This is a genomic window from Amycolatopsis orientalis DSM 43388 (assembly GCF_000411975.1).
In the GTDB taxonomy this organism is placed as follows: Bacteria; Actinomycetota; Actinomycetes; order Mycobacteriales; family Pseudonocardiaceae; genus Amycolatopsis; species Amycolatopsis orientalis_D.
Window position 1 is genome coordinate 1 of sequence record NZ_ASXG01000172.1, and the last position, 55,999, is coordinate 55,999.

The 55,999-nt window shown below is 69.1% G+C and carries 58 protein-coding genes (1 of these 58 cut by a window edge); 29 read left to right on the top strand and 29 right to left on the bottom strand.

Features of this window, described 5'->3' with window-relative positions; all coding sequences use genetic code 11:
• Positions 1-176 precede the first annotated feature (176 nt).
• The 5 genes from L942_RS35885 to L942_RS35905 all read right to left on the bottom strand — a co-directional run bounded on the left by L942_RS35885 (position 177) and on the right by L942_RS35905 (position 4,652).
• A complete protein-coding gene (locus L942_RS35885) occupies positions 177-1,139 on the bottom strand; it encodes a helix-turn-helix transcriptional regulator (protein WP_037368886.1) in 963 nt (320 codons plus the stop codon).
• A gap of 102 nt (positions 1,140-1,241) precedes the next feature.
• Positions 1,242-1,640, bottom strand: a complete 399-nt coding sequence (locus tag L942_RS35890) for an STAS domain-containing protein (RefSeq protein ID WP_051166488.1) — start codon at positions 1,638-1,640, stop codon at positions 1,242-1,244.
• Between the two features lie 241 nt (positions 1,641-1,881).
• The gene (locus L942_RS35895) at positions 1,882-2,721 is read right to left on the bottom strand and encodes an SDR family oxidoreductase (protein ID WP_037368887.1); all 840 of its coding nucleotides are present in this window, start codon (positions 2,719-2,721) and stop codon (positions 1,882-1,884) included.
• Positions 2,718-3,641, bottom strand: a complete 924-nt coding sequence (locus tag L942_RS35900; protein ID WP_037368888.1) for a patatin-like phospholipase family protein — start codon at positions 3,639-3,641, stop codon at positions 2,718-2,720. The genes L942_RS35895 and L942_RS35900 overlap by 4 nt, the downstream gene beginning before the upstream one ends.
• 117 nt (positions 3,642-3,758) lie before the next feature.
• Positions 3,759-4,652, bottom strand: coding sequence for a LysR family transcriptional regulator (locus L942_RS35905; protein ID WP_037368889.1), 894 nt, complete (start codon positions 4,650-4,652; stop codon positions 3,759-3,761).
• A 126-nt stretch (positions 4,653-4,778) separates the two neighbouring features.
• Here L942_RS35905 and L942_RS35910 point away from each other — a divergent pair, with 126 nt between their 5' ends.
• Entirely contained in the window at positions 4,779-5,768 is a 990-nt protein-coding gene (locus tag L942_RS35910; RefSeq protein WP_037368890.1) for an NADP-dependent oxidoreductase, read from the top strand.
• A 42-nt stretch (positions 5,769-5,810) separates the two neighbouring features.
• Here the strand turns inward: L942_RS35910 and L942_RS35915 are convergent, their stop codons facing one another.
• Genes L942_RS35915 through L942_RS35945 form a run of 7 tightly spaced genes read right to left on the bottom strand, consistent with a single transcriptional unit; the run spans position 5,811 to position 12,698 of the window.
• On the bottom strand, positions 5,811-6,215 hold the full coding sequence (locus L942_RS35915) for a hypothetical protein (protein ID WP_037368891.1): 405 nt from the start codon (positions 6,213-6,215) through the stop codon (positions 5,811-5,813).
• A gap of 9 nt (positions 6,216-6,224) precedes the next feature.
• Positions 6,225-9,368: a hypothetical protein gene (locus L942_RS44640; RefSeq protein WP_037368892.1), complete on the bottom strand. Its 3,144-nt coding sequence runs from the start codon at positions 9,366-9,368 to the stop codon at positions 6,225-6,227.
• Positions 9,368-9,697: a hypothetical protein gene (locus L942_RS35925; protein WP_037368893.1), complete on the bottom strand. Its 330-nt coding sequence runs from the start codon at positions 9,695-9,697 to the stop codon at positions 9,368-9,370. Before L942_RS35925 ends, L942_RS44640 begins: the two co-directional genes overlap by 1 nt.
• 1 nt (position 9,698) lies before the next feature.
• Positions 9,699-9,956, bottom strand: coding sequence for an acyl carrier protein (locus L942_RS35930; RefSeq protein WP_037369076.1), 258 nt, complete (start codon positions 9,954-9,956; stop codon positions 9,699-9,701).
• Positions 9,949-11,583 carry a fatty acyl-AMP ligase gene (locus L942_RS35935; protein ID WP_037368894.1) on the bottom strand — a complete coding sequence of 545 codons (1,635 nt, stop codon included), beginning with the start codon at positions 11,581-11,583 and terminating at the stop codon, positions 9,949-9,951. Before L942_RS35935 ends, L942_RS35930 begins: the two co-directional genes overlap by 8 nt.
• A 16-nt stretch (positions 11,584-11,599) precedes the next feature.
• Complete coding sequence (locus L942_RS35940; protein WP_037368895.1) at positions 11,600-12,226, bottom strand: NAD(P)-dependent oxidoreductase; 627 nt, start codon at positions 12,224-12,226, stop codon at positions 11,600-11,602.
• Positions 12,227-12,254: 28 nt separating this feature from the next.
• On the bottom strand, positions 12,255-12,698 hold the full coding sequence (locus L942_RS35945; RefSeq protein ID WP_037368896.1) for an SgcJ/EcaC family oxidoreductase: 444 nt from the start codon (positions 12,696-12,698) through the stop codon (positions 12,255-12,257).
• A gap of 88 nt (positions 12,699-12,786) precedes the next feature.
• Between L942_RS35945 and L942_RS35950 the strand changes: the two genes are divergently transcribed.
• Positions 12,787-13,230, top strand: a complete 444-nt coding sequence (locus L942_RS35950) for a MarR family winged helix-turn-helix transcriptional regulator (protein WP_037368897.1) — start codon at positions 12,787-12,789, stop codon at positions 13,228-13,230.
• Positions 13,231-13,261: 31 nt separating this feature from the next.
• On the opposite strand, the gene L942_RS35955 is transcribed toward L942_RS35950, so the two are convergent.
• Together L942_RS35955 and L942_RS35960 are read right to left on the bottom strand one after the other, a co-directional pair.
• Entirely contained in the window at positions 13,262-14,467 is a 1,206-nt protein-coding gene (locus L942_RS35955; protein WP_037368898.1) for an RNA polymerase sigma factor, read from the bottom strand.
• Complete coding sequence (locus L942_RS35960; protein ID WP_037368899.1) at positions 14,464-14,835, bottom strand: YciI family protein; 372 nt, start codon at positions 14,833-14,835, stop codon at positions 14,464-14,466. Before L942_RS35960 ends, L942_RS35955 begins: the two co-directional genes overlap by 4 nt.
• Positions 14,836-14,952: 117 nt before the next feature.
• Between L942_RS35960 and L942_RS35965 the strand changes: the two genes are divergently transcribed.
• A complete protein-coding gene (locus tag L942_RS35965; RefSeq protein WP_037369078.1) occupies positions 14,953-15,720 on the top strand; it encodes a methyltransferase in 768 nt (255 codons plus the stop codon).
• 6 nt (positions 15,721-15,726) lie between these two features.
• Here L942_RS35965 and L942_RS35970 read toward each other — a convergent pair whose 3' ends face one another.
• Positions 15,727-16,473, bottom strand: coding sequence for an alpha/beta fold hydrolase (locus tag L942_RS35970; protein WP_037368900.1), 747 nt, complete (start codon positions 16,471-16,473; stop codon positions 15,727-15,729).
• Between the two features lie 210 nt (positions 16,474-16,683).
• Between L942_RS35970 and L942_RS44645 the strand changes: the two genes are divergently transcribed.
• The 4 genes from L942_RS44645 to L942_RS42350 all read left to right on the top strand — a co-directional run bounded on the left by L942_RS44645 (position 16,684) and on the right by L942_RS42350 (position 19,266).
• On the top strand, positions 16,684-16,854 hold the full coding sequence (locus L942_RS44645) for a hypothetical protein (protein WP_158684589.1): 171 nt from the start codon (positions 16,684-16,686) through the stop codon (positions 16,852-16,854).
• A 153-nt stretch (positions 16,855-17,007) separates the two neighbouring features.
• Complete coding sequence (locus tag L942_RS35975; protein ID WP_037368901.1) at positions 17,008-17,418, top strand: hypothetical protein; 411 nt, start codon at positions 17,008-17,010, stop codon at positions 17,416-17,418.
• Entirely contained in the window at positions 17,415-18,011 is a 597-nt protein-coding gene (locus L942_RS35980) for a DUF3558 domain-containing protein (protein WP_037368902.1), read from the top strand. The genes L942_RS35975 and L942_RS35980 overlap by 4 nt, the downstream gene beginning before the upstream one ends.
• A gap of 1 nt (position 18,012) precedes the next feature.
• On the top strand, positions 18,013-19,266 hold the full coding sequence (locus L942_RS42350) for a hypothetical protein (protein WP_051166489.1): 1,254 nt from the start codon (positions 18,013-18,015) through the stop codon (positions 19,264-19,266).
• A 416-nt stretch (positions 19,267-19,682) separates the two neighbouring features.
• Here L942_RS42350 and L942_RS35990 read toward each other — a convergent pair whose 3' ends face one another.
• On the bottom strand, positions 19,683-20,219 hold the full coding sequence (locus L942_RS35990) for a hypothetical protein (RefSeq protein ID WP_200863037.1): 537 nt from the start codon (positions 20,217-20,219) through the stop codon (positions 19,683-19,685).
• A gap of 185 nt (positions 20,220-20,404) precedes the next feature.
• On the opposite strand from L942_RS35990, the gene L942_RS35995 reads away from it, so the two are divergent.
• Entirely contained in the window at positions 20,405-21,451 is a 1,047-nt protein-coding gene (locus tag L942_RS35995; RefSeq protein ID WP_037368904.1) for a LysR family transcriptional regulator, read from the top strand.
• Positions 21,452-22,036: 585 nt separating this feature from the next.
• Here L942_RS35995 and L942_RS36000 read toward each other — a convergent pair.
• The 4 genes from L942_RS36000 to L942_RS36015 all read right to left on the bottom strand — a co-directional run bounded on the left by L942_RS36000 (position 22,037) and on the right by L942_RS36015 (position 24,105).
• Entirely contained in the window at positions 22,037-22,402 is a 366-nt protein-coding gene (locus L942_RS36000) for a DUF427 domain-containing protein (protein ID WP_037368905.1), read from the bottom strand.
• 82 nt (positions 22,403-22,484) lie between these two features.
• Complete coding sequence (locus L942_RS36005; RefSeq protein WP_037368906.1) at positions 22,485-23,198, bottom strand: S1 family peptidase; 714 nt, start codon at positions 23,196-23,198, stop codon at positions 22,485-22,487.
• Positions 23,199-23,354: 156 nt separating this feature from the next.
• Positions 23,355-23,756, bottom strand: a complete 402-nt coding sequence (locus L942_RS36010; protein WP_051166490.1) for a hypothetical protein — start codon at positions 23,754-23,756, stop codon at positions 23,355-23,357.
• A complete protein-coding gene (locus L942_RS36015) occupies positions 23,740-24,105 on the bottom strand; it encodes a hypothetical protein (protein WP_037368907.1) in 366 nt (121 codons plus the stop codon). Before L942_RS36015 ends, L942_RS36010 begins: the two co-directional genes overlap by 17 nt.
• Positions 24,106-24,423: 318 nt before the next feature.
• Between L942_RS36015 and L942_RS36020 the strand changes: the two genes are divergently transcribed.
• The 6 genes from L942_RS36020 to L942_RS36040 all read left to right on the top strand — a co-directional run bounded on the left by L942_RS36020 (position 24,424) and on the right by L942_RS36040 (position 30,954).
• Positions 24,424-26,100, top strand: a complete 1,677-nt coding sequence (locus L942_RS36020) for a hypothetical protein (RefSeq protein ID WP_326929382.1) — start codon at positions 24,424-24,426, stop codon at positions 26,098-26,100.
• Between the two features lie 128 nt (positions 26,101-26,228).
• Entirely contained in the window at positions 26,229-26,807 is a 579-nt protein-coding gene (locus tag L942_RS46075; RefSeq protein ID WP_326929383.1) for a lanthionine synthetase C family protein, read from the top strand.
• A gap of 388 nt (positions 26,808-27,195) precedes the next feature.
• Positions 27,196-29,556, top strand: coding sequence for a sensor histidine kinase (locus L942_RS36025; RefSeq protein WP_037368908.1), 2,361 nt, complete (start codon positions 27,196-27,198; stop codon positions 29,554-29,556).
• A gap of 42 nt (positions 29,557-29,598) precedes the next feature.
• On the top strand, positions 29,599-30,024 hold the full coding sequence (locus L942_RS36030) for a roadblock/LC7 domain-containing protein (protein WP_009071597.1): 426 nt from the start codon (positions 29,599-29,601) through the stop codon (positions 30,022-30,024).
• Positions 30,021-30,386 carry a DUF742 domain-containing protein gene (locus L942_RS36035; protein ID WP_037368909.1) on the top strand — a complete coding sequence of 122 codons (366 nt, stop codon included), beginning with the start codon at positions 30,021-30,023 and terminating at the stop codon, positions 30,384-30,386. Before L942_RS36030 ends, L942_RS36035 begins: the two co-directional genes overlap by 4 nt.
• On the top strand, positions 30,367-30,954 hold the full coding sequence (locus tag L942_RS36040; RefSeq protein WP_051166491.1) for a GTP-binding protein: 588 nt from the start codon (positions 30,367-30,369) through the stop codon (positions 30,952-30,954). Before L942_RS36035 ends, L942_RS36040 begins: the two co-directional genes overlap by 20 nt.
• Before the next feature lie 57 nt (positions 30,955-31,011).
• On the opposite strand, the gene L942_RS36045 is transcribed toward L942_RS36040, so the two are convergent.
• Both L942_RS36045 and L942_RS36050 read right to left on the bottom strand, forming a co-directional pair.
• The gene (locus L942_RS36045) at positions 31,012-32,385 is read right to left on the bottom strand and encodes a tryptophanase (RefSeq protein ID WP_037368911.1); all 1,374 of its coding nucleotides are present in this window, start codon (positions 32,383-32,385) and stop codon (positions 31,012-31,014) included.
• A gap of 37 nt (positions 32,386-32,422) precedes the next feature.
• Entirely contained in the window at positions 32,423-33,508 is a 1,086-nt protein-coding gene (locus L942_RS36050) for a tryptophan dimethylallyltransferase family protein (protein ID WP_037369083.1), read from the bottom strand.
• A 352-nt stretch (positions 33,509-33,860) separates the two neighbouring features.
• Here L942_RS36050 and L942_RS36055 point away from each other — a divergent pair, with 352 nt between their 5' ends.
• Together L942_RS36055 and pcaB are read left to right on the top strand one after the other, a co-directional pair.
• Positions 33,861-34,400, top strand: a complete 540-nt coding sequence (locus L942_RS36055) for a DinB family protein (RefSeq protein WP_037368912.1) — start codon at positions 33,861-33,863, stop codon at positions 34,398-34,400.
• An 875-nt stretch (positions 34,401-35,275) separates the two neighbouring features.
• Positions 35,276-36,622 carry a 3-carboxy-cis,cis-muconate cycloisomerase gene (gene pcaB / locus L942_RS36065; protein WP_037369084.1) on the top strand — a complete coding sequence of 449 codons (1,347 nt, stop codon included), beginning with the start codon at positions 35,276-35,278 and terminating at the stop codon, positions 36,620-36,622.
• Between the two features lie 69 nt (positions 36,623-36,691).
• On the opposite strand, the gene L942_RS36070 is transcribed toward pcaB, so the two are convergent.
• Both L942_RS36070 and L942_RS36075 read right to left on the bottom strand, forming a co-directional pair.
• Entirely contained in the window at positions 36,692-37,222 is a 531-nt protein-coding gene (locus tag L942_RS36070) for a DUF4383 domain-containing protein (RefSeq protein ID WP_037368914.1), read from the bottom strand.
• Positions 37,223-37,386: 164 nt separating this feature from the next.
• Positions 37,387-37,833 (bottom strand): DUF1772 domain-containing protein, encoded by a 447-nt coding sequence (locus L942_RS36075; RefSeq protein ID WP_037368915.1) that lies wholly within the window; start codon positions 37,831-37,833, stop codon positions 37,387-37,389.
• 90 nt (positions 37,834-37,923) lie between these two features.
• Between L942_RS36075 and L942_RS36080 the strand changes: the two genes are divergently transcribed.
• Entirely contained in the window at positions 37,924-38,502 is a 579-nt protein-coding gene (locus L942_RS36080; protein ID WP_037368916.1) for a TetR/AcrR family transcriptional regulator, read from the top strand.
• A 98-nt stretch (positions 38,503-38,600) separates the two neighbouring features.
• Here the strand turns inward: L942_RS36080 and L942_RS36085 are convergent, their stop codons facing one another.
• Positions 38,601-39,818 carry an alpha/beta hydrolase gene (locus L942_RS36085; RefSeq protein WP_037368917.1) on the bottom strand — a complete coding sequence of 406 codons (1,218 nt, stop codon included), beginning with the start codon at positions 39,816-39,818 and terminating at the stop codon, positions 38,601-38,603.
• A 155-nt stretch (positions 39,819-39,973) separates the two neighbouring features.
• Complete coding sequence (locus tag L942_RS36090; RefSeq protein WP_037368918.1) at positions 39,974-40,936, bottom strand: alpha/beta hydrolase; 963 nt, start codon at positions 40,934-40,936, stop codon at positions 39,974-39,976.
• A gap of 160 nt (positions 40,937-41,096) precedes the next feature.
• On the opposite strand from L942_RS36090, the gene L942_RS36095 reads away from it, so the two are divergent.
• Both L942_RS36095 and L942_RS36100 read left to right on the top strand, forming a co-directional pair.
• Complete coding sequence (locus L942_RS36095; protein ID WP_037368919.1) at positions 41,097-41,570, top strand: MarR family winged helix-turn-helix transcriptional regulator; 474 nt, start codon at positions 41,097-41,099, stop codon at positions 41,568-41,570.
• Positions 41,571-41,619: 49 nt separating this feature from the next.
• A complete protein-coding gene (locus tag L942_RS36100) occupies positions 41,620-42,468 on the top strand; it encodes an SAM-dependent methyltransferase (RefSeq protein WP_037368920.1) in 849 nt (282 codons plus the stop codon).
• Between the two features lie 12 nt (positions 42,469-42,480).
• Here L942_RS36100 and L942_RS36105 read toward each other — a convergent pair whose 3' ends face one another.
• Positions 42,481-43,410: a patatin-like phospholipase family protein gene (locus L942_RS36105; RefSeq protein WP_037368921.1), complete on the bottom strand. Its 930-nt coding sequence runs from the start codon at positions 43,408-43,410 to the stop codon at positions 42,481-42,483.
• 172 nt (positions 43,411-43,582) lie between these two features.
• Here L942_RS36105 and L942_RS36110 point away from each other — a divergent pair, with 172 nt between their 5' ends.
• The 8 genes from L942_RS36110 (at position 43,583) to L942_RS36145 (ending at position 50,642) form a co-directional block, all read left to right on the top strand.
• A complete protein-coding gene (locus L942_RS36110; RefSeq protein WP_037368922.1) occupies positions 43,583-44,062 on the top strand; it encodes a PE domain-containing protein in 480 nt (159 codons plus the stop codon).
• Positions 44,055-44,678: a DUF3558 domain-containing protein gene (locus L942_RS36115; RefSeq protein ID WP_081655371.1), complete on the top strand. Its 624-nt coding sequence runs from the start codon at positions 44,055-44,057 to the stop codon at positions 44,676-44,678. The genes L942_RS36110 and L942_RS36115 overlap by 8 nt, the downstream gene beginning before the upstream one ends.
• A complete protein-coding gene (locus tag L942_RS44650) occupies positions 44,615-45,976 on the top strand; it encodes a hypothetical protein (protein ID WP_158684590.1) in 1,362 nt (453 codons plus the stop codon). The genes L942_RS36115 and L942_RS44650 overlap by 64 nt, the downstream gene beginning before the upstream one ends.
• A 2-nt stretch (positions 45,977-45,978) precedes the next feature.
• Positions 45,979-46,701, top strand: a complete 723-nt coding sequence (locus L942_RS44655; RefSeq protein ID WP_037368925.1) for an ESX secretion-associated protein EspG — start codon at positions 45,979-45,981, stop codon at positions 46,699-46,701.
• A gap of 77 nt (positions 46,702-46,778) precedes the next feature.
• Positions 46,779-47,330 carry a PadR family transcriptional regulator gene (locus L942_RS36130; RefSeq protein ID WP_037369086.1) on the top strand — a complete coding sequence of 184 codons (552 nt, stop codon included), beginning with the start codon at positions 46,779-46,781 and terminating at the stop codon, positions 47,328-47,330.
• 2 nt (positions 47,331-47,332) lie between these two features.
• Positions 47,333-49,339, top strand: coding sequence for an NADPH-dependent 2,4-dienoyl-CoA reductase (locus L942_RS36135; protein WP_037368926.1), 2,007 nt, complete (start codon positions 47,333-47,335; stop codon positions 49,337-49,339).
• A 29-nt stretch (positions 49,340-49,368) separates the two neighbouring features.
• Positions 49,369-50,337, top strand: a complete 969-nt coding sequence (locus L942_RS36140; RefSeq protein WP_037368927.1) for a prephenate dehydrogenase — start codon at positions 49,369-49,371, stop codon at positions 50,335-50,337.
• A 65-nt stretch (positions 50,338-50,402) separates the two neighbouring features.
• Positions 50,403-50,642 carry an antitoxin gene (locus L942_RS36145; RefSeq protein WP_037368928.1) on the top strand — a complete coding sequence of 80 codons (240 nt, stop codon included), beginning with the start codon at positions 50,403-50,405 and terminating at the stop codon, positions 50,640-50,642.
• Positions 50,643-50,755: 113 nt separating this feature from the next.
• Here the strand turns inward: L942_RS36145 and L942_RS36150 are convergent, their stop codons facing one another.
• Complete coding sequence (locus L942_RS36150) at positions 50,756-52,714, bottom strand: FUSC family protein (RefSeq protein ID WP_037368929.1); 1,959 nt, start codon at positions 52,712-52,714, stop codon at positions 50,756-50,758.
• A 74-nt stretch (positions 52,715-52,788) separates the two neighbouring features.
• On the opposite strand from L942_RS36150, the gene L942_RS36155 reads away from it, so the two are divergent.
• Positions 52,789-53,235, top strand: a complete 447-nt coding sequence (locus L942_RS36155) for an SRPBCC family protein (protein ID WP_037368930.1) — start codon at positions 52,789-52,791, stop codon at positions 53,233-53,235.
• Positions 53,236-53,319: 84 nt separating this feature from the next.
• Positions 53,320-54,078: a polysaccharide deacetylase family protein gene (locus tag L942_RS36160; protein WP_051166493.1), complete on the top strand. Its 759-nt coding sequence runs from the start codon at positions 53,320-53,322 to the stop codon at positions 54,076-54,078.
• A 46-nt stretch (positions 54,079-54,124) separates the two neighbouring features.
• On the opposite strand, the gene L942_RS36165 is transcribed toward L942_RS36160, so the two are convergent.
• On the bottom strand, positions 54,125-55,999 hold the 3' portion of the coding sequence (locus L942_RS36165) for a CHAT domain-containing protein (protein ID WP_037368931.1). Its footprint extends 714 nt past the window's final position; the window shows 1,875 of its 2,589 coding nt (coding positions 715-2,589); its start codon lies off the right edge, out of view — the gene reads right to left on this strand; it ends in the stop codon at positions 54,125-54,127.

Here is a 55,999-nt window from a genome sequence, read left to right on the forward strand (position 1 = left end):
GCAACCGGCAGCAAGCCCACCAGCCTCCCTCGGCGGCCTGAGGTTGACAGAGGGTGTCTCATGGGGCGCTCCTCGGGCGGGGCAAGAAGATTCCTTTGTGGACGACCGTCGACGCGGCTTCTCGGCACACGCTACTCCAGCCGCCAGCTTCGGCGGCGGCATTCGGCTCACCATGTTCAGGTCGAGGAGCTGTGTTCCTGAAGTGCCTGAGAAGGAAGCTCCCCATACGCAGCCCGATAGTGCGCAGTAAACGCACTAGGCCGCGGATACCCCCACCGCGCCGCAACCTGCGTGACAGTCGTCTCCCCTGGGACAGCAGCCCGCAGCTCAGCCCGCGCATGGTCGAGACGCACACGCCGCAAGTAAGCCATCGGTGTCGTATCGAGGTGCCGTCGAAACGCCAGCTGCACCGCTCGCGCCGAGACGCCAGCTGCCTGGGCTACGTCGAGGGCGGTGATGTCGCGGTCGGGGTTGGCTTCGATGAAGGCGATCGCGCGACGTAAAGCCGGTGGGTGCGCGTCCAGAGAGGCACCGGCGCGCTCTTCCAGCGCGCTCGTGGGGAAAGCTGCGAGCACGGCGGCGGCGAGGTGCTGGGTCGCGGTGCTGACCAGCAGCGGGTGCTCGGCGATGTCCGGGGCAGCCAGGACCTGATCACGCAGGTAGGTGATGGCCCCGCGCAGGTGCTGGGCGGTGGCGGCGGACACCGGGTTGTGGTCGAGCAGCTCGACTGGTTTCTCGACCCCGGCGACGCGGCTGAGCACGTCGGGATCGAGCATGGTGATGCTGTAGCGCGCCCGGCAGATCCGGCCGGAGTACGGGCGGTCGGGCGGGGCGAAGGAGAACAGGTCGCCGGGCCCGAAGTCGGCGGGTTCGGCCCACCCGGCGGCCTGGTGGTCTTCGATGGTTCCGGCTTCGATGTCGCAGAGGCAGATCCGGCCGAGCGGAGTGACGTCGTAGCTCATCTCGAAGTGAAGGTCCAGCTGGTCGGCGCTGACGCTGTCCGAGGCGACCCGGGTGATCCGGGCGCCGGCGGTGCGGCCGCCGCTGCCGATCCGCATCGGGGCATAGGATTTGGAGAGGAATTCTTCGGTGTACTCCAAGTCGTCGCTGTCGAACACCACCCGTCCAGGTGCGGACATCCGCCGGTTCGTCCTCCGTCCCACGCCGCAAAGCGACCCCGGCGGGTCCTCGGGCGTCGTGCGAGGACCTCCGACGTGCGTCGTCGCGGGGCAGGCCTCCGGTTACCCGCGTGGGCCGGGGAGCAAACCGCCCAGCTGGGCGCACGCGTCGTCGATCGTGGCGGCAAGGTGCAGCGTGGCGTCCACCCGGGTGACGCGCAGCGGGCGCAGGACGGCGCGGTTGCCGCCGGTCACCACGATCAGCTTCCGCCGCCGGGCGCTGGCGGCACGGTGGGTTTCGAGCATCAGCGACATCCCGACGACGGCCATGAAGTCCAGGCCAGTGCAGTCGAGCACGATGTCGCGGCCGGTCCGCAGCTGCTGGCCGAGTACCTCGGCGAGGTCGCCGGAGGTGGCCAGATCCAGCACGCCGCTCAGCCGCACCAGCACCAGGGAGCCCACGGGCCCGCATCGGATCGCCAGGTCGCCGGGACGCAGCGACCGTTCGGTGGTCTCGGACATCAGCGGAGTTCTCCCTGTCGTCTGTCTGGCCAACGCCGCGACGGGGATCGTTTCCCGAAGGCACCGCTGAATCTCACTGCTCGGTTCCGGCCTTCCGCTCCGGAATGAACGGGGTTGCCTCCACCGTGCAGGGCTCGCCGGGAACGGTCTAGCGGCACAACCGAACACCCGGACTATCCGGAAAACGAAGCGACCGGGCCGGATCCGTGCGGGGACGCGACAGGCTGGATGCGCCGAGCGATTACCGCCGAGTCTCTTGCTGCGCCTCGAGATTCGCCCGATACGCCGTTCGTTCCGGGCGGTCCGAGTGCAGCGCGCGGTCGTCTCGGACCAGGCACCGGATGCGGTTGAGGACCGGTTCGGGGGTGACGCCCGCGGCGGTGGCGAGCAGTCCGACGTAGCCGGGGACGGCGATTTCCGCGCGGCGGTGGTGCACCGAATCGACGACTGCCCGCGCGACGTCCTCCGGTCGCACCTTCGGGATCGGCCGCATGTCCAAGCCCGAGGCGAGCGCGGTGTCCACGGCCGAGGGCAGCACGGCACTGATGCTCACACCCGCGTCCGCGAACTCCAGCCGGGTCGCGGCCGTCAGCCCCACCACGGCGAACTTGGTCGCGTTGTAGACGGCCAGTCCCTTGACCGGGAACTTGCCCGCCAGCGAAGCGACATTGACGACGTGCCCGAACCCGCGTTCGACCATGCCGGGCAAGGCCAGTTTCATGCCGTTGAGGACCCCGCCGAGGTTGACGTCGATCTGCAGCCGGTCGGTGGCGTCGGCGAGTTCGAGGAATCCGCCGTTCGGCATGAGACCGGCGTTGTTCACCAGCACGTGCAACGGTCCGTGCGCCTTCTCGGCGGCGGCGAGGAACGACGCGAACGAGTCGCGGTCGGCGACGTCGAGGTGGTGCGCGGTGCCGCCGACCAGCTCGGCGGTCTCTTGCGCGGCGGTCCCGTTGAGGTCGCCGATCGCGACGTGCGCGCCCTTGCTCGCGAACAACTTGGCGACCGCGCGGCCGATCCCGGCACCGCCGCCGGTGATCGCGACGGACGCGCCGATAAGGTCGATCTTGGGGTAGCTCACCGGGTCGCTCCTTGCTCGATGGCGGCGCGGATCCGTGCTGGAGGCACCGCGCGGAGCACGTCGGCACGGCGGCGCAGATCCATGAAATTCGGACCCATGACGTCCAGTTCGGCCTGACCGGGCTCGATCCGGAGCACCCGGATACCAGCGGCGCGAAGTTGCTTGACCTCAGCGTCGACGCGCCGGGTCATCGCACGTCGGGCGAGTCGTTCGAGCCGGGCGAAGCCGCGGCCGGGCGCGCCGCCGGAGGTGGACATCGGCGGGATGAGCACGACCTCCTCGACGCCGGTCTCGAGAACAAGGTCCGCGGACGTCGGCGAGACCGTGCCTCCGTCGACGTACTTGCGGCCGTTGACGCCTACCGGCGGGAACCACCCCGGAATGGCCCAGGACGCGGCGATGGCCGCACCGAGCTGGGTCCGATGCGATTTCCCGAACGCGACCCGCTCCCCGGTGCGGAGATCAGCCCCGACCAGCCAGGTCCGCGGATGATCGACCCAGCCGTCCGCGTTGGCCAGCGCCGCCCCGAGAGCACGCAGCCATCCGGCGTCGCCGCGTCCCTTCGGCAACACTCCGGCCAACCCGGCCAGCAGATCGACCCGGCCGCGCAGCGCGGCGGCAGTGAGGCCGAGACCAGGCCAAACGGGCACCGGCAACGGCGGCAGCAGGCCTGGATGCCGAGCGAGATGGCGCGTGACGCGGCTATCGGCCGGTTCTCCGAGCAGCGCGGCCATGATCTCGCCGACCCCGATGCCGGAGCCGAGGAACGCGGCCATCTCCGCGCCCGCTGACGTGCCGACGAGGACGTCCGCGTCGCGCGCGTCCCATCCCAGCTGGTCTTCGACCGCGGCGAGGGCGGCGGTGGTCCAGGCGAAGCCGAGGGTGCCGCCACAACCGAGCACCAGTGCGCGTCTGGTCATCGACCACCTCTACGGAATCGCGTGTCAGTAGCGGAACCGTATGTCATTTTCGTGGCCGAGGCAACCTGCGCAGGCAGGGACGACAGCGTTGGTGCAGGTGGTGTTCTTTCCCGGGGATCAGGCCGCGCCGAGGAACTCGGACTCGGCGACCGCGCGCAATTCCCGTACCAATTCGCGCACCGCAAGGGATTGCGCGCCCGCGAAGGTGGTGACGTACCCGATCCGCCGGGTGGGCGGGTCGGCGATCGGGGTGACCGCGACTCCCGGCGGGATGGCGGCCAGGGTGAGTTTCGGCAGGATCGCCATTCCGATCCCTTGGGCCACCATGGAAAGCACCACCCCGTCGTCCGCGACTTCCATTTTCGCCGGCGGCAGCCAGTCCTGCCGGGCCCACCAGGATCGCGTGTAGGAGGAGCAGTTTTCCGGCCAGTCGAGCAGCGGCAGGCTGCGCGGCTCGATCCGGCTGCCGGGGTTGACCAGGAAGTACGGTTCCCGGAACAGTTCTCCGGTGACCAACCCGGCTGGCGGGGTCTCGTCTTCGCTGAGGGTGGCGATGGCGACGTCTGCGCGGCCGTCGGCTACCTCGCCCGCGGTTCCGCGGCCCACTTCGGGGACGATCAGGACTTGCGGGTGCAGGCCGGAATGCTTGGTGGTCAAGCGTTCCAGCGCCGCAGGCAGGAGATGTGCCGCGGCACTGCGGAAAGCGGCGATGCGCAACGGGCCGGTGAGGGTTCCGGCGGCCGCGCCTCGGGCTTCGGCGCGGAGAACGTCGAGCTGACGCAGGATCAGCCGGGCGTGCACGAGTGCGCGGGCACCGGCCGCGGTGGGGCGGGCACCGGTTCGGCCGCGGTCGAAGAGGACGGCGCCGACCTTGCGTTCGCAGGTCCGGACCGCGTGCGAGACCGCGGACTGAGTCAGGCCCAGCTCGGCGGCCGCGGCGGTGAAACTGCCGGTGCGCTCCACCGCGAGCAGCAGGCGCAGCTCGCCTGGCGTGAGGTCGACAGCATCCATGCGACCAGCCTAGCCGTCGCCATGAACGAGATTCATGGATTGGCCTGGTCCATCGATCCGCGGCTCTGCCACGGCGGTTTCGCGATGCCTAGGTTGCTGGTCAGAACCCTTCGCTGAGGAGATCCCGTGTCCCTGACCGCCGTCCGCCAGGTCCGCCGCCCCGAGGGTGCGCCGAGCGCCGCCGACTTCGAGTTCGTCACCCGGCCGCTGCCGGACCTCGCCGACGGACAGGTGCTGGTCGAAAACCGGTACCTGTCCGTCGATCCGTACATGCGCGAATTCATGGAATGGGGTGGGTGGGAACTCGGCGCGGGACTGGAGGGCCGCTCGATCGGCGAGGTGGTCGAGTCGAAAGAACCGACGCTGCCGGTCGGCACGACGGTCTTCCACCGGCACGGCTGGGCTACCCACGCCGTCCTCACTCCCGCCGACGTCCGGACGATCACGCCGGCCGACGGTGTTCCGCTCAGCGCTTACCTCGGCGTTCTCGGCGGGACCGGGCTCACCGCGTATGTGGGTCTGACGCGGATCGCACAGCTCCGTCCCGGCGAGGACGTGTTCATCTCCGCAGCGGCCGGCGCGGTGGGCAGCGCGGCCGGGCAGCTTGCCCGATTGCTCGGCGCGGGACGGATCGTGGGCAGCGCCGGCTCCGCGGCGAAGGTCGAACACCTCACTCGCGACCTTGGCTTCGACGCCGCCTTCAACTACCACGACGGCCCGGTCACCGACCTCCTCGCGAAAGCGGCACCGGACGGGATCGACGTGTACTTCGACAACGTCGGTGGCGATCACCTGGCCGCCGCGATCGACGCCTTGCGCGACCGGGGGCGCGTCGCCTGGTGCGGTTCGGTCGCGCAGTACAACAGCTTGCGCACGCCGCCGAGCGCGCCGCACAACCTGTACGACGTGGTCGGGAAAAGCCTTCGGATCGAAGGGTTTCTGGTGCGCAATCACCTCGACGCGCGCGAGGAGTTCGAGGAATTCCTGATCCCGCACGTCCGCAGCGGACAGGTGCTCGTCAACGAGACTGTGGCAGAAGGGTTTTCCAGCATCGTCGACGCGTTCATCGGAATGCTGCGCGGAGAAAACGTCGGGAAAATGCTCGTCCGGATCTGACCGCTGGGAGGGGGCGGGCGGGCCCCCTCCCCGGGGAGAACCTCAATCGCGCCAACGGTTGTTGAGAAAAGCGTCGTCGTCCTCGTCGTCTTCCACCGGACGGGGACGACGCGTCGGGCGGCGCGCCGGCTCGCTTCGCACGGCGGGCTGGTTCGGAGTCACCGCGAACGGGGAAGCCGAACCCGGCTCGTTGCCGAACTCGTCGGAATCGAACGCCGAGGGCGGGTCGGTGCTCGGCCGGTCCGTGCTCCACCCGGACTTGGTCTTGCGCTTCCCCATTTCCCGCCGGTGCTGGACGTACCGTTCGGCCGCCTGCACCTGCTTCGTCATGTACTCCTGGGACTGCGCCTTGATCTCCTCGGCCTTCTGCTCGCGCAGCACCCGGCGATCGGCCTGCTCCCGGACCAGCGCGTCCAATTCGGCCTTCATCGCGGCGGTTTCGCTCATGCGCCCCTCCTACCTGGTCCGGATGATCGGCGCGTCGTCGTCATCGTCAAGTGAACCAGTGAGCCGGCCGGCGGGTTCGCCGAGGTTGTCGAAGACCGCGCCCTCCACGCGGTACGCCGAACGCCGCTCAGTCTCGCCGCCACCGCCGCCGCCGTGGCCGCCGCCCATCGCGCCCATGCCGGGCATCCCGGCGCCGCCGGACTGACCCGGCTGGCTGGAGTGGTCGGCCGCCGGTGCCGAGAAGCCGCCGGAATGGGTGCCGGACACCGGTGTGTTGTCGACGCCGACCACGGGACCGCCGGGCAACGAGGCGCTTGGTGTGCCCGTGTGCGAAATCTCCGGACCGGGACCGCCCTGGATCGGATGACCCGGCGCGCCGCTCGGAACGCCGTGGTGCGGCTGGGCCGGTTCTCCCGCGTGGTGTCCGCCGCCGTGCGACGTCTCTGGGCCGGGCCCTTCTCCCGCCGGATGCACCTGGTGCGCCGAGTGTCCGCCGAACGGGTCGCCGGTGTGCGACATTTCCGGACCCGGCCCGCCCGCCGGAGGCACGGGGTGGCTGCCGGGCGAGGCACCGCCGTGCCCGTTGCCGTCGGGTCCCTTGTGGTCACCGCCGTGGTGGCCCGGACCGTCGCCCGCGTGGTGGCGGCCGGTGCTGTCGCCGGACGCCTCCGGACCGTGGTCGACCGGCTTGTCTTCCTCGCCGAGCGTGTACGTCGTCGGGTTGCCCTTGCCGTCGTCGACCGTGACGACGGTCGGCCCGTCCGGCCCGTCCGGACGCTCGGCGGTGATCTTCGTGTCGCCGTCCCGGAGGTGGATCTTTCCGTCCGGGCCGGGGTGGTGGACCTCGTCGCCGGGTCCGTCGGCGCCGTCGTGTGCGGATTTGTCGTCGGACCAGTCGATCTTGAAGTCCTTGACTGGCCCGGCGCCCTCGCCGATCTTGATGTCCATCTTGCCGTCGTGATCCGGCTCGGACATCTCGAACGTCTTGTCGCCCTGTTTGACCTTCAGGACATCCCGGCCGTCCTCGTCGGGCTTGCCGTCGTGGCCCTTCCCGTCGTGGCCCTTGTCGTCCCCGGGCTTGCCGTCATCGGGCTTGCCGTCGTGGTCCTTGTCCTCGCCTGGCTTGCCGTCTTCGCCGCCGGGGCCGCCGTCGGCGGGGTCGGTCTTGATCGGCGGGCCGTCCACCGGACCGCCGCCGCCCTTGTCTCCGGGAACCTTGTCCCCGGAAACCTTGTCGTCGCCAGAACCCTTGTCGTCCGGGCCTTTTCCGTCGGGTCCCTTGCCGTCGCCAGTCGAGCCGGGCTCGCCACCGCCCGGGCCGCCGAGGGGGCCGCCGCCGTGGCTGCCCTGCGCGTCCTTCTTCAGCGACTCCATCGCGGCCTCGGCCTTTTGTTTGGCCTCGGCCTGAGCCTTCTGTTTCGCCGCTTCCTCGGCCTTCTGCCGGGCTTCTTCCTCAGACTGGCCGCTGTCCTGCCCGCCGCTGGAACCGCCCGCGCCGGGCCCTCCGGAACCGGATCCGCCGCCGGAGTCGGTCTGGATCGGCGGGCCGTCCACCGGACCGCCGCCAGTCCCGCCGCCCGAGCCCCCGCCGAGCGGACCGCCGCCCGGCGAATCGGCCGGGACGTCGAGTTCGGGAACCTTCGCGCCGCCCCCGCCGGAGCCGCTGCCGGACCCACCTCCCGAACCGGACCCGCCTCCCACGCCGCCGCCGAAACCGCCAGCGCTCCCGGAGTGATCGCCCTGCGGGAGGTCCGAACCGGACCCGCCCCCAGTTCCCCCACCAGCACCGCCGCCGTAGCCCCCACCGGCGCCTTGGCCGCTGCCTGGGCCGTCACCGTAGCCACCCTGGCCACCGCCGTAACCGCCCTGGCCGCCCGAACCCTGACCGCCGCCCTGGCCACCCCCGCCGGGACCGCCACCGCCAGGCCCCTGGCCCCCGCCACCGGGACCACCGCCAGCAGCGCCGGCACCGCCCGCGCCGCCAGCCCCGCCGTCCGCCGCGCCCTCGAACTTGTTCTTGAGCTTGCCCATCTCCTTGTCGAGGGCGTCATAGGCCTTGTCGACCAGGTCCTTGGCGTCCTTGCAGGCCTTCTCGAACCCCTGGTAGATCACGTCCCACATGTCGGGGTTGAACTGGTTCATGATCCACTGCTTGGCGAGGTCCTTGCCGTGGCTCTGGATCTCGTCGTCGTTGCAGCAGCCCTGGTCGTTGAGGCTGTCGACCAGGTTGGTGCCGAAGTTGTAGTCCATCCAGCCGGCGATCTGGGCCAGGTCGTCGATGCTGCCGTGCTCGCCGTTGGCGACCGCGATGACCTTCTGCGCCATCGTGTAGTCAGCCTTGCCGACCTGGTCGCGGTACAGGGCGATGACCTGGTCGGCCTTCCCCTTGCACAGGTCGAAGAGCGTTTTCGCGGTGTGCAGCGTCACTTCGCTGGCGTGGCTGAGGTCGTCCCCCAGCTTCGCCGCCTTCTTCTGGATGTTCTCGTTGTAGCGGTCCGACGCCGCGTCGGCTCCCGCTCCGGTCCAGGTCTGGAACAGCGTGCCCAGCTCGGTTCCGGTATCGCTCAGCGTCGACTTCACGGTTTCCGAGCCGTGCTTGAAGTGCATGGCGTCGTTGACGAAGCCCTCGAAGCTGATCCCGCGCTGCTCGTCGAACGGGCCGCGGATGTCCTTGTCGAGGTCGAGCTTGCGCGTGTTCCCCTTGCAGTCGTCCGGGATCTTCTCGAGCAGCCCGCCGAAGGTCTCGAACACGCGCAGCGCGGGAGCGGCGGTGTCGAAGATTTCGTCGGACGTCTTCGTGCCGGTCGCTCCGGCGTCGTTGCCCTCGCCGGGAACGGGCGGCTGCTTCTTGCCGAGGTCTTCCTTGCCCTTGTCGACCGCTTTTTGCTTCTCGTCCTGGTTGTAGCTGTTCTGCTGGCCTTTTGTCTTCGCCGCGTCGAAGGCCTCGTCGAGCGACGGGCCGGTGCCGGGAAACGCTCCGGTCTGGACTGCCCCGCCGTACGTCGCCAGGTATTTCTCGAACTCTTTGCCCTCGTCGCCGGTCGTGTCCGGGTGGTCGAACTCCCAGGCGCGGACCAAGTCGGCTTTCTGATCCGCGGGCACGGCCGGGTCGTCGAGCAGCTTCTTGACGTCTGCCCACGTCTTGTCCGACATCAGAGCACCCCGCCGCGGTTGCCGGTGTCGGTGATCGTGCCGGCCTGGTTGTCTTCGTTCGTGCCGTAGGCCGATCCGGCGGTGCTGATGTTCGTGCCGAACGATTCGAGGGCCTTGCTGTAGCCGGAGAGCGCGCCCCACAGCTGCTTGGTTCCCTCGAGGTACTTGTCGGCGTGCGCCTGGTGCGCCCGGCCGAACTTCTCCTTGGTCAGCTCGGAATTCTCCAGGTCCGGATTGTCGTCCAGAAGTTTCTCCGCCAGGTCGCCGATCTTCTTCGCCGCCGTCGACAACGCCTCGGTTGTGGCGGTGTACCCGCCCCCACCGCTCATTTCAGTGCTTCTCCTCAGCTCGGCAAGCTGTCCGGGCCTCCGCGAGCACGGCCGCCACGGATTCCACGTCGGTGAACCGATCGAGCTCGTCCAGATCGATCGACACGTCGTAGTAGATCTCCAGCGCGGCGAGAAGCCGGATCCGGCCCTTCGAGTCGATGCCGAGCTCCTCCAGCGGAGCGTCGGGCACGACGAGGGCCGGGTCGAGCCGGAAGGTGTCGCTGACGACCTTCGTGACCTCGGCGCAGTGATCACCCACGGACGCCACCGTAACGCGCCTTGGCGGCCGACCGGGCGACCTTTCCGCTGGAAGTGCGCGGAAGTCCGCCAGAAGGGACCAGGTGTACCGCACGGAGCGTGAGATCGTGTTCTCGCGACACCGCTCGCAGCACCGCCCGCGTCACGTCCTTGACCTCGGCTTCCGCGTCGCGAGCCCATTCCGCGACCACCATCGCGCCCTCGCCCTGGTCGTCGGCGACGCCGAACGCGGCGACCCGGTCGCGGCGGATCGCCGGATGCGCCTCGCCCGCCGCCGCCTCGAGGTCCTGCGGGTGGAAGTTGCGGCCGTCCACGACGATCAGGTCCTTGAGCCTGCCGGTGACGTACAGGTCGCCGCGGTGGAATACCCCGAGGTCGCCGGTGCGCAACCAGCCGCCGAGTCCGTCGATGACTCCGCTGAACGCGCCCGCGTCGCCGCGGCCCCAGTAGCCGGACGCGACATTCGGGCCGTGCACCCAGATCTCGCCGACCTCGCCCTCGGGCTGCTCGTGTCCGTCGCGGACGATCCGGACGAGCTGCCCGACCGGCCGTCCCACCGACATGACCGGCTGGCCGTCCGGCGTTTCGACGGCGCGGCCTTGAGCCAGGGCTTCCCGGTCGAGCATCGCGCCGCGCGGGCCTTCCGCTCCGGCGCTCGCGACGTACACCGTGGCCTCGGCCAGTCCGTACGACGGCCGATGCGCCTCCCGGCGGAATCCGTACGGGCCGAACACTTCGTGGAACCGCTCGACCGTGCGCGGCCGGACCGGCTCGGCGCCGTTGAGCGCGATCCGGACGTCCGAGAGGTCGAGGTCGTCTTCCGGACCGACGTCGGCGGCGAGGTCGTAGGCGAAATTGGGGGCCGCGGTGAAGACCGCCGGATAGTCCGACAGCTGACGCAACCACCGCCGCGGCCGGTGCACGAACTCCGCCGGGGACATGAACACCGACCGGCCGCCGACGTAAACCGGCAGGCACAGCAACTGAATCAGGCCCATGTCGTGGAAGAACGGGATCCAGCCGGCGCAGGTCGTCCGCTCGTCCGAGGCGTAGGCCTGGCTGGCCTGCCAGCAGGCCGCGACGATCGCCCGGTGCGGGATCACCGCGCCCGCGGGTTCGCGCGTCGACCCCGACGTGTATTGCAGGTACGCCGGGCTTTCCGGATCCACGCGGACCGGATCGATGCCTGGCCCGGTCAGTTCGTCGACCACCACGAGGGCACCGGGATCGCCGAACTCGCGCACCTTCCCCGCGACCGCCGAGGACGTCGCCCACACTCGCGCGCCGGAATCGGCGAGGACTCCGGAGAGCCGGTCCGCCTGCGCGCGATTGCCGGGCAGCATCAGCGGAACGGCGACCATCCCGGCGGCGAGCGCACCGAAAAACGCCAGCGGATAAGCGAGTTCCTGTCCAATGAGGATCGCGACGCGCTCGCCCGGTTCGGCGATCCGACGCAATTCTCCAGCCACGGCACGGACTTTGGCGGCGAATTCCGCCCAGCCCCACGTGTGTTCGACGCCGCGTTGGTGGTCTTGCTGGGTGAACAACGGCCGCTCGTCGTCGGCGCGGGCGAACAGCCGGTCGACGATCGAGACGCGCAGGACCTCGGCAGGCACCGTACGGGACACCCCGCGAAGCTACCCGCTACGACGAGACCGCGACCACCCGGCCGAAAATCCGCCGATCGTCCAAGTGGTCCACCACGTAGGCGGCCAGGTCGGCCCGAGCCGTGCGCGGGCCGAGACGCTCGGCGGAGCCGACGGAAACGCGGGCGCGGCCCGTGCCCGGCCGGTCGGTCAATCCGCTCGGCCGCACCGCGGTCCACGCGAGCCCGGTGCGAGCCAGCAACTCCTCCATCCGCACCATGTCCGCGTACGGATGCCGCAGCACCCAGCGCAGGATCCGGCTGGCCGCCCGCGTGCCCAGCCCGGCGTCCCGCGGCGTCGCCAGACCGGCGGAGGAGATCACCACCAGCCGTGCGCCGGGCGGCAACACCGAGACGATGCTGGCGGTCCCGGCGGAATAGACAGTGGTGGGGCGGCGGCCGGTCGAGCCAAGCGCGGAGACCACTACCTCATGCCCGGCGAGCGCCCCGCGCAGCGACTCCGGATCCAGCGCATCGGCGGAACGGCGGATGAGCCGGGGATGTTCGAGGCCGAGGTTTCCCGGCTCGCGGGCGATGGCGGTCACCTCGTGCCCGGCGGCCAACGCGCGTTCGACGACGAGCCGCCCGGTGCGCCCGGTCGCGGCGACGACAGCGAGCGAAGACATGACAACTCCTGGTGCGGTCCCGGCCGGGTCAGGCGGCCGGCTTGCTCGCCGGCTGGAACTTGAAAGACACCGCCTCCATCAACGGCTTGCGCTTCGTGTTCTGGAAGGCCGCGACCTTCCACCCGGCCTCCGTGCGGACCAGACTGTAGGTCTGGACCTTGTTCAGCTCAGCGGCCTTCGAGACCTTGCCGGTCGCGCCCCTGGTGACGACGACCGCCGCATCGGGTCCCAGATGGCGAATGCTCAGCACCTCGTGGAACAACCGCGTGCCCTTGAGAAAGCTGTCGAAGAGCGCTTGGTGCGCCCGGCCGATTTCGTCCGCGCCCTGGTAGAGCGTGCCGACATAGGTGAGGTAGGTGGCGTCGGCCGTGAACTCCGCGCCGTACGCGGCGCCATCCGCGCTGTCCCACGCGGCGACCAGCCGATCCAGCACGGCGGTGATCGCGGCGACGTCGGTGTCCAGTGCGTTCATGATGTCTCCCCATGGTATCTTCTTCAGAGAAGTAACTGCTCTGAAGACTTCTCTTCGTTGAGGAAGAGATTATGGGAGGGGAGGCGGGATGTCAACAGCCGAGGATCCGTCGGCGGTCTACCGGCGTTACTTGAGCGCGGTGCTGCTGCACGCCCAAGCCAGCGCGCGAGCTGTCGGGCTCGGCGCTACCGACCTGTACGCGCTGAACATCCTGGAACTGCACGGCGCGATGACCCCGAGCGAGCTGGGCCGCATGGCCGGCCTGACCACCGGCCCGACCACCCGCCTGGTCGACCGCCTCGAAGAGGGCGGCTACGTCCGCCGCGCCCCGGACCCCGGCGACCGGCGCAAGGTCGTCGTCCGGCCGCTTCGCCAGCCCGAAGGACTCGACAAGGCGCTCGCCCCCGCGCGCGCCAGCATCGGCGAGCTCTTGCGCGGCTACCGGCCGGAAGAGGTGGCGGTCCTGTTCGACTACTTCGCCCGGGCCGCCGACGCCTACCAGCACGCGACGGAGCAACTCGCCGAATCTTGACTCTCCGCGCGGCACCGGGCCAAGGCAGCCGTTACGGGCGCGGCTTCACCCGGCTGGCCCGGGCCGTCAGGAAACGCTGCTCCGCGATACTGGCCGTCGCCTTGGCGGCCAGCCGGTAATTTTCGTAGGCACCAGGCAGATCACCGGCCTTCTCCAGCAAATGCGCCCGCACCGACAGCAACCGGTGGTGCCGCGCCATCCGTTCCTCACTGTCTAATGTGGACAGCAGGGAGAGTCCGGCCCGCGGCCCCTCGGTTTCGGCGAGCGCGATCGCCCGGTTCAACGTGACCACCGGGTTGGGCGCGATCCGTTCCAGGATCAGGTAAAGCGCGTGCACCTGCCGCCAGTTGGTCTCCTCCGCGGTCGCCGCGTCGGCGTGCGTCGCGGCGATGGCCGCCTGCAGCTGATACGGACCCAGCTCCGGGCCGCCCAGCGAAGCTTTCGCCAGCTCAATGCCCTCGTCGAGCATCGCGCGGTCCCACGTCGAACGGTCCTGATCCGCCAGTGGCACCAGATCGCCGGACGGCGTCGTGCGAGCGGTTCGGCGAGCGTGGGTCAACAGCATCAACGCGAGCAGACCGGTCACCTCGCTGTCGTCCGGCAGTCGCGCGTGCACCATCCTGGCCAGGCGAATCGCCTCGTACGCCAGGTCGGCGCGGTGCAGATCGCTGCCGGACGACGCGGTGTAGCCCTCGTTGAAAATCAGGTACAGCACCTGCAGCACGACATTCAGCCGCTCCGGTCCCACCGAGCCTGGGAACGAACTGCCCGCCGCCTTGATCCGCTGCTTGGCCCGGCTGATCCGGGCCGCCATCGTGGCATCCGGGACCAAAAACGCGCGGGCGATCTCCGCCGTCGTCAGCCCGCCTACCGCGCGCAGAGTCAATGCGGTCTGCGACGCCGGAGTCAGCGCCGGATGGCAGCAGAGGAACAGCAGGAGCAGGGTGTCGTCGGTGTCCGGCACCTCCGGCGCTGCTTCGGTGGCGTTCGCCAACTCCCGCTCGCGGCGCGCCTGGTCGCTGCGCAACTGGTCGACGTAACGCCGGGACGCGACCGTCGCCAGCCAGGCGCGCGGATTGTCCGGCACGCCTTCGACCGGCCACTGCTGAGAAGCCGCGAGGACAGCTTCCTGCACCGCGTCCTCGCAGCCCTCGAACTGGCCGTACCGGCGCACCAGCACGCCAAGAACCTGCGGCACGAGTTCGCGCAGCAGGTCCTCGACGGAGGGAGAAGTCACGCGTCCAACTGTCCTTCCGAGAACATCACCTGGCGCACCTCGACGCCAAGCCCGTCGATCGCGGCGTCCGGCACCTGCGCGGCCAGCTCGATCGCGCGCTCCTTGCTCTCGACGTCGAGCAGGTAGTAGCCGCCGAGAAACTCCTTGGACTCGAGGAACGGCCCGTCGGTCACCACCGGCTGCCCACCCCGCACCGACACGACCACGGCCTGCGACGGATCGGCGAGCGCCTGGGCCGCGATCAGCTCACCGGACTTCTTCGTCAACTCCATGAACGCGGTGACGCCGTCGCCGAGGGCGTCCCGTTCCTCGTCGGTCAGCGCGTCGAGAACGGACTGGTTGATGTGCAGGCTGATCAGGAACTTCATCGTCTTGCTCCTCGTGGTTTCGGGGTCTTTCGGGAAGTGGTCGGAGGCGCGGGCGGGTTCTGGACATGGACCTTTTGTGACGCGCGTCACTCTCGATCCGGGCGCACTATGAACGACATGGAGACCGACGCCTGGGCCGCGCTAGCAAGTCCGTTCGTGGAAGGCGCGTACGCGACCGTCAAGGGCCGAGTCCGTACGTACGTGCTGCATCAGCAGCTCCTCGCACACCTGCCTCCGCCGCCGGCGACGGTGCTCGACGTTGGCGGCGGGGCTGGGCATCAGTCGTTTCCCTTGGCGCGCCTGGGTTACGACGTCGTCCTGCTGGATTCGTCCGACGCGATGCTGTCGAAGGCGGTGCAGCGGCTCGCCGCGGAGTCTGCCGAGGTTCGCGAGCGAGTCCGGTTGGTGCGCAGCCGCGGCGAGGACGCCGTCGTGGCGGTCGCGGGGCAGAAGTTCGACGCGGTGTTGTGCCACGGCGTGCTGATGTATGTGGACGATCCCGTGCCGATGATCGACGCGTTGTGCGCCTGCGCGGCACCGGGCGGGATCGTCTCGGTGATGGCGCTCAACGCTGAGACGTTGGCCGTCCTTCCGGCGTTAGAAGGACGATGGAGCGACGCGCTGACGGCGTTCGACGCGAAGGGCGAGCGGGGCGTCCTCGGCGTGGACACGCGCGCCGACACCGTCGCGGGCCTGTCGCAGCTGCTCGTCGGGCAGGGAGCGGAACCGCTTGCCTGGTATGGGGTTTGGCTGTTCGCCGACTGGATGGACCTGGACGGCGACGAGCACCGGATCGCCGAGATCGCGGAGGTCGAGCTGGAGGCCGCGCGACGAGATCCGTACCGGCGGCTCAGCCGGGTGTTCCATCTCGTCGCGCGGGCCTGAACTGTCCTATTCGGACGCTTCCCAGAACTCGGTGAGGATGCGCGCGCCCTGGGCCGGGTCCTGCGTCATCCACCAGTGCCCGAGGCCCTCCAGCACGACCAGCTTCGCCCCGGCCCGCGCGGCCGAACGGCGGCGCTGCTCGTCCGTCCCGACGAAGTGGTCCTCGGTCGCCAGCACGACGAGCCCCGGACGCTCCGCCGCGCGTTCGAGGTTCCGGCCGGACTCCGCGATCGCCGGCTGCGCGGCGGACCGGTAGAGCGGAAGCACCGCGCGGGCCATGTCGTCGTTCATCCCCTCGGCGACCTTGGCGGCCACCGATTCGTGCATTCCGCCGCGAACCAGGCGCGTGGCCCGAGCTTCCACCGGCGCACCGAACATGGCCGCGACGGCTTCCTCGCCGACGCCGGGCTTCTGCCACATCTGCGCGAGGTCGTGCCAGACGTAATCCGGGTCGAACGCGCCGGCTGTGTCGCTGGCCCAGGTCCGCACCAGCTCCGGACGGGCCATGACGGCGTTGAGCACGTGCGCACCGCCCCAGTCGTGCCCGACTAGGTCCACCGGCTCGGGGAACTTCTCCAGCTCGGCGAGCAGCCAGTCGCGATACTCGACCGCCGTCGCGCCGAACCCCTCCGGGAGCGGGGCGCCGAACCCGGGCGGAGACAGGCACACGGCCGGCCGGTCGCCCAGTTCGGCGAGCAGACGCTCCCACACCGCGGCGGTTTCCGGATTGCCGTGGACGAACACTGCGGTCATCGGGCTTGCCTCCCTCTCGTCGCGTCCAACTCTACGCAGACTTGCTTGTCGAATGGCAAGTATGTTGTAGGGTCCGCTCCCATGCCCGCGTCGCGCCGGACCCAGCAGGAACGCCGCGCCCAGTAGTCGGCGCCACCGCCGCACCACTGGCCCCGCCGGCCGCGGAAAGCTACGAGGACAAGCCTGGAACTGGTCGCCGAAGGCCAAGCCGTGGCGGTGCTGCCGCAGACCGACCGCCGCATCCGCACCCGGCCCGACCTGGCCGCGGTGCCGATCGACGGGATCGCCCCGTGCCAGATCGTGGCCGCCAGCCGAGCCGCCGACCCGAACCCGCTGCTGCCAGATGTCCACCGGGCCGCGGTACGGCATTTGTCGGCCTGAACTGCGCGTTTTTGGGTCGAGATAGAAATTGCGCCTAGAGCATTAATGTCTAGTCGACTTCCGCATTTCGGAGAACGTCACACAGGCAGTGAGTGATCAGCTACTTTGTTAGCTGTCTGCATTTGATGACACCGAACATGGGGAGGGCTTCGCGTGTGGGAGGACGTCGAGTTCTCGGTCTTTCACCCGTGGGAATCCCAGCCCCGCCAGGGCGGGTTCTCGCTGGATGTCGACGCGGCGAAGGAGATCCTCCGGGATCTCCAGCAGTACGAGGACCGGCTTCTTTCCATGAAGCGCAAAGTCACCGCCCTGTGCGCGATGAAACCGCCGTCGAAAGACCCGTCGACCACGGCGATGCACGTGGCGATGGTCGGTGACGGGAACGGAAAGCTCGGGGCGTTCTCCTACGGCGGCGGACACATCGACTTGCAATTGCGTTACGTGAAGGAGCTCGCCGACCGGATCCAGCAAGCACTCGGCGCGATCAACCAGAACGAGCAGGGCCAGACCAAGACCATCCAGAGCGTCGACCCCGGCGCTCACTCCCCAGGAAAAATCGGATGAACCTGCGCACGACAGTCGCGGTGCTCGGCGTCGCTGTTCTCGCCGCCGGCTGCTCCACTCCCACCGACGGCACCCCGACGACTTCCGCACCGTCGACACAGAACCTTCCCTACGGCGGCGCACCGAAGGTCGAGAATCCGCTGCCAGACGACGTGCTCTCCGGTGATCCGTGCCAGGCGCTCACGCCGCAGCAACTGACCGACCAACTCGGCTCCGCGGTGCCGGGGAAGCCGGACAACTCAGCGGTCCGCGCCTGCGACTGGACCAGCCCGGACACCCACGGATTCATCGGCCTGTCGTTCTTCGACAAGAACAACGACGGCCTCAGCAACGTCTACGTGAACGTCCGGCCGCAGATGAAGCGCTTCGAGCCGCTCCCGCCCATCCAAGGCTTCCCCGCGGTCGCCTACAGCACTCAACCCGGCCCGAATTCCCAGACTTGCGACGTCAACGTCGGCGTCACCGACCGGCTGTCCTTCGCGGTCGAGGTCACCCCAGGATCCACCAAATTCGGGAAGATCGACCCGTGCCCGCTCGCGGCCGACGTCGCCGACAACGTCCTCACCACGTTGAAGCAGAAGGCCGGGCGGTGACATGAAGTTCTACGAGCCGATCAAGCAGTACCTGGAGCAGCACCAGGAATTGACGGTGCCGATCGAGGACATCGTCAAGCAAGTGCAGGCCGCGGAGCCCAGTGGGTGGCACGGCGGCGCGACCATGGCTCACGAACTGGCCGCCGAGCAAGAAACCCTGAGCCAGGATCTCTCCGGGACGCTCACGAAGCTCGAGTCTTCCTGGACCGGCCAAGGGGCGGATCTCGTCGCTGAACGGCTGCGCAAGGTCCGCGCTTCGGCGATCGACGCGCATCAGGCTTTCGCGGCCAACGAAAACACCCACGCCACCGGCATCGCCATGCACGAGAATCTGCGGAACCAGCTGACGTCGATCCCGCCCGCGCCCACCGGCAGTCCGACGCCCGCGATGGGGTTGATGAACGCGGACGTCATGTCCAAGCTCATCGAGCACGACACCGCGCAGCAGAAAAACCTGGATACGTACGAGAAATTCACCTCGGAGAGCCAAGGGAACACCCAGCAGCTGAAGGTCGACTACGGCAAGATCGGCACCTACGACGGCGGCGACGTCACCATCCAGCAGCACCCCTCCGCCGAGATGAAGCCCCAGTCTGGTCCAGCACCCGGCGACCAGCATCGTTCCCCGGGCGGGACTAGTTCGACGTTCAGCCCCGGAGCGGTACCGCACAGCTCTCCGGCCTCGAACACCGTGCCGGGCAACGGAAACGACCGCACCAGCACCTCCGGCTACACCCCGCCTGCCGCCGGATCGACCGTGGACTCCCCATGGCGCGGCGGAACGAGGGCTCCGTCGGTACCCGGCCCGGGGAACGAATTCGGCATCACGCCCATCGCCGGACCCGGCGACGGACGGCTCGGCGGCATCTCAGAACGCCTCGGCGGTGGGTCCGGCCGTTTCGGTGCCGGACGGTCCGGCAGCGAAGGCGGTTCTAACCGCTTCGGCGGCGGCTCCGGACGCCCTGGCAGTGAAGGCGGCACCGGCAAACCCGGCCGGCTGGGCGGCGAGGCAGGGCCCCGGTCCGGGGCCGGTGCGAACGAAAGCGCGGCTTCCCGCGTCGCCGGGGAACGTGGTGCTCCCGGCGGGAAAGGCCTGTCCGGCGCTGCGGCGCCCGGTGCGCAACGCGGCAAGAAAGAAGATGACGAAGAGCATGAACGCAAGTACGTTCTTGACGTAGATCTCTTTGCTGATGATCGCACCGCTGTCGACCCGGAAACCGGCATGCGGCCGACGCCTCCGACTCTCGGGGCGTAAGGACCGCGGTAGATCAGCTCGGGCACGGTCCGATGACGGCTGGCGTCCAGAAAGCTGCCCGGTCCCGCCTCGCCGCCGGTACAGCGGCGAGGCGGAACTCCCCCTCGTCCGGGACTCAGCATCGGTTCTCTGAAGCCCGGCGGCTTTCCCCTCGATCGACACCGGTTCAAGCGCGATCACGTGTGCCGCGAACCGGAGCATTGGTCGTCGCGGCCCCCTCAACCGGTCCCCGACTTCACCGACTTCGATCGAGGACGTTGCCCCTCGCTGGTGCCGTCCCCTTCGGACAAACCCGTCCGACGCCCCTCCAGCAACGCAGCCCCGACACAGTCCCCCTCCGGCGCCGCTTGGACCACCCGGGTTTCCAAGCGGCACGACCCCTCAGACGTGCCGCCGCGAAACACCGTGGCTGAACCTCAGACCGCCGCGAACGCCGCGGCCTTCCGTGCGAGCGCCGCGTTCTTCCGCGCCCGAACCGCTCGGTTGGCCCCAGGCAGCCACTGCACCACGAGCACTGCCAGCAGGCTCAGCACCGCGACGGCGTCGAAGGTGTTCAGCAACGCCGGGTTCAGATCGATTAGGTCCCGCACGCCGAGGCCGATGCCGAAGACCGCGAATACTGTCAGCACCACCCGGGCCCAGTTGTGCGCGGCGAGCACCATCGCGGCCGAAATCAGCGTCACCAGGCCGATGACCAGCCAGATCGCCGCGCGGCTGTGAAACGACGACAGGGCGATTCCGGTCAGGTCGTCGGCCGTGAGCAGGCCGCTCGAGGCCAGGTCCCGGCCCTCGCCGTGGAGGTATTCCTGCACGGCGGGACGGATCAAGTCCTCGCCCCGCACCAGCACCATCACACCCCACAGCAGCCCGCTGAGCGCGCCGAGCAATCCGAGCCCTCCGCCGATGGTCAGGGTGCGGGAGCGCCGCGCGCCGGTGGAACTGTACGAACTCACTTCTGTCGAACTCCTCGGCTCCGCAATCGAATCAAGCGTCACGGAGTTTCCCGCCGACTGCTGGTGCCGTCCACCGGTTCGCCGATATAATCTGGAGATTTTTTTAACTGGCCGCGAGATCAGGAAGGCCGGGTTAGGCTCTCCGTCGTCCGAGAAGCGAAAGCAGAAGGCGAGTCCTGCCAGACATGTCCGCACCCAGCCCGTTCCGGTCGCCGTCGTTCAACGTGCTCAGCAGGCTCCTGCGCTCCTCGCCTGCCCTGCTCGACACGACATTCGACCAGTTGCGGACGCTGATCACGGTCGCGGAAACCGGAACCGCCCTCGCCGCGGCCCGCGCGCTCGGCCGCGACCAGTCCAGTGTGCAAAAACAACTCGACACCCTCAACCGCAATTTCTCCGAATTGTGCGGAGAACCATTGTTACACCGACAAGGTCGCGGTCGCGACGTTCTTTTCACCGACACCGGACGCGCCGTCGCGAAGCAAGCTCGCGCCACTCTCACCGAATGGCTGGACACCATTCACGAATGCCGTCGCGAACTCGGCGGAACGCTCACCGTCGGCGCGACTCGCTACACCCTCGGCAGCCTCGCCCACGCCGGCGATCTCGTGGCCGAGCAGTTCCGTGCCCGCGACATCGAGCTGAACGTGGTGCACGTGCGCACCAAGGACCTGATCGACCGCCTGCTGGCCAAGGACGTGGACCTGGTGTGCGGCAGCGTCGTGACGACCAGCGCGCTCGACTCGGTCGACGTGCTCGAATGGCGGCGCAGCGGACTCGGCATCGTGACCAATATGGACACGCCGAAACCCGAAGAGTCCGTGGCCACCAGCCAATTGCCGACACTTCCGCTCGTCGTGCCCAGCGGCGGTGTGATCAACGACTTCATGCGCGGCTGGTTCGGCTCCGATTACCGCAACCGGCTCGACATCGTCGCCGAGATCGACTCCGCGCAATACGGATTCGAACTGCTCCGTTCGGGCCTGGTCCGCGGCTGCATGCTCGTCACCCAAGGACTCGGCGAGGCCGCCGGCGAAAACCGGCTGCACGCCGCCTCCGGATTGCGCACCATCGGCCTCGTCGACGACATCGAGCCGAAACTCGAACTGCTCGTCGGCGTGTTCGCCCGGCGCGGCGAGCGGTCCTCGTACCCGGACAGCCATCCGCTCAACCTGCTGTGGAAGGCCCTGCACCAGGCAGGCGGGGCTTCCTGGCTGGAAGTCGGCCGCTGAACCGCGCCGCCGCGCTGAGCAGCACCGCACCGCGATCGCCTCCGCTCCCGCAACGGCGGCCGCCCCGAAGCACCACTCAGCCCGGATCAGCAGCCAACCAAGGCAGCACCGAACCCGACGCAGCAGCACACCGGGAGCACCACCGGCCCCGAAGGCCGCACCAAACCGCGAGCAGCAGCACACCGGGAACACCACCGGATCCGAGGGCCGCACCAAACCGGGAGCAGCGGCAAACTGGGAACACCGCCGAACCTCGATCAGCAGTGACCGGAAGCAGCAGCGAACCGAAAAACCACCAGGCCCGAGGCAACACCCAACCGCGAGCACCACCAAACCGGGCGCACCACCAAACCCGCATCAGCAGCGGCCCAAAGCAGCACCCAACCAGAGCCGCACCGAACCCGGATCAGTCAACGCCAACCGAAGGACCGATCCCGCTGCCCTCCCGGCGACCAGGGACCGACAGCGCAGAAGCGAACGACAACCGCCCGAAGTCCCGCACCCGGAGCGCGCCCTCTCCCCGGTCCCGATGATCCACAACTCGAGCCCACCGAGGCCGAGCCCAACAGCCACCCGCGAAAACCCTCAGCCGACCTCCTCGATCTCCACCCGGTCCGGATAGAACGCGACGTGTCCCTTGATCGGAGCCACCGCGTCGTACGGGTCCTCGTACACCCATACCGCGTTCTCGCCGTCCGGCACCGCGGCGAGGCTGTAATACGAGGCGTCGCCCTTGTACGGGCAGTACGTGCGGTGCTCGGTGGGCGACAGCATCGCCAGGTCGACATCCTCCAGCGGGATGTACTGCACCGGCGGGTAACTGGCCTCCCGCAGCACCTGCGCGCGGGTGGTGTCGGCGATGGTCTTCTCGCCCGCCTTGACCACCACCCGCGCGGGGTTCGGCTCAACGGTGATCGGGTGGTCCGGCCCCGGGATCAGCTTGTCGGGCATGGTTCTCCTCCTCCGCGCAACGGAAGCGGTGCGCACTCCCAACCCTAGGCCGGACCACCGACAAATTCAGACGTCAGAAGGTTCAGACGCCCGCGACCTGCGAGATCCAGCTCCGGTACCGCGTGATGTTGGTGTAGGCGGTGCTGCTCTGCCGGTCGCTGGTCGACGCGACGCCGACCTGCCGTCCGGACGCGAACATCGGGCCGCCCGAGTCGCCGCCCGCGGTGATGCCGTCGATCCGGGTCGCGCACACCGCGACGCCGCCCTCGTAGTCGCTGCACGACGGAGTCGTGACCCGCACGTTGGCCACCTTCAGGTATCGCGACTGGCAGTTGATCTCCGAACCGCACCGGCTCGTCGCGCCCCAGCCGTACACCTGCGCCGTCTGCCCGGCGCGGACGTCGGTCGACGTGCCGAGCGGCGAGTACGTCGCGTTCACCGAGCTGGACAGCCGGACAATGGCCAGGTCGGCGGCACCGGGGTAACGGGTGATCGCGGCGCCGGTGGCCATCGTGCCGCCGCTGGTCTGGTCGAGGCTGCCGATGCGGAAGGTGTAGGTCCCGCTGGAGGCGACGCAGTGCTTCGCGGTGAGGATGTACTGCGGCGCGATGATCGTGGCCGTGCAGTTCTGCTGCCCGTTCACGAACAGCCGTGCGGCCCACGGAGCGTTGGAGGCGTAACCGCCGCCGATGATCGCCGGGGTCGAGGTCGGCCCGCTGGAAGCGGCGGCCTGACCGGCGAATCCGGCTAGGCCAAGCGCGGTAGCGAGCACGAGCAAACAGGTGCGCAAACGCATGGTCTCTCGTTTCTGCGGCTTCGTCGCCGCGGTTCCGGTGGGGACGGGGCCTCGATCATCGGGGCCGCGCCCCGGAACCAGAACCGGCGAAAGTAGCCGGGGACCACCTGTTCTTCTGCCGCTGCCGCCGCTACGGACAGTTCCGCGTACTGTTCCTCAGCCGCTGACCCGGGTGCGGCGCAGCCAGTACAGGCCGATCACCGGCAGCACCAGCGGGATGAACAGGTATCCCTGCCCGTACACCGACCAGACCGTGGCGTCCGGGAACGCCTGCCGGTCGAAGACGCTCAGGGTGCCGACGGACAGCACGCCCAGCAGTTCGACCGTGCACGCGGCGAGCGCGATCCGCCACCACGTCCGGCCGCCGCGGGCGAGCGCGATCGTGGCCAGGATGTAGACGACCGCGGCGAAGGCCGACAGCACGTACGCCAGCGGCGCCTCGTGGAATTTCGTGCCGATCTGGACGCCCGCCCGCGACGTCGCGGCGAGCGCGAAGATGGCATACACCGCGACCAGGACCCGGCCGGGACCGGTGGCCGTCTTACGCGCTTGCTCCACTCCACACCTCGTTCAGTCGCAGCACCATCACCGGAATGGCCAGGCAGGCGATGCCGAGCACGACCGTGCTCGACCGGCTCTGCTCGGCCAGCGCCCACGCCGCGCCGACCGGCAGCACGACGAGGCAGCCGATCAGGTAGGCGAGGTAGGTCGCGAGGCTGCCCGGGTGGTGCCCGCCGGCGAGCAGCACGATCCCGATCACCAGCTGGACGACCAGCAGCACCTCGATCACGGCGAGCGCGACGAGCAGCGGGGTGTCCGGGAGCTTCTTGCGCGCCGCCTGGACGAAACTCCACAGCGCGACGAGCGCCGCGCAGCCAGCGACCGCTATCGCGAACCCGACGATCACCCGTTCCTCCTTCTGCCCGCCGGCCTCAACGTACCCGCCTCGCCCGCCGACCCGGACGGGCGAGGGGCCGACGGCGTGGCCGGGACCACGTTCACCGGAACGGGTCGCTGGCATTCCGTCAATTCCCGAATGCCCAGGAAATCCCGCTCAACCGGGCGACGGGGAATCACGCTCGGTTCGCCAGAGCCGGATTTATCGTCGCCCCGCCCGGGTCCGCCGAACGCTGAAATGGCGGATTGGCGCGACGGCGAAGCTGTGCGGGAATGGTTTCCGTCGCCGGAGCACCGGAGAAGCGCACACGCGGAAGGATCCACTTTTATGAACGTCCGGCACGAGGCATTCTGCCTCGCCGATCCGTGGTTCTTCGACCGCCGACGGGAAATATCCGCCGACGACCTGTCCGCCCCACCATACAGTCCACAATGGACATCCGAGGACGACGGGTTTTGGCGTTTCCTCCGTCCCGCCGGGGTCGCTTTGCCAGAACAAGGCTGGGCAGTGGAGGTTTCCGCCGCGCCGGGCAACGCCGACCGGGTACTGGACCGCGTCCGCGAGTACTGCCGGACCCGGCGGCTGCCCCATCGGCACCTGCGTTCCCGGTCGATTTTCCTCGACCGCAATGCCGAATATCCGACAACCGGCGGAACCGGTGCGCTGGCCACTATTTATCCGTCCGACAATAACGCGCTCGAGCAGATCCTCGACGATCTTTCCGAACTCCTCACCGGCGAGCCCGGACCGGATATCGACGGCGCGCTCCGCTGCGGAGAATGCCCGATTCACGTGCATTACACCGGATTCACGCCGCTGTGGACCGAGCACCGCGGCGCCCGCGTGCCCGCGCTGCGCCGGCCGAGCAGCGCTCTCGAGCCCGCGCCGCAAGGCCCGGACTTCTCCGTGCCGAGCTGGGTACGCGTTCCCGATTGCGTCGCGGAGTACACCGACGCGCCGGTGCCGCCGCACCCGGTCGCCGAGGTGCTCCGCCAAGCCCACGGCACCGCCGTCTACCTGGCCGAACGCGGCGGCGAGCGGGTGCTCGTCGAGGAAGCGTGGCCCTACACCGGGCTCGACGCGGACGGCGTCGACGCGGTCGCCCGGCTGCGGCGCAAGCACGAGCTGCTCGAACGGCTCGCCGGGATCCCCGGCATCCCGAAAGTCCACGCGTACCTCGCCGGACAGCGCCACTACCTGGTGCGGGAGTACCGGCCGGGCGTGGCACTGGACGCCTGGCTCACCCGGCATTACCCGCTCACCCGCCGCGACTGCCCGGAAACCGACCTGGCCGCCTATCGCAAACAGGCGCTGTCCGTGCTGGCGCAGGTCGACCGCATCGTCGCCGAAGCGGCCGAACGGGGGGTCGTGCTCGAAAACCCGCACAGCATCCTGGTCGACAGCTCCGGCAAGGTCTCGCTGACCGGCTTCGACCGCGACGAAACCGCCCTGCGGCTGCGCCTCTTCCTGCCGCTGGCCCCGCTCTATCACCTGGTGCCCGAACGCCTCCGCTGGGCGGCCGAACTCACCGAACGCCGATTCTCGCTGCCCGCCGGATACGCCGACAGCATCGCGCCGCACAGCGAGCCCGCGCACACCGAACTCGACGAACCCCGCCCCGATTGGACGCTGGTGCGCAAGCAGATCGCCGAAGCCCTGCTCGCCTGCGCGACGCCGGATCGCCAGGATCGTCTGTTCCCCGGCGACATCGAGCAGTTCCGCGTCGGCGGCGCGACCTTCGGCACCGGCGCGGCGGGCGTGCTGCACTCGCTGCACGTCGCGGGCGTCGGCCGCTTCCCCGAGCACGAGCAGTGGCTCCTCGACGCGGTCGACGGGAAACCGCCCAGCCGCGCGGGTTTCTACGACGGCAGCCACGGAATCGCTTACGTGCTGGAGGAATTCGGCTACCGGAAGGCCGCGGCCAATCTCCTCGCCGCCTCGCGCGCACTGGCGGACCAGACCGTCGGCCACGATCTCGCGAGCGGACTGCCGGCATCGGCCTGACCCGGCTGCATTTCGCCGCGGCCCGCGGCGACAACGAGTTCGGCAGGCAGGCGCTGAACATCGGCATCCGGCTCGCCGAGGCGCTGGACACCGCGGAACCGCCGGGTGCTTCCGCGCAGGCCGGGCTGTTGTACGGCTGGTCCGGCCCGGCACTGCTGTTCCTGCGGCTGTACGAGCGCACCGGCGAACCGGCCTGGCTGTCGTTCGCCGACCAGGCGCTCGAACGCGACCTGGAGGAATGCGTCCCGGCGCTGGACGGTTCGCTGCCGGTCCGCGACGGCAACCGGGGTTCGCGGCGCGGGGCGGGCATCGGCAGCGCCGGAATCCTGATCGTCACCGAACAGCTGGCGCGGTACCGCTTCGACGCGAAGGCCGCGCGCAGCCTGCCCGCACTGCGCGTCGCGTGCCGCGGGGAGTTCGTGCTCCATCCGGGTCTGCTGAACGGCCGCTGCGGGCTCGCTGCCGGACTGGCCTTCAGCAGCACGCCGGACCGGCGCACGCAGGACGCGATCGACCGGCACCTGACGCGGCTTTCCTGGTACGCGGTCCCGTTCCGCGGCGGCCTTGCCTTCCCGGGCACCCGGCTGCTACGACTGTCCGCGGACGTCGCCACCGGCGGCGCCGGAGTCCTGCGCACTCTCGCCGCGCTCCAGGACGGCATCGAACTTCTCCCGTTCCTCGGCCCGACGCCCCGGGTGCGCCACTAGTCCACTATGGACAGTAGTTGTCGACAAGTCCATTCGGCGACAGTTCCACGACGCGGAACCTGGGCTGAGTGTCCGGACACTTTTTGAATCACTCATTCAGCCCAGCCCGCTCGTCCGAAATCCGCAGCCAGGCCCGGCACCTCGGAAAACGCCGGGGGAACCCGCCGCTACCGTCGGTAACCGCCGTCAAGACGACGTTCGGCTGCTCGTTCAGCGGAACCACGAGGCCCCCGTTCGTGATAGAAACCGGGGCTGTTCCGTTCGGTGGGCCTACGAAGGGTGTATCCGAGATTTCCGTGACGAGGACCACTCGCACCCACTGGCGTGTCCGCTTCCCCGGCCGTGTCCGCACTCTCGCCGAGGGTGACCCAGGAGTTCGTGAATCATCGTGGAGAACAAGGACGATCCCGGCAAGGCGTATGACAAGTCGATCCGGAAGAGGCTGACCCGGACGGTCCTGATCCCGAGCATCACCCTGCTCGTGCTGTGGGCGGTGCTGGCGACGGCCTTCTTCATCAACGGCTTGTACGTGCGGCTCGTCGCGGGCTCGGTGCGTGACGTTTCGATCCCCGCGCTCACCGCGCTGTCGTCGCTGCAGCAGGAACGCCAGCTTGCCCTGCAGTACCTCGACAGCCCCAGCGCCGGTCCGCAGCAGCTGCAGCAGCAGGAACAAGACAGCGACGGCAAGCTGAAGGGTCTGCAGGAAGCCTTCGCGGCCACCATTTCCAGCGCTCCGGACGAGATCGCCAGCAAGGTCACCGCGCTGAAGGGGCAGCTCGACCAGCTGCCGGTGCTGCGTTCGCAGATCAACTTCCGCAGCATCAACCGCGCACAGGTCAACGCCTACTACAACGGCGTCCTCGACTCCGCGGCGACGCTGTTCGACACCCAGGCCCGCATCGTCCCCGACGCGACCGCGGTGCAGGGCGCGATCTCGGCGACCTCGCTGTTCCGGGCGGGCGACCTGATGTCGCGCGAGACGTCGCTGGTGTCGGCGGCGTTCTCCAGCGGCACCTTCGCGCCGGACGACTTCGTCCAGTTCTCCCAGCTCGTCGGTTACTACCGCACGCAGCTGGCGCAGATCTCGCCGTTCCTCGAACCCGCGGTGCGCCAGCACTACCAGCAGCTTTCGACGAGCGACGCGTGGAAACGGCTCAACGCGGCCGAGGACTCGCTGATCAAGCACGGTCCGTGGACCAGCAGCGACCAGAGCAGCGTGCCGGTTTCGGCGGGCGACTGGCACGCGCTGACCGCGCAGGTCGCCCAAGGTCTGAACCAGCTCACCATCGAACAGGCCGACCAGGTTTCCGCGGCCGCGATCGATTCCGGGAACGCGCAGCTGCGCAACGCCATCATCGGCAGCATCGTGGCCCTGCTCGCCTCGCTGGCCGCGATCATCGTCGCGGTGCGGGTGTCGCGTTCGCTCGTCGACCGGACCCTGATGACGCGCCTGGAGCGGCTGCGCAACGACTCGCTCGACCTGGCGCGCAACCGGCTGCCGAACATCGTCGGCAGGCTCAAGAACGGCGACCCGGTCGACATCGAGGCCGAGCTGCCGAAGCTGGACCACGGACGGGACGAGATCGGCCAGGTGGCCGAAGCGTTCAACACCGCGCAGCTGACCGCGGTCAACGCGGCGGCGAGCGAGGCGAAGGCGCGCAGCGGTGTGCACAACGTGTTCCTCGGCATCGCGCACCGCAACCAGGTGCTGGTGCACCGGCAGCTGCAGATCTTGGACGAAATGGAAAGCCGCGAAGAGAACTCGACTCAGCTGGCGTCGCTGTTCCAGCTCGACCACCTCGCCGCGCGTGCCCGGCGGACCACCGAGAACCTGATCATCCTCGGCGGCAAGCAGCCCGGACGGCGCTGGCGCAAACCGGTTTCGCTGATGGAGGTGCTGCGCGCGGCCGTCTCGGAAACCGAGCAGTACTCGCGGGTGCAGGTCGAGCAGGTGCCGGACGTCGCGATCGTCGGCACCGCGGTCGCGGACACCATTCACCTCGTCGCCGAGCTGGTCGACAACGCGACGTCGTTCTCCCCGCCCGGTTCGCAGGTCGAGGTGACCAGCCGGATGGTCGCGCGCGGCGTCGTGGTCGACGTGTCCGACCAGGGGCTGGGCATGAAGGAGGGCGTGCGCGAGTGGGCCAACGCGATGATGGCCGACGCGCCCGAATTCGACGCGATGGCGCTGCGCGCGGACTCCAGCCTCGGCCTGTTCGTGGTCGCGCGGCTGGCTTCCCGGCTGGGTATCACGGTCACCTTCGACCCGTCGCGCTACGGCGGCACCCGGGCGACCGTGCTGATCCCGTCGAACCACCTGGCCGACACGAACGCTCCGGAACCCGCGGACGAGACCCCGGCGCTCGCCCAGGTCGGCGCGCCCGCGCAGGAAAACGCCGTCCAGCGACCGACGCCGGAAGCCCCGCAGCCGACGCCGCGGCCGTACCCGGCCCGTCCGCTTCCGACGCCGGCCCCGCGCACCGCGGAGCCGTATCCGCCGTCCGCGGGCCAGATCCCGGACGTCCCGGCCGCGCCGCGCCCGGCCGAACCGGATCTCAGCGGGCTGCAGGGCGACGACCGGCCCCGGCTCCCGCGCCGGCAGCCGCAGCAGAACCTGGTCGCGCAGCTGCAGGACGATCCGACCGCCGAGGACCTCGACGTGACCAACGCGGGCGAGACCACCGCGCGGACGCTGATGGCGTTCCACAAGGGCACCCGCCGGGCGCGAGGCGGGCAAAATGACTCATAACGACCGAACACCTCACCACACCGAAAGTCAGGGTCTGTCCGCATGAACGAGTACGGGAATTCCACCCCTGATCTCAACTGGCTGCTCGACGACGTCGTCAATCGCGTCGTCGGCGCGCAGAACGCCATCGTGCTGTCCGCCGACGGCCTGCTGCTCGGCAAGTCGTCCGGGATGAGCAAGGACGACTCGGACCAGCTCTCGGCCATCGCGTCGAGCCTGCAGAGCCTCGCCAAAGGGGTGAGCAGGCAGTTCAACCGCGGGCCGGTGCTGCAGAACATGATCGAGATGGAACGCGGGTACCTCTTCGTCTCGGCCGCCGGGCAGGGCGCGTGCCTCGCCGTGCTCGCCGGCGCGGACATCGACGTCGAAATGATCGCCTACGAGATGAACCGGCTGGTCAAGCGCGTCGGCGACTACCTGGCCTCGGCGCCGCGCGAGGCCGCGAACCTGCTGCGGGAGGCGACGTGAGCGACGACGGCTGGTACGACGAGGCCGCTGGACCCCTGGTCCGGCCGTACACGATCACCAGCGGACGGACCCCGTCCGAACACCAGCTCGACCTCTCCACCCAGGTGATGACCCTGCAACAGGGGTCGGACCCGATCGGGCTCGGCCCGGAGCACCTGGCGATCACGCAGCTGTGCCGCAGACCCTTGTCGGTGGCCGAGATCGCGGTGTACGTGAAGCTGCCGCTCGGCGTCGTGCGCGTGCTGTGCGGGGACCTGATCGACCGCGGCCTCGTCATCACCCGCGCCCCGTCCCGTCAGCCGGCCCAGGTGCCGGACCACGAAACTCTCCAGGCGGTTCTCGATGGCCTCATCAAGCTCTGAAGACGCCGCGGCGTCGGTGCCGACCCCGGTCAAGATCATCGTCGCCGGCGGGTTCGGTGCCGGGAAGACCACGATGGTCGCCTCGGTCAGCGAAATCCCGCCGCTGTCCACCGAGGAGGTGCTCACCGAGGCGAGCACCGGCGTCGACGACCTTTCCGGCGTGGAGCACAAGAAGACCACCACGGTCGCGCTCGACTTCGGCCGGATCACCATCTCGCCGCGGCACGTGCTGTACCTGTTCGGCACCCCGGGCCAGGAACGGTTCTGGTTCATGTGGGACGACCTGGCGCGCGGCGCGATCGGCACCGTCGTGCTGGTCGACACGCGCCGGCTGGAAACCAGCTTCGCCGCGGTCGACTTCTTCGAACGGCGGAAGATCCCGTTCATCGTGGCGGTGAACTGCTTCGACAACGCGCCCCGCTACACCGCCGACGAGATCCGCGAGGCGCTCGTGGTACCCGACGGCGTGCCGATCGTGATGTGCGACGCGCGGCAGCGGGATTCGAGCAAGATCGCGCTGATCCGGCTGGTGAAGCACGCGATGACGGTGGTCCCGCAGCCCGCCTGAGCGGGCTTTCCGACCAGCGAGGGGGTTCCTGGCGCGGGGAACCCCCTCGTTCTGTCCTTAGTGGACCGGGGCCATCCGGAGATTGAAGTGCCGCAGGATCTTCGGCGCTTCCACGATCCGGTACCCGGGCACCTTCTCCGGGTTTTTCGCGATGTCGCCGAGGACTTCGGCCACGTAGTCGTAGTGCCCCTGGCTGTACACGCGCCGCGGCAGCGCCATCCGGACCAGTTCGAACGGGGCCGGGGTGATCAGCTCGTTCTCGTCGTCGAGGGTGCCGAGGTAGAGCGAGCCCAGCTCCACACAACGGATTCCGCCCTCCAGGTACAGCTCGCAGGCCAGCGAATGGCCGGGGAACCGCGAGGCGGACAGGTGCGGCAGCAGGCGGCCCGCGTTGAGGTAGAGCGCGTGGATGCCCGGCGGCTGCACGATGTCGACCCCGGCCTCGTTGGCCCGCTTCGCGAGCCGGGCTGCCTCGCCCGCGCGCGCGGCGAGGTAGTTCGGGTCGACGACTTCCTGCAGGCCCTTGGCGACGCGGTCGAGGTCGTGCGCCGCGAGCCCGCCGTAGGTGCGGAAGCCCTCGGTGGCGATCAGGTTGGTTTCGCAGGTCTGGGCGAGTTCCGGGTCGGTCAGGCCGATGAACGCGCCCATCGGCGAGATGCCGTCCTTCTTCAGGCTCGCGACGCAGCCGTCGACCAGGCCGAACGCCTCGCGGGCGACCTCGCGCGGCGTCTTGTCCGCGTAGCCCGCCTCGCGCTGGATGACCAGCCACGCGTTCTCCGCGAACCGGGCGGCGTCCAGGAAAACCGGCACGCCGTGCGCCCGCGCGAGCTTCGCTGCCGCGGCCAGGTTGGCCATCGAGACCGGTTGTCCGCCGCCGCCGTTGTTGGTGATGGTGAGCAGCACCTGGCCGACGCGAGCGCCGTCCGGGCCGCTCAGCAGGCGTTCGAGGGCGTCGAGGTCGATGTTGCCCTTGAACGGTTCGAGGCTGTCGAGGTCGCCGAACTCCGCGCAGGGCAGGTCGATCGCCTCGGCGCCGAGCAGTTCGACGTTCGCGCGGGTGGTGTCGAAATGCGTGTTGCTGACCGAGATCCGGCCGCTGTGCAGCACGCTCGAGAACAGCACCCGCTCGGCCGCGCGGCCCTGGTGCACCGGCAGGAGGTGCGGGTATCCGGTGAGGTCGCGCAGCGCGTCGCGGAAGCGGTAGAACGAGTCCGACCCGGCGTAGGAGCGGTCCGCGGCGGCCGCGGCGGCCTCCTGTGCGGTGGAGACCGCGCCGGTGCCGGAGTCGGTGAGCAGGTCGATGCTGACCTTGTTCGCGGGCAGGTTGAAGGCGTTGTAGCCCGCCGCGGCGAGCGCCTGCTCCCGTTCCGCGCGAGTGGTGACCGGAATTTCGGCGACGACTTGGGAGCGGTACGGCGGGAAGGTCCGCATCAGGGTATTTCCTCCAGTTGTGGGTGACAGCCGAAAACTACCGGGTCAGGTTCATCCGGCCGAGCACCGGCCGCTTTCTCGGCGGCGCTACCGCGTAAGCTTCGGAGGACAGGTAGACGGTGATTCCGGAACCGAACTCGCCCATTCGCAACGACACGTGCGCGATCAATCCCACGCCGTCGCGCAGCGGCCTTTCCGAAACCGCTGCCAGCGCTTTGTCCAGTTTTGTCGGGTCGAAGTCGTACTGCGCGAGAATGGCGTGCACGCGCGCCCTCGCCACCTCGTCGTCCGGCACGTAACTCCGAATGGGAAGGTAAAGACTGTAGTTTCCCGGAGTGCCGCCCATCCCCTCGACAAAGGAATAACTGGAAACGAGCGGACGACCCTCGAACGGGCCCTTTCCGCCACCCAGGACGGCGAGGAACTCCCGGATCAGCATCGGGTCCGTGCCGGGCACCAACTCGGCCGCGCGCACCGCGTCCTCGGCCTCGGCGGCCTCGTGCGAGACGTACACCTTGACCCGCGACAGCGGATCGTCGTCGAGGTCGAGCGCGAAGAAGGTGAAGTTGTCCTGCTCGCCGCGGCGCAGCGCGTGCTCGACCACCGGGTCGAACGCCTCGCCGAGATTCAGCCGCCGGAACCCCTCGCTGACCAGGGAATCCGCCATGGTCGGGCCGCTGATCTGCGGGTTCAGGTACACCTTGATCTTCGGCGCGGCCCCGTTGCGGAAGATCAGCGAGTACCACAGCGTGAACGGCCCGCGGCGCTCCTCGTGCGGGAGGAAGAGGTCGGACACCGCGTCGAGCCGGTCGGTGACCAGGCCGTACTCGTCGGCCACCTGAGCGAGGAACGTGCGCGGATCCGGGGCCCCGACGGTCTCGCCGAGAACCCGTACCACACATTCGCCATTGGCGTCGAATGCGACCGAGAATTCCACGGGCGTAGTGTCGTCCGCCACATTGCACGGGAACTGCGCCGGAGCGTCGACGGTCAATTCCCCGGACTCGCCGAGCAACAACCGGAGAAGTTCCAGGTGACGGCGTTCTTCTGGATCGAATCCCACTGCCCGGCACAACCGGTCGAGCTGACCACCGGCATGGGTGTACATCGACAAGTCGACCATCGGCACGCTCGCTCCGACCATGGCGCTGTATTCACCGTTTCATTCGTGCGTTCGGCCCCGTGCAGCATCCGCTGTTCGGCGGAGCGGGCGTTCTCGGGCCGCCGAGAAGATTAATCCCCGGAATGCCGATCACGATACCTCTGACGGAGCGACAACACCGTCCGAAAACCGTGTCTGAGTGTGCTGATCAACACCGGAATTCACCTGAATTCCGCATCGACAGGAACGGTTTCTGCAGCTACCCGGGCCCGCCATGTGGTCTAGCCCACTGCTGCGCGCGGACGGTTTACCGTGCACCCGATGCGGCGGCTCGGCGCCGAAAATTGTCGGTGGCGGGTGAGACGCTCGTCTCATGACACAGATCCCGAAGCATCTGGCCAAGGTCGCCGAGAGCGACCGCCCGCCGATCCCCCGCGTCGCCAGCGAGCGCGAGACACTCCTCGCCTACCTGGAGTGGCATCGCGAAACCCTCGCGCTGAAGTGCGCGGGGCTGAGCCAGAAAGCCGTGTCCACCCGCGCGGTGCCACCGTCCACAATGTCGCTCCACGGCCTGGTCCGGCACCTGGCCGGCGTCGAACGATGGTGGTTCCGCATCCAGTTCGCCGGCGAGGACGTCCCGCTCCTGCACTATTCGGACGACGACCCAGACCAGGACTTCGACCGCCTGGACGGGGATTTCGCCGAGGCGCTGGCGGTGTGGCGCTCGGAGTGCGACCGGAGCCGGGAGATCGTGGCGGCAGCTTCGTCGCTGGACGCGCAGGGCATCGGAAAGACGACCGGAGAGCCGTTCTCTCTGCGGTGGATGCTGGTGTCGATGATCGCGGAATACGCCCGGCACAACGGGCACGCGGACTTGCTGAGGGAGGTGACAGACGGAGCCACCGGGCGGTGACGTGGGTGCCAGGTTCGGCCGGGAGGCCATGCAGTGGACGTTCCGGCCTGCGGAGTTCGGCGCACCCCTCGACAGCCGCGCGCTCGGCAACCGCGCACTCCAGCAGCGACGCGCGCCCGGCAGCGCATACCTCGGCAGCCGCGCCCACCGCTGCAGCCATGCGCACTTCGTCCGTCGCCCGTCCAGGCAGCTGCGCCTACTTCGTCCGTCCCCGAGAACCGCACGCACTTCGTCCGTCGCCCATGCCAGCAGCCACGCCCGGACTAGACATCCACGCCCACTCGCGCAGCCGCGCACGTCACCGTCGCCCCCGGGCAGCCGCACACTTCATCCGCCACCCACCCCCGCAGCCACGCGCACTCAGCAGCCGCGCCAACCCAGCAGCCACGTGCACCCGGCAGGCGCACACCTACCCACCCTCGCCCACCCGCGCAGCCGCGCACGTCACCGTCGCCCCGCGCAGCCGCGCACTTCATCCACCCCCGCAGCCACGCGCACTCAGCAGCCGCGCCCACCCAGCAGCCACGTGCACCCGGCAGGCGCACACCTTGACACCCGCGGCTGCCCGGGCTGCCGCGCGCACTTCGTCCGCCATCCACCCGATAACCGCACGCACTTGTCCGTCGCCCACCCCAGCAGCTACGTGCATCGCGCAGGCGCACACCAGGCAGCCGCCCTCCCCGGCAGCTGTGCGCAGTCGGTCCGGCAACCGCGCACGCTTCGTCGGCCGCACCCCCCGGCACCCATGCGAAGCGCCTCCGGCCCCATCGTGGCTGGTCAGCGAAGCTCGCGCCCGACCAGGCCCAGGCCGGGCACACCACAACTGGGCAGCGACCGTCCCTCGCCGGTGCGGCCGCCGTGCGATGCTGGACGGCATGATCGCCGATCCTGACTCCGGGCTGCTGTCCCCGGTGCGCGCCGGCACCCCGGCCGAAGCGGTGACTGGGGACGGTGCGTTCGCGGCCGCCATGTTGGAGGCGGAGGCTGCTCTCGCGCGGGCGCAGGCGCGGCTGGGCACGGTCCCGGCCGAGGCGGCCGAACACATCACCGCTGCTGCTCGGGCGCTGGGCGAGGGGGAGCTCGACGTCGTCCAGCTGGCTCGCGACGCGCGGGCGACCGGGAACCCGGTGGTCAGCCTGGTCCGCACGCTGTCCGCCAAGGTGCCGGACGTCGCCGATTACGTGCACCGTGGCTCGACCAGTCAGGACATCGTCGACACGGCGATGATGCTCGTCGCGCGCGAGGCATTGCGGTTGATCAGCGCGGACCTGACCACGGTCGCGCAGGCCCTCGCCGCGTTGGCGCGTGCCCACCGCGACACGGTCATGCCCGGACGAACCCTCACCGCGCACGCGGTTCCGACCACTTTCGGGTTGAAAGCCGCGGTCTGGCGCCACGGCGTCCAGGAATCCGCTCGCCGGATCGCTGAGTTGCGGCTGCCCGTGTCCCTCGGCGGAGCGGCTGGAACGTTGGCCGCGTACGTCCAGTACGGCGACGGCACCGAAGACTACGCGGAACGGTTAGTCGCCGCCTTCGCCGAGGAAACCGGTTTGCCCGCACCGATTCTGCCGTGGCACGCGGATCGCACCTCGGTGGCCGAACTGGTTTCCGCGCTGGCCGGGGTGACGACCGCGTTGGGCAAAATCGCGGTCGACGTTCAAGTCCTGGCCCGCACCGAGATTGCCGAGGCGACCGAGGCGACCGGCGGCGGGTCTTCGGCCATGCCGCACAAGCAGAACCCGGTGCAGTCGGCGTTGATCCGGTCTGCGGCGCTGCAAGTGCCGGTGCTGGCGGCGGGAGTCACGCAGTCCGGCTTGGCCGAGGACGAGCGGTCGGCAGGAGTCTGGCAGGCCGAATGGCAGTTGCTGCGCGAATGTCTGCGGCTGACCGGCGGAGCCACGCATACCGCCGTGGATTTGGTGCGGGGACTGGGCATTCACGCGGACCGCATGCGGGAAAACCTCACGCTGACCAACGGGTTGATCGTCTCGGAACGACTGTCGGCCGCGCTAGCCCCCAGGTTGGGCAAGGCTCGCGCGAAAGAACTGCTGGGCACCGCGTCCCGGCGCGCGATCGAGGAAAACCGGCCGCTCGCAGAGATTCTGGCCGACACGCCGGAGATCACCGCCGCGGTCGACTCCGCGACGCTGGCCGATCTCCTCGACCCGGCGGAATACGTCGGGGCAGCGGGTCGGCTGGTGGACCGAGCACTGGAAGAATAAGCACGAACGGGACCGCTGCCGGAGCCCCGGCAAGCGATCCCGCCGCACGATTATTCCACTGTGGACTGACTAATGGGCCAAGCCGTGCCCGCCGGTTTCCGGCCGGCGCGGCGGAGCGGCCGGGTCGACCTCGACGGGTTCCTGGTCCTCCGGAAGCAGAACCCCGTGGCGCGCCGGGAGAACGGCGGTCAGCAGACCAAGGACGGCGATGCCGAGGTGCAGCCAGTTGTCCGCGTCGGCGAGGTTGAGCGGGTTGCCCAGGCCGGACACCGGATTGACGGAGATCGTCCCGGTCAGCATCAGGCCCCAGACGAACAGCGCGCCGTAACCGATAAACAGCAGCCAGCCGAACGTCCGCGCACGGCCGGAACCCAGAGCCAGCAGCAGGCCGAGCACACCGGTCACCACGTGGACGACGTTGTTCAGCGGATTGGCGGAAAACCGCCACAAAGTGACGCCGTGTCCGGTGAAATCCCCGAACCCGGACTTCACGAGCCCGATGATGCCGTAGGCGAGAAACAAGACCCCGAGCAGCACGGCCAGCACCTGCGCGGGCTGCACTCCTTCCACCCGCACGCGGGCTCGATGCGCACGAACCATGACTCCAGTCCTTCCCGTACCGAGATGACGGTGGGTCAACCCTGCCCGGATACCCCCGCGCGAACCCGGCCGAAACCCGAATCCGGCCGCCCGGAACCCGCCCGCCGGGCAAGACCGGGACTGCTGGGGCTGCTGTGCCCAGGGAGGGCCGAGTGAGGCACGGCTCAGGCAAGCGCGGCGACCAGGAGCGCGAAGGCGGCGATGATCACCGCGACGCGCACGTAGTGGTAGCGGTCCCAGCGATTCATCTGCTCCTTCCAGTCCGCGGGCCGGTTCTCCGGTGTCCACGTCTTGCCGCGGTTGTTGATCGGGACGAGCAGCAGGATCGACATGACCACGCTCACCACCAGCAGTCCGGCCCCGATGACCACGAGGCCGGTACCGGGGCGGTCCCACGCGAGGATCGCCCAGATCGCGCTCAGGACAAGCGAACCGATGTACCAGAACGGCATGAGCGCGCCGAGCATCCGGCCGCCGTGTGCCCGGCCTTGCTGATTGCTGTCGTCCGGGAGCCCGTTGAGGATCGGGTTGATGACGAAGGCGACGGAAAATTCGACCCCCACCATCACGCCGACGACCACGATGGTGCAGACCGCGAGTGCGCTGAGCATGATGACCTTCCCAAGTTCTAGCGTTGCTAGTTGATGAAGCGATGCTAGTACTAATGTCGCTCTCTTGTCTAGCAGTGCTAGGCTCGGCTCATGTCGGTACACACCCGCAAGCAGCGCGAACAGGCCGAACGCGAGCGCCTCATCGTGGCGACGGCCCGCGAACTCGCCGAGCACCAGGGCTGGGACGCGGTCACCACGCGCCGGCTGGCCGAGCGCATCGAGTACAGCCAGCCCGTTCTCTACAGCCATTTCCGCGGCAAACGCGAAATCATCGGCGCGGTCGCCCTCGAGGGCGCTGCCGAACTGGCCGCGGCGGTGCGAGCCGCGACCCACGCCGTCGAGGGAGCGCGTGCCCGGGCCACCGCACTCGCCCGCGCGTACCTCGATTTCGCCGAACATCACCCAGCGGTCTACGACGCCATTTTCCAGCTCGACGGCGGACTAGCGTTCGCGCAAGAAGACACTCCGGAACCGCTCAAGGACGCCTTCGCCGCGTTGCTCGAAACGCTCGGCGAAGTCGCCGGAGAAGGAGTCCACCCGGGACTGTTCACCGAACTGTTCTGGGCGTCCCTGCACGGAATCGCGACGCTGACCCGGGCTGGACGGCTGCCGCGCGAACTCGCTGAGCAGCGGGTCGACCTGCTGGTGCAACGGCTCGTCGTGGTCTGATCCCTCGGCTGCTCGCCCGAGGGTTCCCGCGGCCGGGCCCGTACCGACAAACCCAGGCCACCGAGGTGGTCAAGCACCTGCCCGGGATCCGCTGAGCGTCACTGCTCCGCCGCGGTCAGCCCGCCCCGCGCGCCCGTGCTCGGCAGCGGCCACGGCTTCACCCCGCCGGTCACGTCGGCCCGCGGCCCGGGCGCCGACGGGCCGGGGATCCGCTGCCCGATCCACGTCAGGACGTCCGGCAGCTGCGCCTTGAACGTGTTCATGTTGTGGCCCGCGTCCGGGATCCGCCACGTCGTGAACTGCACCGGCGGCTGCGCCGCGGCCCGCATCTGGTCGACCGCGCGGCTTTCGTTCTGTTCCTTCTCCCCCGAGATCGCGAGGAGTTCGAGCGGGGCCGGGTGCTGCCGGACGTTGATCTTGACGTTGTTCGCGTCCTCGATGTCCTTGCGGCCGCGGAAAAGGTTCTCGGTTTCGCCGTCCACCTGCGCCTTTTCGTAGCCGCTCACGCTCGCTGCCTGCGCGTACCACTGCGGATGCCGCGTCACGAGGTTCAACGCGCAATAGCCGCCGGAGGACCAGCCGGCGATCGTCCACGCGCGGCGGTCCGGATTGAGGCCGAGGCGCTGGATTCCCCATTCGCGGACGTCCGCGGACAAGTAGGTGTCGTTGGGACTTCCGTTGACCTCGTCGACGCATTCGGTGTCGTGGCCGATTTTCGGCGTTCCGGTCGGGTCCGGGATCAGCACCACCACCGGCGGCAGCAGGCGCTTGGAGATCGCCGCGTCGAGCTGTTCGGGCAGGTGGTACCCGATCGGGGCGGTGGTGACCTCCGGACCGGACGGATAGTTCGGGATCCAGATGATCGCCGGGAACCGCATCGCCTTGTACGGATGCTGGAAGTATTGCGGCGGAAGGTAAACCGTCACGTCGCGAGTGAGGCCGGTGCGCCGTCCGGTCACCGTCACGTGCGCGATGGTCCCCTTGCCGACCCGCGCGTGAGCCACCCCGAGGTCGCGCGCCCGGCCGAGGTCGACGCCGTTGTCGCCGCCCTCGACGTCGATCCCCTCGGCGGCGAACGCGCCGGTCCCGAGCAGCGAGCCGAGCGTCGGGAAGAATCCGCCGATCATGTTGCCGGTCAAGCCAAGCGTGACGATCACGAGGCACAGCGCGACCAGCACCGTGGCACTGCGGCCGAGCTGCTTGCGCTTGCGCCATTTGTCCCAGAACCACGGAACCGAGACCACCGCGAGGAACGCGAGCACGCCGATCACCGTGAGCGTGACGGGTGAATCCAACCTGATTTCGCTCAGGTGCACGGGAACCTCCAGGACCGATCGCGCGCCCGGAAGGCGGGACCCGCTGCTCTAGATACGTTTGAGGGGCCGTCCTCGTTGTGATCACGTGACGTCGATCACGCCAGAATGACCCCGTCAAACTCAGCGGAATCTCAGGATTGCCCGTTAGTCCCTGATTAGTTGCCGAATGCGCCGCGCAGCACCGTGATCGCCTGCGTGATCGCGGCTTCCGCGGCATGCGTTTCCCGAAGCGCGTTGACCATCACGAAGTCGTGGATTACGCCCTGGTACCGAACCGCTGTCACCGGCACGCCGGCCTGACGCAGCTTCGCGGCGTACGCCTCGCCTTCGTCGCGAAGGACGTCCGCCTCCCCAGTGATCACGAGCGCCGGCGGCAGTCCGGCGAGCTGCTCCACAGTGGCGCGAAGCGGCGAAGCGGTGATCTCGGCACGCTGCGCCTCATCGGTCGTGTACTGGTCCCAGAACCACTTCATGCCTTCGCGGCTGAGGAAGTAGCCCTCGGCGAACTTGGTGTACGACTCGGTGTCGAAGGATGCGTCGGTGACCGGGTAGAACAGCACCTGCTGCAGGAACTGCACGTCCCCGCGCTCCTTCGCCATCAGCGTCAGCGCAGCGGTCATGTTTCCGCCGACGGAGTCGCCCGCGATCGCGATGTGCGTGGTGTCGAGGCCCTTCTCGGCACCATGCTGGACCACCCACTTCACCGCGGCGTAGTTCTCCTCGATCGCGACGGGGTAACGAGCTTCGGGCGAACGGCTGTATTCCGGGAACACCACTGCCGCACCGGTTCCGGCGGCGAGTTCGCGGACGAGCCGCTCGTGGGTGTGGAAATCGCCGAAGACCCAGCCAGCGCCGTGAATGTAGACGAGGACCGGCAACGGTCCGGCTACGCCCTCCGGCTTCACGATCCGGACCTCGACGTCGCCGTTCGGTCCACCCGGGACAGTCAGGGTCTCGATGTCGGCAGGCGCGAGTGCGACGTCGCCGTCCTGGACGCCGTCAACTGCCTTGCGGCCTTCGGCAGGCGGGAGCTGGAAAAGGTACGGAGGCTGATCGGTGGCCTCGGCGAACGCCTGGGCGGCCGGCTCGAGGACGAGGTTCTGCGGGTTCGCGGTCATGGCTTCCTCCGGTAGCGGTGCGGACCACCTGAACATAGCTCGCAATTTAGTTGTACACAACTCACTGTTGCTCAATGAGATATAGAGCACTTGAGTTGCCCTTAGCGGTAAGCCGAGAGAAAATGGAGAGCTGGCAGAGGAACCACCCAGGAGGCCACCGATGACCAGCCCAGACACCGGCGAAACCGGCTCGCTGCTGCTCGACGACCAGCTGTGCTTCGGCCTGTACTCGGCTTCCCGGGCAGTCACCGCGCTCTACCGCACGCTCCTGGAACCGCTCGACCTGACCTATCCGCAGTACCTGGTGATGCTCGCGCTGTGGCAGCAGGACGAACAGCAGGTCAAGGAACTCGGTGCCGCGCTGAACCTCGACTCGGGCACGCTGTCGCCGCTGCTGAAGCGGCTGGAGAAGGCCGGGCTGATCAAGCGCGAACGCCAATCGGACGACGAGCGTTCGGTCCGCATCCGGCTGACCGACGAGGGAACCGCGTTGCGCGCCAAGGCGGAACGGATCCCGCCGCACGTCGGAGCCGCGATGAACCTGGACAACGCCGAACTGGCCCGGATGCGGGCCGCGATGGATCAGCTGACGGCTTCGGTCAACGCCTACCGGGAGTCCTACCGGCCGAACTGACCGCAGCGCCATGGTTAGCATGAGCGCCAGGGCGAGCGGGAGGATGGCGATGAGCACACAGGACGAAGCACTGCGCGCGGTGGAAGCCAGCCTGGACCGGCCGTCGGCGGCCCGCGTCTACGACTACTTCATCGGCGGCACCACCAACTACGCGATCGACCGGGTCTTCGCCGAGAAGGTGCGCGAACGGCTGCCGCTGATCGGCGAGTATTGCCGTACCAGCAGGCAGTTCCTCGGCCGTGCGGTGCGCCAGAGCGTGCGCGAGGGCATCCGGCAGTTCGTCGACATCGGCTCCGGCCTGCCGACCGCGGGCAACGTGCACGAGGTGGCCGACGACGAACGCCCGGAACACGACACTTCCGTGCTGTACCTGGACAACGAGCCGGTGGCGCTCGCGCATTCGCAGGTGCTGCTCGCCGACACCGCGGACGAGGAGCGGCATCAGGCGATGGCCGCCGATCTCCTGCAGCCTGCCGAATTGTGGGACCGGGTGGCCGATTCGGACGTGATCGACGTCCGCGAGCCGGTGGCGCTGATCGTCAACGCGGTGCTGCACTTCATCAAGGACGAGCAGGATCCGGACGGCATCCTCGAGTTCTACCGCAAGCAGCTCGCGCCGGGCTCGTTGCTCATTCTTTCCCAGATGACCAACGAGAATCCGGTGGACGACAACGAACGCCAGGCGCTGGTCGACATCATCAAGTACTACGAGTCGACCACCAACCCGGGAATCCTGCGCACGAAGGCGGAGTTCGAACGCTTCTTCGGCGGCTGGCCGCTGCTCGAACCGGGCCTGGTGTACGCGCCGGCGTGGCATCCTGACGCCGACACGTTGTTCGCGAAGGCACCGTCGGAGTCGCGGGTGATCGGCGGCGTGGCCCGCAAACCGCAGTCCTGACGGGGTTTTCGCTTACGACGCCCTGCGCAACCCTTCCAACGCCGCGTAAACCGCGTCCCGCCCCAGCTCCACCGCACGCCGCAGCACCGCCGGATCCCGTTCCAGCACCACCACATCCGGAGCACCAGCCGGCGGCCGAACGCTCGCCAGCCGCGGATCTTCCCGCAGCTGGCGCTCGTCCTCCAGATCCCGGCGGTACTGCGTACGCCAAGCGTCGATAGTGCCCGGCGCGTGCCGACGGAGAAACCGCGGCACGACCACGTCCTGCACCCGCGGCGGCGGCACCGGACGCTCGTCCTCCCGTCGGGTCCGCAACACGAGCACGTCCGTCGCCCCCTGCGCGAGCGCGGTGCGGAACGGCAACGGCTCGGCGATCCCCGCGTCCACGAACCGCCGCCCGCCCATCGCGATCGGCGGCCCGGCCAGCACCGGCATGCACGACGACGCCGCGAGCGCCGTTTTGATCCCGTCGACGTCCTCGATGAACGGATGCAGATCAGTCGACTCTCCGGTGTCGGCGTCGGTGGCGAGCGGGTGGAAGCCGACCGGATTCGCGAGAATCGCCGGGAAATCCATCGGTTCGAGCACTGAGTAGACCTGGTGCACGAGATACTCGAGATCGATCACCGCCCGGCCGCGCAGGGTGTGCAGCGGGTTGATGATCCGCCGCATGACCGTCGGGTTCCACCAGGTCCGCACCCCGGTCCGCGAGCGGCCGCACAACAGCCACGCCGCGTTGAGCGCCCCGGCGGAGGCGCCGTAGACGTCGTCGAACGCCTGCGTGGCCCCCAGTTCGTCGAGCGCGAGCACCATCCCGCTCGAATACGTGCCGCGACTGCTGCCGCCCTCGACCGCGAGCGCGAGCCGACGACCGTCCGTCCGCTCCCCCGGCACGCTGCCTTCGGCGATCCGCGCGGCGAGCAGTTCCAAAACCGGATCCACCCCTCCATCTTGATCCTTTTCCTCGGGTGGATCGACCCGATTTGCCGCCCCCTCTCCGGGTGAGCCGGCCGGTGCGCGACACCTTGATCAACAAGTTCAGTGAAGTTGTCACCGTCTGCAGACAGTCGTGATACTGTCCGTGTTGTTCGGTGAGAAAGCTGGGGAGGCTTTCATGGCTGATGACGGCGTCGAGCGCGTCAGACACCTGCCTGCGAACATGCAGGGCCCGCTGGTGCCGGGATACAAGTATGTCCGGGACAAAACCCCGGAACAGGTGGCGAAGGAAGCCGCCGACGCCCAGGCGAAGGCCAACGAGGGTATGTCGAGCGGCGGTGGCGGGTACCGGCTCACCCCGGAAATGCTCAAGGAGATCGTCAGCGAGATCGACGACATCCTCGCCTGGATCCAGCTCGAACCCCAAAAACATGCACGAACTCTCCGCGCCTTCACTCCGATGGGCGACGAGGTGGCCAGCATTGCCTACGTGCAGGACGCCAATGCAGCTGGCCTGTCGTACAACAACTACCTCGACAGCGTCGTTGCGGAGCTCAAACGCCAAAAAGACGCCTTTCAGCAAGCCCTGGATACTTACCAGAAGCAAGAGCAGCAGGCCGCCGACCACCTGAAAGGTCTTCACAGCAGCGATGCATAGCCGACCCGCCGTAGCGCTTGGCCTGTTAGCCTCCGCGATCTTTCTCGCCGGATGTTCAGGCGAGTCTGGAAGCGCCAGCCCCGCAACGTCAGCAGCCCCGCCCAGCTCGACAGGGCTGCCGTTCGGCGCACCCTCTGTCCCTGCGCCACTGGATCCCACCGCGTTGGAGAAGAACCCTTGTGCCGCGATGACCGCGGATCAGGTGGCCAGCCTCGGCGCTCCGCTCAAGGGGACAGTCCCTCAGCCGGACGATCCCACCGGCCCGTCCTGCGGCTGGCGTTTTGCGACCGATGAAGCGCCCTCTTCCGTCAGCGGCACCGTCTTCACCAAAGACCCGTCTCACGGCGGGATCAGCGGGCTGTACGGACAGAAGCAGGCTGGCGGAGTCACTCAGTTCGAGGCATTCTCGGCCAACGGTTACCCCGGTGTGGTCTACAACGCGTCCAGCAACCCGCCGCCGGGCAGCTGCGCTCTGGCAGTCGGCCTACGAGACGACCTCGCCTACACCATCAGCGTCAGCCTCGATGCACTCAAGCAGCCCTTTGCCGACGGTTGCGAGCTGGGCAAAAAGGTAGCCGGATACGTGATCCAGTATCTCCAGAAGGGAGGCCACTGATGCCCGACGGCTACACCGGCGCGGATGTCTACGCCCGCATGCATCGCTACGGAGGAAACACCGCCTCCCTCGACTCCGGGCAGCAGGCGGCCGAAGCGCTCAAATCCGCGCACGAAGAACTCGTCACGCGGATCGCCCGCTTGCAAGGAAAAATGGACGCTTCCTGGGAAGGCGACGCAGCCGGCAAGGCGAAGGCTGGGCTGAGTCCGCTTCTGGAAACATCTCAGCAGGCGGCAGAGGACCTCGGCCGCAGCTCCCAGTCGCTCATCGCGCAGAACAGCGGCTTTCACCACACGCTCAACAAGCTCACCCCCATGGACGCCAATCGTCCTGACACCAACGATTTGGCGAGTTACAGCCCGTTCGGTGCCAGCGATTCGGAAAAAGCAGCGGCTCGCTGGGATGACGCGGACAAGAACAACAAGGAAGCCTACGGAGCTTACGTCGCCACCACAGACGGAAATCGCAATTCGTCGGCGAAGGATTATCCGGTTCTGAATGCCGCTCCAGCTGGGATCGCGGTCGGTCCCGCATCGAGCGGCGGCGGAACGTCCGACCATCCCGGAAGCACCGCAAGCACCGCAAGTACCGGAGGCACAGGCGGAACCGGCGGCACCGGAAGCATCGGCGGAACTGGAGGCAGCGGCGGGCACAGCGCGAGCTTCCAGAGCAGCGGTTACTCGCCCCACCCCGGCAGCCCCAGCCCCGCCAGCAGTTCCGCGGTGCCTCCCAGCACGGGGCCTTCCCACCTCCCCGGCGGCGGAGACTCCCCAGCGGAGCACATCTCGCCGGCGGACTCCACCACGACGGCCGGGTACACGCCGAAAGCGCCGGTCAGCGACGCGCCTGGGTTCGGATCCGGACGGCTGCCGACTTTCGGGCCGACCACCGTCGGGACGGATTCGACCGGCGGCGGCGGTTTCGGCCTCCCGGCTGGCGGATTCGGCTCTCCGGGCGGCAGCGCGGAGAGCGGCCTCGCCGGACGGGTCGGCAGCGGAGCCAACACCGGCGCGCGCGTCGGAACAGGTGGGGGCGGACCGCGACTCGGCGCAGGAGCGGGGACCGGCATTGGGACCCCGGCGGGCGGCCAAAGCGCCGCGCGCGCAGGTGCCGTCGGCGGGTCCGGTGCCAAGGGATCGCCGGGCATGGGCACCATGGGTGCCGGAGCCGGAAAGGGCAAGGACACCGAGGACGAAGAACACCAGCGGAAAGTCACCTATCTCGACGAGGACGTCGACGAGTTGTTCGGTGGCTACCCCGACGGCATGCGTCCCACCCCGCCGACCATCGGAGCCTGACCTTGCTCCGAAGCCCGCTGAGGTTTTCCCGCGCCGGTTACCAAAACCTGGTCCGCCGTCTCGACCGCTCCAACCCGCACCCGACCTTGATCGGCGGCGAGAAGTGGTATCCGCCCGACGAGCAACTCCAGCAGGACGCACAAGCGGACGCCGAACTGGCCTCGACCGGCTGGCCAGCCCGTGACTTCGCCGAGGTCATCGGGCTCCTGCAACGGCCCTCCGTCGACCGCTACTGCTGGGCTCGAATCAACGGCCGCGACGTGACTCTTCAGGCCGCGGCCGTCGGACGGGACGCGCTCCTCGCCGTTGCCGACCACGACACGATCACGCTTTTCCCCAGCTCCGCGGAATCCGCTGCCCGGGATCTGGTCTGCGCGCTGCCGGGTACTCCGCCGGCGCCGAACCTGCCTTCGCTGTCCTGCTCGGAAGCCGACTACAGCGCGGTGCTCGCCGGAAGTCCACCGCCGACCAGGACCAATAGCGCCCGCGACGCGCGCCGCGCCGTCGAGTGGATGCAGGCTCCCCGAATACACGTAGGCCGGTTGTATGTGGCGATCCGCCGCGGGACCGAACGCATCCGCAACGAACATCCGCCCTATTGGATCGACACCGAACAAGGCCGGTTTACCGCTGCGGTCGCCGACGGCTGGCTCAGCATCAGGCCCGCTGGCGGCGACGACCTCACCCGGATGCTGCACCACATCGAAGCCGGCTTGCGCGCCTGAATTTCCCCAAGCGAGCGCAAGGTGACCTGGATTGCACCTAGTTGCACTGCACCTAGTTGCATATGACACTGTCCGGCATGGCACTGGAGCACGCGATCCTCGTCTCGCTGTCGGAGCGTTCCGGCTCGGGCTACGAACTGGCGCGCCGGTTCGAAAAATCCATCGGGTTGTTCTGGAGTGCCTCCCACCAGCAGATTTACCGCGTCCTGAAGCGGATGGAAGAGGCCGGTCAGGTCGCCGTCGACGTGGTGCCCCAGGACGGGCGGCCGGACAAGAAGGTCTACACCGTCGCCGAGGCCGGACGTAGCGAGCTGCGGCGCTGGCTTGCCGAACCGGTGCCGCAGGCCGGGCCGCAGGAGTTGGCGGTGAAGGTACGCGGGGCGTCGTTCGGAGACCCGGAGGCGGTCGCCGCCGAGATCGCGCGGCATCGGGACTCGCACGCCGAGCGGCTGGAGCTGTACCGGCAGATCGAGAAGCGCGATTTCCCCGCCCCGGACCGGCTTCGCGGCCGTCCGCTGCACCAATACCTGGTGCTGCGCGGCGGAATCCGGGTCGAAGAAGGCCAAGTCGAGTGGCTGGAAGAAATCCTGACCGCACTGCGGGCCGACCAAGCCGACGAGAAGGGCTGACGATGACCGAGTACCCGAACCTGCTTTCCCCGCTCGACCTCGGCTTCACGACGCTGCGCAACCGCGTCCTGATGGGCTCGATGCACACCGGCCTGGAGGACCGCGCGTCCCGCTTCCCGCGGCTGGCCGAGTATTACGCCGAACGCGCGCGCGGTGGCGTCGGCCTGATCGTCACCGGCGGGTTCGCGCCGAATCGCACCGGCTGGTTGTTGCCGTTGGCCTCGAAGCTGTCGACGCCCGCCGAGGCGAAGCAGCACCAACTGCTCACTGGCGCGGTGCACGCCGAGGGCGGCAAGATCGCACTGCAGATCCTGCACGCCGGCCGCTACGCCTATCACCCGCTGAGCGTTTCCGCGTCGAGCCGCAAAGCGCCGATCAACCCGTTCCGTCCGCGCGCGCTCACCGCGTACGGCGTGCACCGCACCATCCGCGCGTTCGCCGATTGCGCCGCGCTGGCCCGCGAAGCCGGGTACGACGGTGTCGAGATCATGGGTTCCGAGGGCTACCTGATCAACCAGTTCCTCGCCGAACGCACCAACCAGCGCACCGACGCCTGGGGCGGCACGGCGGAGAAACGCCGCCGGTTTGCGGTCGAGATCGTCCGGCGCACCCGGGAAAAGGTCGGGCCGGACTTCATCATCATCTACCGGCTGTCCATGCTCGACCTCGTCGAAGGCGGGCAGAGCTGGGAAGACGTCGTCGCGCTGGCCCGTGAAGTCGAAGCCGCCGGGGCGACGATCATCAACACCGGCATCGGCTGGCACGAAGCCCGCGTGCCGACCATCGTCACGTCGGTGCCGCGCGGCGCGTTCACGTGGGTCACCGGAAAGCTGAAGCCGCACGTCTCGGTGCCGGTGGTGGCCTCCAACCGGATCAACCTGCCGCACGTCGCGGAACAAGCCCTCGCCGACGGCGACGCGGACCTGGTCTCGATGGCCCGGCCGTTGCTCGCCGACCCGGACTGGATCCGCAAGGCCGAGACCGGCCGCACTGACGAGATCAACACCTGCATCGCGTGCAACCAGGCCTGCCTCGACCACGCGTTCAGCCGGAAACCGGTGTCCTGCATGGTGAATCCGCGGGCCGGACACGAAACCACGCTGAACCTGCTGCCGGCCCGGCGGGCCAAGCGGATCGCGGTCGTCGGGGCCGGACCGGCCGGGCTCGCCACCGCGACCGCGCTCGGCGAACGCGGCCACGACGTCGAACTGTTCGAGGCCGACGACGAAATCGGCGGCCAGTTCGGGATCGCACAACGGATTCCGGGCAAGGAGGAATTCGCCGAGACCATCCGGTACTACACCCGCCGGCTGGAGGTCACCGGGGTCAAGGTGCATCTGCGCACCCGGGCGACCGCCGCGGACCTGACCGGTTTCGACGAGGTCGTGCTGGCCACCGGCGTCGCGCCGCGGGTCCCGGCGCTGCCCGGCATCGACCATCCGAAGGTGCTGTCGTACGTCGACGTCGTGCGGCACGGCAAACCGGTCGGCGAACGCGTCGCGGTGATCGGCGCGGGCGGCATCGGCGTGGACGTCAGCGAATTCCTCACGCACAGTTCGTCGCCCGCGTTGGATCGCGCCGCCTGGATGGTCGAATGGGGCGTCACCGACCCCGCGCTCGCGCCCGGCGGGCTGACGAAACCGAAGCCGGAACCCTCGCCGCGACAGGTCTACCTGCTGCAGCGCAAGAAGTCGCCGATCGGGGCCGGGCTCGGCAAGACGTCCGGCTGGGTGCACCGTGCGGCCCTGCGCGCCAAGGGCGTGGAAAAGCTCAGCGGCGTGACCTACGAACGGATCGACGACGCCGGTCTGCACCTCACCGTCGACGGGAAACCGCGGTTGCTTGAGGTCGACACCGTGGTGATCTGCGCTGGCCAGGAATCCGTGCGGGACCTCGCCGACGCCCTCGGCGACGTGCCGGTGCACCTCGTCGGCGGCGCGGAGCAAGCACGGGAACTCGACGCCAAACGGGCGATCGACCAGGGCACCCGGCTGGCCGCCGTCCTGTAGCCGCTTGCGCGCACTGGCAGGATGGCCCCGTGCGAGACGTATGCGTAATCGGGCTCGGGCTCATCGGCGGTTCCCTGCTGCGGGCCGCCGCGGCGAGCGGCAGGACGGTGTGGGGAACCACAGTGTCCGAAGTGGACGCTGACGCGGCGAGTCGCGGCGGCTACGACGTCACCACCGACGCCGAAGCGGCGCTGCAACGCGCGGCGTCGGCGGACGCGATCGTGGTCATCGCCGTGCCGCTGCCCGCGGTCGAGAACCTGCTGCGACAGGTCGCCCAGCACGCGTCGCACTGCATCCTCACCGACGTGGTCAGCGTGAAGGGCCCGATGCTCGACGCGGTCCGCAGGCGCGCGCCGTACACGCGCTACGTCGGCGGACACCCGATGGCGGGTACCTCGCACTCTGGCTGGCTCGCCGGCGACGCCATGCTCTTTCGCGACGCCGCGTGGGTCGTCGGCGTCGAAGAGGAAACGGACCTCACGGCGTGGGCCGAGGTCACCCGGCTCGTACTGGACGTCGGCGCGCACGCCGTGCCGCTGCCCGCCGATTCGCACGACGAGACGGTCGCCCGGATCTCGCACCTGCCGCACCTGTTCGCCGCGATCCTCGCGTCGGTCGGTGCACAGGGCGGGCCGCTCGCGATGTCGCTGGCCGCCGGCTCGTTCCGCGACGGCACCCGCGTGGCCGGCTCGTCGCCGGACCTGGTGCGCGCGATGACCGAAGGCAACCGCGACGCTCTGCTGCCAATCGTCGACGACGCACTCGGCCGTCTCGGTGCCGCCCGCGGCTCGCTCGCCTCCACCGGCGGCCTCGCCGCGACCATCAACGCAGGCCACGAAGGCGCGTTGGCGCTGGAAGCGGCCCGCGACGCGGCACTGTCCGGCGTCCGCATCGACCTCACCGCCGCCGACGCCCGCGAAGGCCTCGTGGCGCTCGGCGAACGCGGCGGCCGGATCACCGGACTGGACGGAGCGGTCGCGCTCGGGGAAGTATCTTGACTTGCCTGGAACGCCTGGTGTGTGACGATTGAAGCCTCTCAATCCCAACCCCGGGGAGGCATTCGATGGGCATCAATTTCGACGAGCTCAAGAACAAGGCGACCGAGGCGCTGCGCGAGAACAGCGGCAAGCTCGAGCAGGGGCTCGAGAAGGCGGCCGAATTCGCGAAGTCCAAGGTCAGCGGCCACGATTCGCAGATCGACGGCGGCGTCGGCAAGGCCAAGGACCTGCTCGGCAAGGTCACCGGCAAGCACGATGAAGGCGGCGAGAAGCCCGAGGGCGGCCAGCCCGGCGGACAGCAGTAACCCTCCGCCTCCAGGGTGGGCTCCGAAGGTTCGGGAGGGGCGATCTGATTCCCGCAGGGCGCCTCTCCCGGATCTCTCTGCCGCGTAATCCGCCGCGCACCACAGCTGTCGGCTCAGGTGCGCCGGTGGTACGGCAGGAACCGGCGCACCAGCCGCAGCGGCGACCGTTCCACCAGGTCCGGCCCGCGGACCGCGTCGAACGTCGAGCCGAGCTGGTCGACCACCCCGGCGAGCCGCGGATTGTCCGGCATCGGCACCGAATCCGGGTCCCGCTGCTCGCGGACCGCGGAAGCCAGCTCCGCCAACGCGTCCGTGAGCAGCTCGATGTCCGCGGGCGACGGGGCCGGAGCGCCCTCGCCGATGGTCACGCCGACCTCGGTCACCGCGTCGGTCACCCGCTCCAGCCCGGCGATCACCGGCCACCACGCCACCGCCTGCCGTCCCGCGGGCGACGGCTCCACGATCACCTGCTGAAACGCCGTCCGCAGGTCCGCGAGGGCGCGGTACGCCGCGCGCCGGGCCCGCGACCGGGCGAGCCGCGACTCCGCGGTCGAGTTCAGCACCATCGCGGCGCGGACGTACTCGGCGACCGTGTCGAAACTGTCCGCCAGCCGTCCGCCGACGGTCGGCCGCCGCGAACCCGGCCACAGCAGATACCCGACGACGAGCACGATCACGCAGCCGATCACGGTGTCGATCAGCCGCGCCAGCACGACCGTCCAGCTGCCGGTGTTGGCGAGGTCCATCTGCAGGATGATCAGCGGCGTCACGAACGTGCCGAGCATCCCGTAGTTGCGCACCTTCCCCACCGCGGCCCCGCCGGCGAACACCGCGATCAGCGCCACCAGCACCCAGCCGCGCGCGCCGAACGCGAGAACCACCGCGCCGATCCCGACCCCGGCGACCGTGCCCAATCCACGGAGCACCGCACGGCCGAAGACCGAGCCGAAGTCCGGCTTCAGCACCACGCCGACGGTGAGCGTGATCCAGTACGACCGCTCGAACGGCACCAGCAGCGCAACCACTTCGGCCACCGCGACGCACAGCGTGAGCCGCAGCGTCGCCAGCCAGGTCAACGGTCCGGAGAGGCCGCTCGCCCACTGCCGCAAGCGACGCAGCAGCGAGACTTTCTTGCGGCGCTTGCGGTCGTCGAGCTTCCCGATCCGCGCCAGTCCGGCGTAAAGCGCGCTGACCACCGCGTCGGCGTCTTCGTCGGGCAACTCAGGCGCGGGCGGCAGCGGCTGGTTCGCCAGCACTGAGGCGGCGACGCGAGTCAGGTAGTCGATCACCTCGTCTGGCGCGCGCTGTCCGGCGTTGACCATCGCCACCGACGCCTCGACCGCGGGCGTCGTCGCGGAGAGCCGGTTCAACAGCCGGCGATACGCCGCGTCTCGGCCGGACAGCCACGAGCGCGCGACCAGCAACCGGTCGTAGGCCGTACTCATCGCGGTGGTCAGCTGATGGCGCGCGACTCGCGAAGTCGGTTCGTCCGGAGCCGACAACATCGCCGCGAGTTCGATGTAGACCTGCGCGACGGCGGTGCGTTCGGGACTCGTCGCGCGGAGCGTCCACGTGCCGAGCGCGACCAGCAGACCCCAGCCAGCGCCCGCGCAGAAGTAGCCGAAGAGCACTTCGGTGCGTACGCCGGTCGCGTGCTGCGCGGTGCCGAGCACGCAGAAGACGAACATCTGCAGGCCAGCCACCGAAGCGTTGCTGCCCGCGGCGCTGATGAGCGCGGAAATCGCCGCGATGACCACGATCGCCGGGATCGACCAGGCGGGCATGCCGCCGGTCAGCAGCCCGACGAGGTACCCGACCCCGGCCGCGAACGTCGCTCCGCCCAGCCGTCGCGCGCGGTAGCGGTAGGCCCCGGCGGCCTCGGACAACACGGTCGGCAGTGCGCCGGTGGAGATCAGCGCGCCCACCGCGATGTCGCCCGCCGCGTACGCGACCGCGAGCGGAGTAGCCAGTGCGACCACCGCGCGAGCCACCATGTTCCACGGAATGGGAACCGGTTTGGAACGCAGAAGCTGCGTCAGCCAGTGCGGCGCGGCGAAGTCGGGACGGCTCACCGCACCATCTTGACCTACCGAGGCCGTCCGGGATTGATTTGTCGCTCAGTCAACAACGTGTTCAGGGAGCTGGGATGGCGAGTCGCAGGTATTCGTTCGAGGTGAACCGGGTGAGCGCCGCCGCTCCGCCGGTGCTGTTCCGGCTGGAAAGCGACGGGACGCAGTGGTCGACCTGGGCGCGGCCGCTCGTGTGGCAGGCCCGGTGGGCGGCGCTCGGCGACGACGGCCGGGTCGGCGCTGTCCGGGAAGTCGGATTGTGGCCGCTTTTCGCCCGCGAAAAGACTCTCGAATACGTACCGGACCGGCGGCACGTCTACACGTTCGACGGTTTCCACCCGGTCCGCGACTATCGTGCGGAGGTGACGTTCACCCCGAACGCCGACGGCGGCACGGACCTCCGGTGGTCCGGTTCGTTCGTCGAACGCATCCCCGGAACGGGCCCGGTCGCCCTCGCAGCGTTGCGCGGCGTGGTCGGATTTTTGGCTACTCAGCTGGCCAAAGCGGGCAACTCCGCCTCCTGATCGGGTGCGTTGCACCACAACGAGCATCGAATACCGGAGCACAGACGTCATCCCCTCGGGGGATCCCGAGGGAAAGGAAGCGGCATGGCGAAACGGTGGCTGGCGGCGGCGACGGCCGGTCTGCTGGTGCTTTCGGCGTGCTCCGGCCCGGACTCGAGTCAACCCCCGCAACAGGCGAACCCCGCGCCGGGTGCGGCGACGCCGGGTCCGCCGCCCGCGCCGTACCCGTTCGGCACCGTGCAGGCGAAGGCGCCGGCGATCCAGGACGGCAAGGTCGGCGTGGTCCGCCGCATCCAGACCGACAAACCGTACGTCTTCATCACCATGGACGACGGCGCGGTGAAGGACCCGTCGGCGCAGAGCCTGATCCAGCAGTCCGGCGGGCATCCGGTGCTGTTCCTGAACAACCGGTACGTGAAGGGCCACGAGGCGTACTTCAAGGCCATCCTGGACTCGACCGGCGCGGTGCTCGGCGACCACACGGTCAACCACCCGAACCTCAAGGGCAAACCGCTGGAGTTCCAGAAAAAGGAAATCTGCGACGACGCGGACGACTTCCAGGCCTCTCTCGGCGTCCGCCCGACGCTGTTCCGCCCGCCGTTCGGCAACTACGACCAGAACACGCTCAAGGCCGCCGCGATGTGCGGCATGCGCGCGACGGTCCTGTGGACCGCCTCGGTCAACGACGGCGTCGTCCAGTTCCAATCCGGCGACAAACTCCGCCCGGGCGACATCGTGCTGATGCACTTCCGCAAGACGTTCAAGGAAGACTACGAAGCGTTCCTCGCGCGGGCCAAGAAGGACGGTCTGACGCCGGTCCCGCTGGCCGACTTCCTGGGCTGACTGCGTTCGGGCGTGGCGATGCCGGTACGCACCGGGAACGCCACGGTTAACCAGCGCCGAGACATACGAACGGCCGCCGCATCGGGTCCACCGCCACCGCTTCCGCCAGCGCCAACGCCGGCGAAGTCCCTTCGGCGAGCCGCCGGTGCAGGTCCGCCATCGTGTCCGCCGCCGCGCGGTCGCCGACCCGGGCCACCGCGCCGATGACCGTCCGCGAACCGCTCGCCAGCAGCGTCCCGGCGAAGCCCAGCGCTTCCTCGCCCGGCCGGATGTGGCTCATCGCCAGCTCGCACGCGGCCAGCACCACCCGTTCCGGCGGGTTCGCGAGCCGGGTCGTCTCGTGCGCGAACAGCGGGCCGTCCACCAGTTCGACGCGGGAGAACAGCGCGTTCGCCGGCTCGTGCGCGCCGTGCGCGACCAGGTGCGCCAAGCGGGTTCCGTCCAATGCGGTCAGGACGGTGGAACTCGTCGCGTCGTCGCCCTCGACGAGCCGCGCGTCCGGATACACCGAGCGCAGCTTGCTCACCTCGCCCACCGCGCCCGGCACGCCGGGGCCGCCCGCCAGCAGCACCGGCCCGTCCTCGGCCGGACGTTTCGCGGTGATCCACGCGGTCGCCGACGGCGCGATCGACACCGGATGCCCGCGCAGCGACGGCAACGCGCCCCACGGCATCGCGTACAGCTGGCCGATCGGAACGATCACCAGCTCGCGGTCGTCGAGCGTTTTGACCAGCGACGCGGAAATCAGCGCGTCGAGCTTCTCCGCCCGGCGGCGCGCGGACGCGGACACCGTCTCGGCCATGAGCGGCGGCAGATGGTCCGGCGCGAGGGCGTCGAGGTCGGCGTGCAACTGGGTCGCGGTCTCGACGATGTCGTCCAGCGGACCCAGTTTGAGCAGCCGGAACGTCCCGCGGTCGACGACCACCGAGTACAGCTGATTGTTGTACGGCACCAAACTCACCAGCACGCGATCGCCGAGCGCGGCGACGACCTCGTCCGGCGTCGCGACCGGACGCGGACGGCCCCACTGGCTCGTGTACCAGCCGAGCCGGCTCGCCTCGCGCTGCAGTTCGGCATACCGCTGCTCCAGCGCCTTCACTGGCTCGCCCTCCAGCCGGGCGCGCTGGATGGTGCGCTGGACGTGCCGCATTTCGTTGATGTGCTTGGCCAGCACCGGATCCTCGATCACCGGCAGCGGTTCGTACCGGTAGACCTGCGCCCGGGTGCGTTCGAGCCAGGCGAACATCCGCCGTGCGCCCGCCGCGTTCCGTCGCGCGCGCCGCAGCACGAGCCGCATCGCCAGACTGCCGAGCTCCTCGCCGTGCACCGCGGTGCCGCACAGCAGGTCGAGCCCGCCCATCCGGTCGCGGATGGTGCCGAGTTCGCGCAGTCCGGCGCGAGCCTGAGCGAGCGCCGCGCGTGGCCGGTCCTCGGCGACGGCCAATTCCGCGCGGCACAACCGGAACAGCATCCGGTGGTCGATCGGCGACGTCGCACGCGGGGCGGGCACGTGCTTGAGCACCAGCGAGGCTTCGGCGATTTCCTTGCGGCGGATCAGCAACCGGACCGCGAAGAGCCGCGCGACCGCCGCCTCGTCGCGCAGTCCGAGCGCGGCCAGCCGTTCGGCGATGGAGACGAGTTCGGCGGGCAACCGCGAGGTAGAGCGCCCTTTGCGGTCCGACAGCACCTGCTGCGCTTCCGCCCGATACCGCGCCAGACCGGCGATCTCGGCCCAGGTTCGGTTGCCGCGGCGGAGAAATCGGCGCCGCGCGTCCGACGCGGACTTTCGCGCCAACGCGAAATCGCCCTCCAGCAACGCGGCCGCGGCCCGCGCCACCTCGGCTTCCGCGATGTGCTGTCCGGATCCGTTGGCGCGCAACTCCGGCAGCGCTTCGTCGAGATGCCTGGCCGCTTCGTCGGC

Excerpts from the sequence above, each read along its gene's own strand:
- L942_RS35885 (WP_037368886.1), bottom strand. The coding sequence starts at position 1,139 with ATGTCCGCACCTGGACGGGTGGTGTTCGACAGCGACGACTTGGAGTAC.
- L942_RS35890 (WP_051166488.1), bottom strand. The coding sequence starts at position 1,640 with ATGTCCGAGACCACCGAACGGTCGCTGCGTCCCGGCGACCTGGCGATC.
- L942_RS35900 (WP_037368888.1), bottom strand. The coding sequence starts at position 3,641 with ATGACCAGACGCGCACTGGTGCTCGGTTGTGGCGGCACCCTCGGCTTC.
- L942_RS35905 (WP_037368889.1), bottom strand. The coding sequence starts at position 4,652 with ATGGATGCTGTCGACCTCACGCCAGGCGAGCTGCGCCTGCTGCTCGCG.
- L942_RS35915 (WP_037368891.1), bottom strand. The coding sequence starts at position 6,215 with ATGAGCGAAACCGCCGCGATGAAGGCCGAATTGGACGCGCTGGTCCGG.
- L942_RS44640 (WP_037368892.1), bottom strand. The coding sequence starts at position 9,368 with ATGTCGGACAAGACGTGGGCAGACGTCAAGAAGCTGCTCGACGACCCG.
- L942_RS35925 (WP_037368893.1), bottom strand. The coding sequence starts at position 9,697 with ATGAGCGGTGGGGGCGGGTACACCGCCACAACCGAGGCGTTGTCGACG.
- L942_RS35940 (WP_037368895.1), bottom strand. The coding sequence starts at position 12,226 with ATGTCTTCGCTCGCTGTCGTCGCCGCGACCGGGCGCACCGGGCGGCTC.
- L942_RS35945 (WP_037368896.1), bottom strand. The coding sequence starts at position 12,698 with ATGAACGCACTGGACACCGACGTCGCCGCGATCACCGCCGTGCTGGAT.
- L942_RS35950 (WP_037368897.1), top strand. The coding sequence starts at position 12,787 with ATGTCAACAGCCGAGGATCCGTCGGCGGTCTACCGGCGTTACTTGAGC.
- L942_RS35960 (WP_037368899.1), bottom strand. The coding sequence starts at position 14,835 with ATGAAGTTCCTGATCAGCCTGCACATCAACCAGTCCGTTCTCGACGCG.
- L942_RS35965 (WP_037369078.1), top strand. The coding sequence starts at position 14,953 with ATGGAGACCGACGCCTGGGCCGCGCTAGCAAGTCCGTTCGTGGAAGGC.
- L942_RS35970 (WP_037368900.1), bottom strand. The coding sequence starts at position 16,473 with ATGACCGCAGTGTTCGTCCACGGCAATCCGGAAACCGCCGCGGTGTGG.
- L942_RS35980 (WP_037368902.1), top strand. The coding sequence starts at position 17,415 with ATGAACCTGCGCACGACAGTCGCGGTGCTCGGCGTCGCTGTTCTCGCC.
- L942_RS42350 (WP_051166489.1), top strand. The coding sequence starts at position 18,013 with ATGAAGTTCTACGAGCCGATCAAGCAGTACCTGGAGCAGCACCAGGAA.
- L942_RS35995 (WP_037368904.1), top strand. The coding sequence starts at position 20,405 with ATGTCCGCACCCAGCCCGTTCCGGTCGCCGTCGTTCAACGTGCTCAGC.
- L942_RS36000 (WP_037368905.1), bottom strand. The coding sequence starts at position 22,402 with ATGCCCGACAAGCTGATCCCGGGGCCGGACCACCCGATCACCGTTGAG.
- L942_RS36005 (WP_037368906.1), bottom strand. The coding sequence starts at position 23,198 with ATGCGTTTGCGCACCTGTTTGCTCGTGCTCGCTACCGCGCTTGGCCTA.
- L942_RS36020 (WP_326929382.1), top strand. The coding sequence starts at position 24,424 with ATGAACGTCCGGCACGAGGCATTCTGCCTCGCCGATCCGTGGTTCTTC.
- L942_RS36030 (WP_009071597.1), top strand. The coding sequence starts at position 29,599 with ATGAACGAGTACGGGAATTCCACCCCTGATCTCAACTGGCTGCTCGAC.
- L942_RS36040 (WP_051166491.1), top strand. The coding sequence starts at position 30,367 with ATGGCCTCATCAAGCTCTGAAGACGCCGCGGCGTCGGTGCCGACCCCG.
- L942_RS36045 (WP_037368911.1), bottom strand. The coding sequence starts at position 32,385 with ATGCGGACCTTCCCGCCGTACCGCTCCCAAGTCGTCGCCGAAATTCCG.
- L942_RS36050 (WP_037369083.1), bottom strand. The coding sequence starts at position 33,508 with ATGGTCGACTTGTCGATGTACACCCATGCCGGTGGTCAGCTCGACCGG.
- L942_RS36055 (WP_037368912.1), top strand. The coding sequence starts at position 33,861 with ATGACACAGATCCCGAAGCATCTGGCCAAGGTCGCCGAGAGCGACCGC.
- pcaB (WP_037369084.1), top strand. The coding sequence starts at position 35,276 with ATGATCGCCGATCCTGACTCCGGGCTGCTGTCCCCGGTGCGCGCCGGC.
- L942_RS36070 (WP_037368914.1), bottom strand. The coding sequence starts at position 37,222 with ATGGTTCGTGCGCATCGAGCCCGCGTGCGGGTGGAAGGAGTGCAGCCC.
- L942_RS36075 (WP_037368915.1), bottom strand. The coding sequence starts at position 37,833 with ATGCTCAGCGCACTCGCGGTCTGCACCATCGTGGTCGTCGGCGTGATG.
- L942_RS36080 (WP_037368916.1), top strand. The coding sequence starts at position 37,924 with ATGTCGGTACACACCCGCAAGCAGCGCGAACAGGCCGAACGCGAGCGC.
- L942_RS36090 (WP_037368918.1), bottom strand. The coding sequence starts at position 40,936 with ATGACCGCGAACCCGCAGAACCTCGTCCTCGAGCCGGCCGCCCAGGCG.
- L942_RS36095 (WP_037368919.1), top strand. The coding sequence starts at position 41,097 with ATGACCAGCCCAGACACCGGCGAAACCGGCTCGCTGCTGCTCGACGAC.
- L942_RS36100 (WP_037368920.1), top strand. The coding sequence starts at position 41,620 with ATGAGCACACAGGACGAAGCACTGCGCGCGGTGGAAGCCAGCCTGGAC.
- L942_RS36110 (WP_037368922.1), top strand. The coding sequence starts at position 43,583 with ATGGCTGATGACGGCGTCGAGCGCGTCAGACACCTGCCTGCGAACATG.
- L942_RS36115 (WP_081655371.1), top strand. The coding sequence starts at position 44,055 with ATGCATAGCCGACCCGCCGTAGCGCTTGGCCTGTTAGCCTCCGCGATC.
- L942_RS36130 (WP_037369086.1), top strand. The coding sequence starts at position 46,779 with ATGGCACTGGAGCACGCGATCCTCGTCTCGCTGTCGGAGCGTTCCGGC.
- L942_RS36135 (WP_037368926.1), top strand. The coding sequence starts at position 47,333 with ATGACCGAGTACCCGAACCTGCTTTCCCCGCTCGACCTCGGCTTCACG.
- L942_RS36145 (WP_037368928.1), top strand. The coding sequence starts at position 50,403 with ATGGGCATCAATTTCGACGAGCTCAAGAACAAGGCGACCGAGGCGCTG.
- L942_RS36155 (WP_037368930.1), top strand. The coding sequence starts at position 52,789 with ATGGCGAGTCGCAGGTATTCGTTCGAGGTGAACCGGGTGAGCGCCGCC.
- L942_RS36160 (WP_051166493.1), top strand. The coding sequence starts at position 53,320 with ATGGCGAAACGGTGGCTGGCGGCGGCGACGGCCGGTCTGCTGGTGCTT.